We start from the raw sequence: 56370 nt of genomic DNA on the forward strand, positions 1-56370 counted from the left end.
CAACGGACTCCACCCACGGGATGGGCAGCGCCATCAGCGACTGGGAGGCGGCGGCGAAGTCGTCCTTCGTCGGGTTCTCCAGGTCGGGCCTGAACAGCCGGTAGATCGCGTCGTTCTGGATCATGTCCGTGTCCACCTGCGTCGGATGGACGCTGTTGACGCGGATCTTGTGACGGCCCAGCTCCAGGGTCAGGGTCCGCATCAGGCCGACGACGCCGTGCTTCGCGGAGACGTAGTGCGCCGTGTTCTCGTACCCGCGCAGCCCCGCCTCCGAGCTGGTGAGGATGATCGAGCCGCCCTCGCCGTGCGCCTTGAGGTGCGGCAGCGCGGCGGTCACGGTCTTCCACACGCCGCTCAGGTTGACGTCGATCATCGTGGACCAGGCGTCCTCCGACAGCTCGTCCGCCGTCAACGGGTCGGTGGAGATGCCCGCGTTGGCGACGACGATGTCGAGCCGCCCGAGCTGGGCCACGCCGTCGGCGACGACTTCGCGCAGCCTGGCGAGGTCGCGGACGTCGGCCTTCGCGGCGACGATCCGGCGGTCCAGCGCCTCGACCTCGCGGACGGTCTCGGCCAGGTCCTCGGCCGTGGCGCCCGGGTACGACGTCCCCGGCACCGTCTCGCAGATGTCCACGGCGATGATGTCGGCGCCCTCCTGGGCCAGCCGTATCGCGTGGCTACGGCCGTGGCCACGGGCCGCACCCGTGACGAAAGCCACCTTTCCTTCTACACGCCCCATTGCATGTACCTTTCATGAAATTTCGCCGGTGCCGAGGCAGCGGGTGCCCCGGCCGGGACACCGGCCGGGGTCCTGCCTGTCTCAGTCCGGCCGGTAACCGGCGAGCGGGCTCTCCGCGCACGCGCTGACCGGCGGCCGGTCGGCCTCCCGGCGGCGCGTGAGGGTCACCGGCACGGGACCGGTCCGCCGCCCGGCGGCCGGTGCGGTGCGGTGCGAGTGGTCCTGCGAGGGCTTCGGCAGCGCGGACCCGTCGCCGTCACGGGCGGCGAGCAGCTGCTCGCCGTACCCCTGCACGCACTCGGGGTCGGGGCCGTCGAGCGGCAGCCCGGTGAAGAACTTGGCCGCCATGCACCCGCCCTTGCAGGTGTCGAAGAACTGGCACGATGTGCAGGCGCCGCCCGACTGCGGCTCGCGCAGCCGCCGGAACAGCTCGGAGCCGCCCCAGACCCCGGCGAAGCCGCCGGGCTGCCTGATGTTCCCTGCCAGGAACTCGTCGTGGATCGCGAACGGGCAGGCGTACACGTCGCCGACCGGGTCGATCAGGCACACGACACGGCCCGCGCCGCACAGGTTGAGCCCCGGCAGCGCCTCGCCGTAGGCGGACAGGTGGAAGAACGAGTCGCCCGTCAGCACGCTGTCGCCGTGCGCCAGCAGCCAGTCGTACAGCTCACGCTGCTGCGCGGCGGTCGGGTGCAGTTCGTCCCAGACGTCGGCGCCGCGCCCCGAGGGCCGCAGGCGGGTCAGGCGCAGCTGCGCGCCGTAGCGGTCGGCGATCTCCTTGAACGCGTCCATCTGCGGGATGTTGTGCCGGGTGCAGACGACGGAGAGCTTGAAGTTCTTCATGCCCGCGTCGCGCAGGTTGGCCATCGCGCGGATCGCGGTGTCGTAGGAACCGGCGCCGCGTACGTGGTCGTTGACGTCGGCCGTCGCGCCGTCCAGCGAGATCTGCACGTCGAGGTAGTCGTTCCCGGCGAGGCGCGTGGCGACCTCGGGGGTGATGCGGACCCCGTTGGTGGAGAACTTGACGCCGACGTGGTGGGCGGTGGCGTAGTCCACCAGCTCCCAGAAGTCGGGCCTGACGGTGGGCTCGCCACCGCCGATGTTCACGTAGAAGACCTGCATGCGCTCCAGCTCGTCGATGACGGCCTTGGCCTCGTCGGTCGTCAGCTCGCGGGGGTCGCGGCGGCCCGAGCTGGAGAGGCAGTGGGTGCAGGAGAGATTGCAGGCGTAGGTGAGTTCCCAGGTCAGGCAGATGGGCGCGTCGAGTCCGTACTCGAACAGGTCCACCAGGCGTGCGGGGCCCGGGGTGGGGGTGACGGTGGCGGGCACCGTGGTCATACGGACGTCCTTTCCACAACCATCGACGACGCGGCGAGCGTCGCGAGGGCGCGGCCGTACCGGGGTGCCTCGGCCTCCGGGATCCCGGCGGCCGAGCAGGCGGCGCGTACGGTGGGCGCGTCCGCCAGGCCCTGGACCACCGCCAGGAGGCGGCGGTCCTTGAGGAACGAGAGCTTGCGCGTGCCGAAGTGGTAGAGCAGCGCGCCGAAGGGTTCGGGCCGCACCGAGACCTGCGGGTGCAGGTCCCAGGCGCGGTCGATGTCCATGTCGCTCACGCGGCGCTCAGTAGACGCCGCACATGCCGTCGATCGAGACCTCTTCGACAAGGTCGTCGGCCTCGATCAGCGTGTCCTCGGTGGTCAGGGGGGCGGCGGCCTCGTCGATGGTCGCGACGGCGCCGGACTGCTCGGACGGGAGGTCGTTCATACCATGCTCCTTAAGAGGCGTGAGGACGCCTGCCGCACGGTCCGCGGCCGGCGTCCGGCCTGATAATCGCAACAGTAATGGCACCCGGTGTCAAATGGAAGAAGGAAGCTCCCGTGACCTCATCGGCCGACGTCCCGCAGCCCGCCCCCCGCGCCGGGAGGCAGCCCGCGACGTCGGTGACCGAGATCGGCCATGTCGCCCTCCAGCTCTTCGTCCAGGGCGGCTTCGCCGAGACGACCGTGGACGACATAGCCACCGCCTGCGGCATAGGACGGCGCACGTTCTTCCGGTACTTCAAGTCCAAGAACGACGTGCCGTGGGGCGACTTCGACGCCCTCGTGGAGCGGATGCGCGCCCACCTGGCCGGGATGCCCCCGGACGTCCCGCTGCTCGACGCGCTGCGCGCCGCCGTCGTCCGGTTCAACGAGTTCCCGCCCGAGGAGGTCGAGTACCACCGCCGCCGCATGGCGCTGCTGCTCAGCGTCCCCAGCCTCGTCGCCCACTCCACGCTGCGCTACGCGGCGTGGCGGCAGGTCATCGCCGAGTACGCGGCCCGGCGCCTCGGCGAGCCGGAGGACGCCCTGCGGCCCCAGGTGATCGCCTGGACCTTCCTCGCCGCGTCGCTGTCCGCCTACGAGGAGTGGCTGCGCCACGAGGACACCCAGCTGCCCGAGCTGTTCGTCGCGGCCTTCGCCGTGCTGGACGAGACCTTCCGCGACGGCGGCGCCAGGTGAGCCCCCCGGACGGCCGCATCCCCGACGTGCTCGTCGTCGGCGCGGGCGGGGCCGGGGCGCCGCTGGCCGCGCGGCTGAGCGAGGACGCCGACCGGCGCGTCGTCCTGCTGGAGGCCGGGCCCGCGCCCCGGCACGCCGCCGACTTCGCCCCGGAACTGCTCGACGCCCGCCTCGTCCCCGGCGCACGCCCCGGCCACCCCGGCAGCCTCCCGTACCCGGCGCACCTGACACCCGAGCGGCCGTACACCGTCGTCCGGGGGCGCTTCCTCGGCGGCTCGACCACCGTCAACGGCGGGTACTTCGTCCGCCCCAGGCGCGCCGACCTCGACCGCTGGGCGGCGGCGGGCGGACCCGCCTGGAGCTGGGAGAACGTCCTGCCCCTGCTGCGCCGCCTGGAGACCGACCTCGACTTCGGCGCCACTCCCGTGCACGGCGGCGCCGGGCCCGTCCGCGTGCGCCGCCCCCGGCTCGACCACCCGGCGGCCGAGGCGTTCCGCGCGGCGGCGGCCGAGCTGGGCCACCCCGACGAGCCCGACAAGAACGACCAGGGCCCGCCCGGCTTCGGGCCCGTGCCCTCCAACGCCGTGGACGGCGTGCGCGTCAACACCGCGCTCGCCTACCTGCTCGACGCGGGCTCCCGGCCGAACCTCACGGTCCTCGGCGGCGCCACCGTGCTGCGCGTCCTCATCGGGAACGGCCGCGCCACCGGCGTCGAGATCGCGCGCGGCGGCACGCGGGAGATCCTGCGCGCGGGCGAAGTCGTCCTGTGCGCAGGGGCGTTCGGCACGCCGCACCTGCTCCAGCTCTCCGGCGTCGGCCCGCGCGCCGACCTGGAGCGGCACGGCGTCCCCGTCGCCCTGGACGCCCCCGGCGTCGGCGCCCGCTTCAGCGACCACCCGCAGATCGTCGTCGAGTGGACGCCGTCCCGCGCGCTGCCGCCGCCGCGCGACAACTGGCTCGCCGGGGCCCTGAACCTCACCTCGGGCGACGGCGCGCACACCGGCGACATCGAGATCCTCCAGTCCCTCGTGCCCATGGCGGGGCTGGTCGCCGGGGTGCACGACCTGCCGGGCGCGCCGCTGCCGTTCCTGGTCTCCGTGCAGACGCCCGTCGCCCGCGGCTCGCTGCGCCTGGCCTCGGCCGACCCGACCGTGACGCCCCGCATCGACTACGGCTACCTCACCACGGCGGACGACCGGCGGCGCATGCGCGAGGCGACGCGGGCGGCGGCCGACCTGATCGGGACCCGCGCGTTCCGTCACCTCACCGCGGGGCCGCCCGCACACGGCCCGGACACACTGCGCGGCGCGCTCGGCGACGACCGCGCGCTCGACGCGTGGGTGCGCGCCCGCCTCGGCACGTCGGTCCACGCCTGCGGCGGCACGCCCATGGGCCCGGCGGACGACCCAGGGGCCGTCACCGACGGGTACGGGCGCGTGCACGGCGTGCGGGGGCTGCGCGTCGCCGACACGTCGATCCTGCCGACCGCGCCGCTGCGCGGACCCGCCGCGTCCGCCGTGCTCGTCGGCGAGCTGGTCGCGGACGCGATGCGGCGGGGCCCGGACGCGTGATCCCGCACGCCCTGCGCGGGCGTGCGGGACCTGTGGGGGAGTGCGGGGCGGCTCAGAAGTACTGCGAGCCACCGTCGATGCTGATGTGCTCCGAGGTGATGAAGGCGGACTCGTCCGAGGCGAGGAACGCGACGGTGGCCGCGATCTCCTCGGGCTCGGCCGCCCACTGCGGCAGGAACGGCGTGCCCATCTGGTTCAGCGGCGGGTTCGTCCGGCCCGCCGCCTCCAGCTCCGACTGCATGGAGCCCGAGCCCATCGGGGTGTTGACCGCGCCCGGGTGGATGCTGTTGACGCGGATCTTGTACTTGCCCAGCTCGGCGGCGAACGCCCTGGTCATGCCGGTGACGGCGTGCTTGCTGGCCGTGTAGTGGACCATGAACGGCTGGACCTTCTTGCCCGCGTAGCTGCTGGTCAGGATGATCGAGCCGCCCCCGCCGTCCACCAGGTGCTGCACCCCCGCCATGACGGTGTTCCACACGCCGACGACGTTGATGTCCATCGTGTCCTGGAAGACCTCGGGCGTCGTCTGGTCCCAGGTGGCGGGGACGCAGATGCCCGCGTTCCCGACGATCACGTCGAGCCGTCCCAGCTCGGCCACCGCGCCGTCCACGACGGAGCGCAGCGACGCGAGATCCCGTACGTCGCAGCGCTCGGCGACGATGCGGCGGTCCTGCGCCTCGACCAGCCGGACCGTCTCCTCCAGGTCGGCGGGGGTGGGCGAGTCGTACGGCACGTGCGGCAGCGGCCCGGCGATGTCGATCGCCACGATGTCCGCGCCCTCGCTCGCCAGCCGCACGGCGTGCGCCCGGCCCTGCCCGCGCGCGGCTCCCGTGATGAAGGCGACCTTGCCGGTCAGTCTCCCAGCCATGGTGGTTCCTCTTTCCTGCGTGCTGTGGTTCCTCCGTGCTGTCGCGGGACCCGCGCGGCGCGGGTCCGCGGCATCGGCGGGGCGGCTCCCCACCGGAAACAGGCGCAGCCTACGCGCACCTTCGAACACAGGAGTCACACAGTTCCCACCAATCCCGGACGCGACCCGGACGGCCGTCACGCGGGTGGGGCGCGGGCGGGCGCCCCGGCGGCGGGGGAAAGGGAACGGTTGTGTGAATGCGCGAAGAGGGGGACGCGGGGGCCGGGCCGCGTTCCTCAGCCCCGGGTGGCGCGAGGCCGTGAACCGCCCGCCGTGCCGGGCCGAGTCGGCGTCGTATTGCCGCATCCGCCCTGTTCCCCCGGCGAGTTGAGGCGGGGCGACGGCCTGCCCTCCGTCCACGCGCGGCACGGCCGCTCCGCCGCGTCGCCCGGGGCGGGGGCCGGTCCTGCCGCCGCGCCGATTCGCGTACGCGTACCGGCGAACCGGCTGACGTCCGCCGCCCGTCGGCCGAACTGCGCCGAGAGGCCGTCCCGTTCACGTATGACGGCCCACAAAGCCGCCTCGCCGCACGGTGTTTCCGCCTCGCGGAGCCCGGCGGGCGAGGTGCGCCAACCCCACGTCAGCCCCGGTGGAAAACGGGCGAACAGAGCTACGATACGGACGATCCCCCGGCGGGCCTGGGCCCGTGCACCGACGCCCTCCACGAGAGCGGACCGTACCCATGGCGACACCAGCTGACCGTGTCGGCGCCGACACGACGCAGGACCGGCCGCTGCGTGCCGACGCGCGCCGCAACCGCGCCCACATCCTCGATGTCGCCCGTGACGCCTTCGCCGGTGAGGGGCTGTCCGTCCCCGTCCAGGAGATCGCACGCCGCGCCGGGGTCGGCACCGGTACCGTCAGCCGTCATTTCCCCACCAAGGAAGCCCTGTTCGTCGCCGTCCTCAGCGACCGGTTCACGCGCCACGTCCAGCGCGCCCACGCCCTCGCGGACACCGCGGAGCCCGGCGAGGCGTTCCTGTCGTACTTCGCCTTCCTCGTCCAGGAGGCGGCCCTCGACCGCGGGCTCGCCGACGCGATGCGGGGCGCGGGCTTCGACTTCGCGTCCATCACCGCGGACCCGGCGCGCGACGTGCCCGGGGCCCTGCGTGAACTCCTGCTGCGCGCACAGAAGTCGGGCGGCGTCCGCGCCGACATCGACATGGCCGACGTCAGCGCGATGCTCATCGGCTGCCTCTCCCGCGCGGCCGACGACGCGGGACGCCGCCGCGTGGTCGAGGTCGTGCTCGCGGGCCTGCGCGCCGCGGGCTGAGCGGCGGGACGCCGGTCCCGGCCTTACGCAATCGGTACGTAATTTCCTTGCGTCGTTTGCGGGTTGACGCGCCCGCCCTGTCAAGACCGTATGTAAGCGCCAGTTCACGCGGCCGGGCGCGCTTGCGTCCCCCCGGCGACACCGGGGCCCTCCCCGTCGCCCACCCGGTTTCTCCCCTGCGCGAACGGTGGACAGGCCCCCAGTTGGCTGCAACTCTCTGACGGAAATCCGCAAAATCATGTACATGACCGCGCACAAAGCAGAACCACGGGGACCACCTGTCACCAGGGCCGCGACCCCCCGCGCAGCCGCGCAGGGGCCGGAGATTGGGGATCAATGAGAGGCCAACGTTCCAGAGCGCGCGCGCTGACCGCCGCTCTGGTCGCGATGTTCATGGTGCTGACCGGCATGTCGGTCGGAGCCGCGACCGCCGCGGCCGACAACGTGGGGGCGGGCAAGACCGCCACCGCAAGCAGCTCCAACAACCCGTACAACGCCCCCAACATCACCGACGGCAACCAGGCCACCTACTGGGAGAGCGCCGGAGCCGCCTACCCGCAGTGGGCCCAGGTCGATCTCGGCGCGACCACCCGCGTCAAGGAGGTCACGCTCAAGCTCCCCACCACCTGGGAACGCCGCACGCAGACCCTCTCGGTCCTCGGCAGCCTCACCGGCTCCGGCTACACCACCCTGGCCGCCTCCGCCACCCATGTCTTCGACCCGGCCAGCCGCAACACGGTGACGATCCCCCTGCACGACGTGCAGGCGCGCTACGTCCGCGTGGAGATCACGAACAACACCGGCTGGGGCGCCGCGCAGCTCTCCGAGCTTGAGGTCCACAACTCGGAGGAGTCGGGCGAGAACCTGGCGACCGCCGCCACCTTCGCCGCCAGCAGCAGCTCCCAGAACAACGCCCCTGGCAGCGCCAAGGACGGCGACCGCAACACCTTCTGGCAGAGCGCCGGCGGCTTCCCCCAGTGGCTGCGCGCCGACCTCGGCTCCTCGCGCGCCGTCAACCGCGTCGTCCTGCGCGTGCCCTCCTCCTGGAGCGCCCGCACGCAGACCCTGAAGCTCCAGGCCAGCGACAACGGCACGACCTTCACCGACCTGACGGCAGAGCAAGTGCTCCGCTTCGACAACGCGAGCGGCGGCAACTCCGTCACCCTCGCGTTCGACAGCACGACCACCCGCTACGTCCGCGTCCTCGTCTCCGCCAACAGCGGCTTCAACGGCGCGCAGATCGGCGAACTGGAGATCTACGGCACGCAGTCCGGCGACACCCAGGCCCCGACGGCGCCGGGCAACCTCGCCCTGACCGAGCCCTCGCCAGGACAGATCCGCCTCACCTGGTCCGCGTCCACCGACAACACCGGCGTCGCGGGCTACGACATCTACGTCAACAACACGCTGCGCTCCCGCGTCGCCGGGAACGTCACCTCCTTCACCGACACGCAGCCGACCGGCACGACGCTGACGTACCACGTCCGCGCCCGTGACGCCGTCGGCAACCAGTCGCCGAACAGCGCCTCCGTCACCCGCCGCGCGGGCGGCTCGGGCGACGCGCGCGAGCTGGCCCAGGGCAAGCCGATCACGGCCTCGTCCTTCGTCCACACCTTCATCGCCACCAACGCCAACGACGGCAACACCGCCACCTACTGGGAGGGCGGCTCCGGCGCCTACCCGGGTCTCCTGACCGTCGCGCTCGGCCCGGCGGCCGACCTGACCTCCGTCACGGTCCGCCTCAACCCCGGCAACGAGTGGGGCCCGCGCACCCAGCGCTTCGCCGTCCTCGGCCGCGCCACCGCCACCGGCGCCTTCACGACGCTCGCCGCGGCGGCCGACTACCAGTTCTCCCCGGCCACCGGCAACTCCGTCACCATCCCGGTGAGCGGACGCGCCACGGACGTGCGCCTGTCCTTCACCTCCAACACCGGCGCCCCCGCCGGTCAGGTCGCCGAGCTGCTCGTCCACGGCGAGCCCGCCCCGGCGCCCGACCTCGACGTCTCGGCCATCACCTCCGACCCGGCGGCTCCCCTGGAGTCCGACGACATCGAGCTGACCGCGACCGTCCGCAACACCGGCCCCCTCGCCTCCCCGGCCACCGAGGTCTCCTTCCTCGTGGACGAGGACGGCGTCGCCACCGCCACCGTGCCCGCCATCGCGGCAGGTGCCACGGCCAACGTCAGCGCCAGCATCGGCGAACTCACCGAGGGCGAGCACACGGTGGCCGCCGAGGTGGACCCGGACAACGAGGTCGCCGAGCAGAACGAGGCCAACAACACCTTCGAGCGTCCCGCGCCGCTCGTCGTCGAGCCGGTGCCCAGCTCCGACCTCGTCGTCACGGCCCTGTCCTCCGACCCCTCGACGCCCAGCGCCGGGGACCAGGTCACCTTCAGCGCCCGCCTGGAGAACCGCGGCACCCTCGCCTCGGCCGGTGGCGCCCACCCCATCACCCTGACGCTGGTCAACTCGGACGGCGCCACCGTCCGCACCCAGACCGGCACCTTCACCGGCGCCATCGCCCCCGGCGCCACCTCCGGCGTCGTCAGCCTCGGCAACTGGACCGCCACGGACGGCAGCTTCACGCTGTCGGCCGCCGTCGCCGCCGACGCCAACGAGATCCCGGTCAAGCGCCAGAACAACACGACCAGCCGCGCCATCGCGGTCGGCCGCGGCGCCCACATGCCGTACACCACCTACGAGGCGGAGGACGCCAGGACCGGCGGCGGCGCGACCGTCATCGGCCCGAACCGTGACGTCGGCCACCTCGCGGGCGAGGCGTCGGGCCGTCGCGCCGTCACCCTCGACGCGAACGGCGAGTACGTCGAGTTCACCACCCGCGGCGCCACCAACACCCTGGTGACCCGCTTCTCCATCCCCGACGCCGCGGGCGGCGGCGGCATCAACAGCACGCTCAACGTCTACGTGAACGGCCAGTTCAGCGAGACGCTCTCCCTCACCTCGCGCTACGCCTGGCTGTACGGCAACGAGGCGAGCCCCGGCAACTCCCCGTCGGCGGGCGGGCCGCGTCACATCTATGACGAGGCCAACCTGATGTTCGACCAGACCATCCCGGCGGGCAGCACCATCCGTCTCCAGAAGGACGCGGCCAACTCCTCGCAGTACACGATCGACTTCATCGACACGGAGCAGGTCTCCGTGCTCCCCAACCCCGACCCGGCGCGCTTCGTCACCCCGGCCGGCTTCGGCCACCAGGACGTGCAGAACGCCCTGGACCGGGTCCGCATGGACACCACCGGCACCCTGACCGGCGTCTACCTGCCGCCGGGCGACTACCAGACCTCCAGCAAGTTCCAGGTCTACGGCAAGCCGGTCGAGGTCGTCGGCGCGGGCGTCTGGTACACCCGCTTCCACGCGCCCTCCACGCAGTCCAACACCGACATCGGCTTCCGGGCCGAGGCACAGGCGGCGGGTTCGCGCTTCGCGCACTTCGCCTACTTCGGCAACTACGACTCGCGCATCGACGGCCCCGGCAAGGTGTTCGACTTCTCGAACGTCGCGGACATCGAGATCACGGACATCTGGAACGAGCACATGGTCTGCCTCTACTGGGGCGCCAACACGGACCGCATCACCATCAGCGACTCCCGCATCCGCAACATGTTCGCCGACGGCGTCAACATGACCAACGGCAGCACGCACAACACCGTCGCCAACAACGAGGCACGCGCCACGGGTGACGACAGCTTCGCGCTCTTCTCGGCGATCGACGCGGGCGGCGCCGACGAGCACAGCAACGTCTACGAGAACCTGACGTCGCTGCTGACCTGGCGCGCGGCCGGTGTCGCCGTCTACGGCGGCTACGACAACGTGTTCCGCAACATCCGCATCGCCGACACCCTGGTCTACTCGGGCATCACCATCAGCTCGCTGGACTTCGGCTACCCGATGAACGGCTTCGGCACCATCCCGACCCGCTTCGAGAACATCACCATCGAACGGTCGGGCGGCCACTTCTGGGGCGACCAGGTCTTCCCCGGCATCTGGGTCTTCTCGGCGTCCAAGGTCTTCCAGGGCATCAGGGTCAACGACGTGGACATCATCGACCCCACGTACGTCGGCATCATGTTCCAGACCAACTACGTCGGTGGCCAGGCGCAGTTCCCGGTGGCGGACACGATCTTCACGGACGTCTCCATCTCCGGCGCACGGCGCAGCGGTGACCGCTACGACCACAAGTCGGGCATCGCGGTGTGGGCCAACGAGAGCGCCGAGCCCGGCCAGGGCCCGGCGGTCGGCCAGGCCACGTTCAACAACCTGACGCTCACCAACAACGCGGAGAACTTCCGCAACAACACGACCACCTTCCGGTTCATCGTCAACGACTAGCGCCACCGCACCACCGTTCCACCGCACCACCGCTCCACCCAGGCGGGGCCGCCCCAGCGGGCGGCCCCGCCCCACGCCGTACCGTCGTCCCGGCGTCGTCGCGACGCCGCCCGCCGGACGCCGGGCCGCCGACCGCAGCCGATGGAATGGGACGATGGGGAACACCTCCGCGCGACACCGGCCACCGTTCGGGATGCCCGAGGGCATCGTCCTGCTCAGGACACCGGGCGGATGGCGGCACAGCATCCTCACCACCGAGGGCGGCATGGCCTCCGGCCGCCTCGACCGCGCACTCGCCGACACGGAGCCCGACGCCGCCAGGGACGCCGCGACCACCCTCGTCGTCGAACTCGCCAGGGACTTCCACGGCACCGACGTCGAGGTCCGCTGGGACCCGCCGGGCACGGCCGACGTGTGGACCGGCAGCGTCCATCCGCTTCCCCGGCACCTCTGACAGACGGCGCGCCCGTAATCGCGTTGCGCCCGCCCACGGCGCGGGTCATCATCCCCGGATGCCCGCCACAGCTCCCGAGGACGGCCGCGCCGGAATCGACGCCGCCCTCGTACGCCGCCTGATCGCCGCCCAGTTCCCGCAGTGGGCCGACCTGCCCGTCACACCGGTCGCGGTGGACGGCTGGGACAACCGCACCTACCGCCTCGGCGAGCGGATGACCGTACGCCTCCCCACCGCGCCCGGCTACGTCGCCGCCGTCGCCAAGGAGAACCACTGGCTGCCGCGCCTCGCCCCGGCCCTGCCGCTGCCCGTCCCGCCGGTCCTCGGCCGGGGGCGTCCCGGCGAGGGGTACCGGTACGACTGGTCGGTCCGCGGCTGGCTCGACGGCGACGTCGCCCGGCGCGAACGCATCGCGAACCTCGCGGAGTTCGCCCGTGACGTCGCCGGATTCCTCACCGCGCTCCAGCGGGCCGACCCCACGGACGGCCCCGCCCCGGGCCCGCACTGCTTCCACCGGGGTGGCCCCGTCGCGTACTACGACGACGGGACGCGCCGCGCCCTGACCGCCCTCGACGGCGTCATCGACACCGGCCGGGCCCGCGCCGTGTGGGAGGCGGCGCTCGCGTCCGCGTGGACGGGGACGCCGGTCTGGTTCCACGGCGACATCGCGGTCAACAACCTGCTGGTCCGCGACGGCCGCCTCGCCGCCGTCATCGACTTCGGCACCTCGGGCGTCGGCGACCCGGCCTGCGACCTCGTCCTCGCCTGGACCCTCTTCGAGGGCCCGTCCCGCGCCGCGTTCCGCACGGCCGTCGCCCAGGACGCGGGCACGTGGGCGCGGGCGCGGGGCTGGGCGCTGTGGAAGGCCCTGATCACCCTCGCCGCCGACCCGACCGACACCGAACAGGCCCGCGTCATCACCGACATCCTCGCCGACGCCACCACCGACAACTGACCGACATCAGGCAAGTCGTGAGAGACCGTCGTCATTTCAGGTGACGGCATGACGTGATGACGTCGTCATTCGTCCGGTTCTGCGTACAAGCCCTCTCGCCGGACGATATGTTCACCTCGTTCGTGGGGAGGGAGGCCCGTGGAACCGGACACGGATATGACGGACGCGCTGGCGGAGAAGATCCTCAGTGGCACGGTGGGCGGAGCGCTCAACACGCCTTTCGTATGGAAGCGGAAGAACGAGCCGCGGAAGAACGCCCCGACACACATGGAGGCCGTGGCGCCGATCCGGACGGATCTGTCCTGCCGCCTGGACCTGCGGATGCGAATCGGCCTGGACCACATATGGGAGTACTCCGTGATGCTCCTGAGCCCTCAGCACCGTGTCTGTCTGCGCAGGCTGGACATTCGAGGGACGCACGCCCCCCGCCATTCCGCCGAGCAGTTCATTTACCGCACCCACAAGCACAAGTGGAGTGAGGCTCTGGGGGACAAAGAGGTGTATGCCCCGGATGACATCCGGCACGACCCCAACCCTGTGACGAACGCCACTCCAGAGGGTATGGACGAAGAGTACGATCGGGTGGTTCGCGATTTCGTTGCCGAGTGCCGTATGACCGTGGGGGGAGGATACGTATGGGTACCGCCGCAGCTTCCGGCGAGGCAGGAGGCATTCGACGGGATGGAGGACTACCCGTGACCGTTCCTGACTTTGTCGATCGTCGGCTCGCCGACGTGCTCACATGCTGGCACATGGCGCCGGGCGGGCGTCCGGGGTCGGTGGCGCTCACCGGTCGGCAGTTCTTCGCCGACGGCGACGGCGTCACCGTGCTGATCCGTGTGTCCGGTGACGAGGCATTGGCGAGCGACGGCGGGGAGACGGCGGTCCGTCTCGCGGACGCCGGGATCGACGTATACGGGGGCACCCGCGCCGCAGGTGCGTGGGAAAGCATCCTCAAGGCGTTCGACCTGCGGGAGCTCGACGGCCGGATCGTCGGCCGACGGCCGCTCGCGCAGGCCGATGCCTTGGCTGCCGACATCGCGAGCGCCATGCTCACCGCCGACGGTCTCCGCTGGATGGCGAGTTCGCCTCGGGACAGTCAACTCATCAGGCAGCTTTACGACTTCCTCGACCACGCGCGTCTGGCTTATACGCGACGGCCGAAGGTCACTTTGCCTCGCGGTTCCGTCGTGCGTCCGACCGCGCGGGTGGACACCCCCGACAGGTCGGTCCTGGTGCAGGTGGCGGGGGCGACGGAACAGAGCATCGAGCACGCTCTGTCCGTGGTCCAGCGTGTCCATCGGGCGCGTTACGCATTCAATCAGCGGCTTGTCCTGCTGAAAGGTGGCCCCGAGGATTGGACGGCGGATCACCTCGATCTCCTCGCCGAACATTCACCCGTTGCCTTTTCCCGCCGTATGGAGCAGGTGGACGGATTTCTGAAACGGGACGAGGCGCTTCCCCCTCCGCTGTCCTGACGCGGGGGCGCGGCGCCTCGGCCACGCGGTCAGGCCAGGTGGTCGGCGACGGCGGTGAGCCATGCCTCGGGCTGGTCGATGTGGGCCATGTGGCCCGCCTCCTCGATCACGACGCCACGGGCCGACGGGATCAGCCGCAGCGTCTCCTCGACCAGCGACGCCGGGAACACCATGTCCTGCCGCCCGTGCAGCAGGAGCAGCGGGACGCCGAGGGCGGCGAGGCGCGCGGCGGCGTCCTCGACCCGGGGTGCGGGGAGCGTACCGGCGCGCCAGGGCCGCAGCCACTCGGCGGAGAAGCGCACGTCGTCCAGCGTCCGCAGGTAGCGCGGCAGCGCGTCCGCACGCCAGACGTTCGCCCGCGCTCCGGCGACGGCCGCGGCGCGGGTGAGTTCCGGCCCCGAGCGGGACGGATCGGCCCAGACGGCGGCCTCCGCCGCGCGCCGTTCCGCGCGCTCCGCCCAGCCGTCGAACGCGTCGGCGGGCACGGGCAGGACGCTGCTCGACGCGACGACCAGCCGCCGTACGCGGTCCGGCGCCGCCAGGGCCAGGCGCTGGGCGAGCAGGCCGCCGTAGGAGAAGCCGAGGACATCGACCCGCTCGGTGCCGAGCGTGTCGAGCAGGGCGACGAGGTCGGCCGTCGCGGCGGCGGGGGAGTGGTCCGCGTCCGGCAGGCCCTGGGTGGAGCGCCCGCAGCCGCGCAGGTCGGGCAGCACGAGGCGGTGACGGCCCGCGAGCCGGGCCAGCGGCTCGCGCAGGTACGTGTGGTCCCAGTCGGGGCCGCCGTGGATCACGAGCAGGGTGCGTTCCGGCGGCCCCGGGCTCGTGGCGACGAACAGGTCCACGGGAGGCGTGGCGGACACGGGGACAAGGCTCTCGGCGAACACCGCCCCAGTGTTCCACCCACCCGACCCACCGCCGGGGTGGTGCGCGGAAGGGTGAGATCGCGTGGAACCGGCCCTGTGCGCGGGCCGCGCCCACCAGGATGGGGCGGTGACCGACGCCCCTGACCTCTGGCACCACTACGGCCGCACCCGTGCCGAACGGGACCGTGCCGTCCCCGGGCGGTTCTTCTGGGAGTGGAACCAGGACGACGGCCCAGGGCCCGAAGTCCTGGGCGATCTGACCGGGCGGGTCGTGGGCGACCTCGGCTCAGGAGCCGCCCGGCACGCCGCGCACCTCGCCGTCCACCACCGGCCCGCCGAGGTCGTCGCCATCGACGCCTCACCCGCGCAACACGCCATGGCCCAGGGGCTGTTCCGGCACCTGGCGCCGCGCCTGCGCCTCGTGCGGTCCGACGTCGTGGATCACCTGCGGGCGGCGAGGGGCGCGTACGACGTGCTGTACAGCGTGTTCGGCGCGGTCGATTTCACCGACCCGCGAGAGCTGTTGCCCTCGGCGGCCGTCGCGCTGCGGCCCGGCGGACGGCTGGTGTTCTCCTCGCTCGCGAACTACCTGGGCGGCGCGGCGGCCCAACCCGACGTCGTGGCGGCCGACATCCCGGCGCGGACACCGGACGGCGACGCAACCACCATGCAGCGTTGGGTACTTCAGGAACACGTCTGGACGAAGGCCCTGGACACGGCCGGGTTCACGGACATCTCCGTCACCCTGCTGCCCCTCACGGGCGGGAGCGGGTCCTCCCCGAGGACGCTGCTCGTCGCGGCCCGGAGGCGGCACGAGTCCTGATCGGCGGCTCGGGCCCGTGGGCTAGTCCCGTGCCGGGTTGCTGGCGAGCTTGCGCCGTTCCCAGCGGTTGGGGTGGCGGATGACCACCCCGGCCGCGCCGCCCGTCCCGGAGAGCCGGATGAGCGGGGTGCCCGGGAGCCGGTCGGGGGTGGTCTTGTCCTTCAGGCCGCCGAAGCCGGGATCCATGCCGCTGGTGTCGGCCGCCCAGCCGTCGGGGATGACGATCGTGACACCGGACGCCTCCCCGTACGCCTCCACCGCGACCTCGGTGAGGCGGCACTCGGCCCGGCTGAAGTCCACCGTCACGCCACCCATGCCGCCGTGTGCGATCACCCGCCCGGGGACGTCCCAGCGCCCGGGGCCCCGGGACGCGCCGTGCCAGCCGCCCTTGAGCACCAGCGGCGGCTGGCTGGTCGGCGCGTGCGGCTTCGGCAAGTCGGCTGTCAGGACGGCCAGTTCGTCCAGGGTCTTGGACTTCAGCGCCTGCTCAAGGCGCGCGTCCAACTCGTCGAGATCGATCCGCCCCTCGGCCGCCGCGTCACGCAACTGCTCGACCACCGCGTCCCTGTCGTCGTGCGAGGCGCGGAGCGCCGGGGCGGACTCGGGGCGCGGAGCGGGCTCCGGAAGCTCGGCGGTCATGGCCCCAAGGATAAGCAGCCGACAGATCGAACGAACCGGCCCCGCACGCCTCGAACGCCCCCGGGGCTTGCCTACCGCTGGCTCTCGACCCCGGCCATCAGTCCATCCAATGCGTGGCGGGTTCCGTCGTCGGGCGGTCGTTCCCGTTCGGCGAACCGCCGGTCGATCTCGTCCTCCACGACGTTGTAGTCGTTCATGGACACCACCGCGCCGATGGCCTCTCCACCTCGTGTGATCACGGTGGCCCCGCCCCGCGCTGAGCGATCCAGAACGCGCGTGAGTACTTCCGGAAGGTCGGCCTCATCAACACGATCGGGCAGGTCGTTTTCCTCCATGGCGGTCACGGTAGCGCGGTGTGCCGATGGCGCGAGGCGCGATCATGCCCTACGCGCACTGTGACGGCGTGTTACGAACCCACCTTGGGGTGATGAGGACCTCGCCGTGCAGCTCGTGGACGCGCTGACCCCGGCCCTGTTGCGAACCCACTTTGGGGTGATGAGGACACGCCGGGCATCGCTCGACCCGCCCGCCGTGCCGCGGTTGCGAACCCACTTTGGGGTGATGAGGACCGGGCGGCATCGGTGCGGTTGATCTGCTGATGCCGTTGCGAACCCACTTTGGGGTGATGAGGACCATCTGGGTCAGGTACCGGATGACCGCGCGGCAGTCCCGTTGCGAACCCACCTTGGGGTGATGAGGACGCGGCAGCCTCGGTGGTACTGCGGCCAGGGGCCGTTCGGGTTGCGAACCCACCTTGGGGTGATGAGGACCAGCTCTTGTGCTCGACCACCCTCAGCCCGGCGGGTTGCGAACCCACCTTGGGGTGATGAGGACCTGTGGGCCGTTCTCCGCGCAGACCTCAACCTCCCCCGTTGCGAACCCACCTTGGGGTGATGAGGACCTGCTGTTGAGATCACGGGACACGTTGATCGTGCTCACGTTGCGAACCCACCTTGGGGTGATGAGGACCAGCACCGTGGAGCTGTCCAGCGTCTCGCTGGCGTTGCGAACCCACCTTGGGGTGATGAGGACCCGAGGGTAAAGCCGCTGGTCAGCGGGGGGCCCGGGGGTCGTGTGTGAGTCGAAAGTGCAGCAATCCGTCGGTAGTGCACCTGTGCAGGTCAGAGGCTCGCTCCTTGGGTGCGGCCGTCGTAAGTCCCGGGCCTGCGCAACGTATCGCACCGGTGCATCGCGGCGCCGACGGTCGAGGAAGCTTGTTCGTTCCTGTGGAGTCGCGCGGCGCCGCGATCATGCGTCGCGTGGGCCAGATCCTTCCGCCGACTGGCGTCCGCCTTGGGCGTCGTTGTCGCGCATGACGTCCATCATTGTCGCGGCGAGCAGGTCGAGTACCTTGTCGTCCTCGGGGGAGCGGATGTCGTCCGGTTGGTGTTCGGTGAGTCCGATTCCCGCGATCTTGAACCGCGTGCCGAGTGCGCGCACGGCGTCGGTGAGTTCGCGTGGGGACAGGCCGTCCGGCTCAGGCACGCCGACCGCGCTGAAGGTCGCCGGGTCGAGCACGTCGAGGTCGATATGTACATACACCGCCTCGGCCCCCGTCGCGGTGACGGCTGCCAACAGAGCGGCGGGCGTGGACATCTCGGCGACGCTCACGTGACGGATGGCGCGGTCGGCGACGAACCGCGCCTCGGGCGGGTCGAGTGCCCGCACCCCGGCCAGGACCACCTGGCCGCTGCTCAGGGGCTCGGTGGGGGAGAGGGCGGCCGGTCCGTCCCCGAGCAGCGTCCGCAACACCATGCCGTGGAACGCGCCGGACGCCGAGGAGGCGGGTGTGTTGAGGTCGCCATGGGCGTCGAACCAGACCACCGTCAGTCCGTCTCCGTGCTGGCGGCGGGCCCGTTCGATCGGTGCCAGTTCGACGCCGCAGTCGCCGCCCACGGTCATGGTGCCCACGGCGTCCGCGCCGTCCCAAGCCGACCGGATCGCAGCCAGGTTGGCGGTGAGGACGGCCAGGTCACGGACGCCCTCCACCAGCACTCCGTCACCCGGCCCCGTCATGACCTGGGCGAACAAGGAGCTGGGAAGCGGCAGTCGTTGCGCGACCAGCCCCGCGCCCGTGACGAGTCGTCGCGCGTGTGCCGAGGACGACCCGTGCCATTGCGGAGCCTCCAGCAGGGCCCAGTTGTGTATGAAATTGCGGTCAAGCGTATGGCTATGCATGAGGTGAGTGTACGTGGATCAGAGCCAAGCCGCTCAGGTCAGGCGGGACTTCAGGGAGCTGCGCCGGGCGCGTTCGGTGCGGAAATAGGCGTTGGCGGCGGGCAGGAACATCAGCGTCACGGCCGTGAGCACGGCGGCCACGTGCAGCGTGCGGCTGGCGCCGAACAGCAGGTCCATCGCGTCGGCGTCGGCGATGTCTCCGAGTGACGACTCGCCCGTGGCGAGGTCCCGAAGCGGCTCGGCCACGATCGAGGCCAGGCCGAACACCCCAAGGCCGATCGTGAGGGCGACGCGGGCCCAGCCGCGTCCACGGCGCATGCGGATCGCCACCAGCAGCGCCCCGGTGAACACGCCGAGCCGCACCACCAGGCCCACAGCGATCTCCCCGCCCGAGCCCGAGCCGTCGGCGATCATCCGGCTGACGGCCAACACCGTCTCGAACGCACCGGCCGCCACGGCCGCCACCCAGAACGCGAACGCGCGCCGCACAGGCGGCGGGGACGGCGCGGCCGATCGTTCCGAACCCTCGGTCTCGGCGTCACGGGTGGGCGGAAGGCTTGGCGGCACACTGTCCGTACGCGGCACTGCGGGCTCCGTTCGGTGATCACCGGCCGCTGCGGGCGGCCGTCGGTGCCCCTCATCCTCAGCAGCCCCGCGACGGAGAACACGCCGCCTGGCCCCCCGGCACGGGTGGTGCTGCATCACCCGGTCCGAGGGGGCCTGACCCCACTTCCGCGTGCCGTCAGCCCTTCACGCAGACGACCTGGCGCAGGTGCGCGACGACCTCGACCAGGTCCCGCTGGCGGTCGATGACCTGCTCGATCGACTTGTACGCCGCCGGGATCTCGTCGATGACACCGGCGTCCTTCCGGCACTCCACGCCCTGCGTCTGCTCGGCGAGGTCCTCGGTGGTGAAGCGCTTCTTGGCCGCCGTCCTGCTCATCCGCCGTCCCGCGCCGTGCGAGGCCGACTGGAAGGACGCCGTGCTCCCGAGGCCCTTGACGATGTACGAGCCGGTGCCCATGGAGCCGGGGATGATCCCGTAGTCGCCGGACCCGGCGCGGATCGCGCCCTTCCGCGTGACCAGCAAGTCCATCTCGTCGTAGCGCTCCTCCGAGACGTAGTTGTGGTGGCAAGAGATGACGTCCCCGAACCGGGGCCGCGCGTTCGCGAACTCGGCCCGGACCACGCCCTGGAGCAGCGCCATCATGACGGCCCGGTTGTTCCTCGCGTACTCCTGGGCCCAGAACAGGTCGTTGCGGTAGGCGTCCATCTCCGGGGTGCCGGTGACGAAGACGGCGAGGTCGCGGTCGATCAGGTCCTGGTTGTGCGGGAGCTTGCGCGCCACCCCGATGTGGAAGTCGGCGAGTTCCTTGCCGATGTTCCGCGAACCGGAGTGCAGCATCAGCCAGACGGCGCCCTCGCCGTCGGTGCAGACCTCGATGAAGTGGTTGCCCGAGCCGAGCGACCCCATCTGCCGCCCCGCGCGCTCACGCCGGAAGGAGACCGCGTCGGCCACCCCGTCGAACCGCGCCCAGAAGTCGTCCCACCCGGACGTCGGGAAGCCGTGCAGCCGCGCGGGGTTGACCGGGTCGTCGTGCATCCCCCAGCCGACCGGGATCGTCTCCTCGATGCGCGACCGCAGCCGGGAGAGGTCGTCCGGCAGGTCCTCCTCGGTGAGGGACGTGCGCACCGCCGACATCCCGCAGCCGATGTCCACGCCCACGGCCGCCGGGCAGACCGCCCCCTCCATCGCGATGACGGAGCCGACCGTGGCGCCCTTCCCGTAGTGCACGTCAGGCATGACGGCCAGCCCGCGGACCCACGGCAGCGTGGTCACGTTGTGGAGCTGCCGCATCGCGGAATCCTCGACCTCGGACGGGTCGGCCCACATCCGGATCGGGACCCGGGCACCAGGCAGCTCGGTGTACGTCATGGAACTCTCCCCCTCGGTGACGTTCGGTGACTTATTGTGCCGTCCGGGCCTGGTGGTAGGACAACCTGTTTTTCATTCGCCCAGGTGGCGCAGCGCCTGCATGGCCTCCCGCTCGATCCGTGACAACTCGGTGAGGAGCGTGGCGGCTTGAGCGAGGCAGCGTGCGTCGCCCGACTCACCGGCCCTCGTGATCAGCGCGGCGACCTCCGTCCACGCGGTCGCGGCCTCCGCGTACAGCGCGTGGCCGGTGCGGAGGTGGGCGCTGTCGATCAGTTCGGCGCACTCGGCGAGGAAGTCGCGGTAGAGGTTGCGGAACAGGGCGCCGCCGGTCCCGGCGCTCTCCATCAGCCGGGCGGCTTGCGGCAGGTCCCGCTGTGGGTCGTCCGTCCGCCGTAGCCAACTGCCCACCAGCTTCCCGGCTTTCGCGATCCCCCGGTGACCGAGGTTGGCGATCGGCGGGTCGAGGAAGGCGGCGGCGCAGGCCGTGACGGCGGGAACGATCAACTCCGGGAGGAGGGCGGGAAGCTCGTGCGGCGCGACGAGGGTGAACGAACGGTGCCTGGCGGTCATCGGGCCGCGCGCCGCCCTGGCCTCGGCCAGGCTGCTCAGGCTGGTACGCACGGCGCCGCCCTGCTGGTCGGTGTCCACGAGGTACGCGTCGCGGTCGTCGTAGCCGTACATCGCGACGACATGGCCGCCGAAGTGCACCTTCGAGCTGAAGTACTCCAGGTAATAGCAGTCGAGTTGGAGCCCGACCGGTCGGCCGCCGTCGAGGGGCGCGGTCACGTCGTCCCACGCCTTGCGGGCGGAGGCGGTCTCCCGGACGACGAGTTCCAGCCCGAGCGCCGCGGCCAGGTTCCTGGTCAGCGCGAACGGCTTCACCCGGCCGCCGAGGAAGGGGAAGCCCATGTTCCTGGCGTCCCAGTAGACGAAGGACAGGCCGGAGCCGAGGCCGAAGAGCAGGGGCTCGGACAGGTCGATGCCCTCGTGCCGCAGCAGGACGCCGAGCGTCGTCGTCTCGCAGTGCCGCATCCCGCGCGGGTCGATGTCCGGCACGGTCGTCATGCCGCGAACTCCTCGACGGGGACGACCAGTCGGGTCACCAGCTCGTGGGGCGACGCCTCCGGCGGCCCGACGACGTACGCCTCGCGCACCGGCGCCAGCGGACGCAGCCCGCGCTCGTGGACGGCGGCGAACAACGCGTGGTAGGCGAGGGGCAGGTGGGCGTACGGGCCGACGTGCACGGTCTCGACCACGGGGCCACCGGGCAGCGTCGCCAACTCCAGCCCTGGCGCGTCCACTTCCTGCGGGACCTGGGCCGCCAGCGCGATCGTGGTCCGCTCCTCCAGATCCAGGGGATACAGGCCGCGCAAGGGCGGCTGCCAGGCGATTCCCGCCGCGCCGAGTGCGGGCAGCAGTCGTCCGACGCACTCCGCGACGTGCGCACCGATGTCGGCGGGCGCGCAGACCGCCCGGACCACCGCCACGCGCCGTTCCGGCTCGCTGCCCCGCGTCACTTCGTAGCCGGGCAGGCCGCCCTCCGCCAGCCGATCCAGCATCGCCAGCCGCGCCTGGTCCCTGCTGATCCGCTCGGCCAGTTGGTCACGCTCGGCACGCAGGATCTCCGCCCGGGGTTCCGGCTCGGCGGCCAGGGCCTGGGCGATCACGGCCAAGGGGAGATCCATCTCGCGGAGGAGGGCGATGGTCAGGGCGTCACGGGCCTGCGCGGGGGAGTAGTAGCGATAGCCGGAACCGACGTCCACGTGCACGGGCGCCAGGAGCCCCGTCTCGTCGTAGTGCCGCAACTGCTTGACGCTGAGGCGGCAGAGGCGCGCGAAGCGGCCGATGGTGAGGAGTTGGTCTCGCACGCCCTCATGGTGGACTCTCCCCTCGGGGGAGAGTCCACCACCACGCACCCCTTCGGCGAGCTCGCCGACCAGCTCGGGATTGCGATCCCACCTTGGGGTGATGAGGACCAGGGCCCGGGACCGGTACGCGGAAATCGGAGGAGTGTTGCGAACCCACCTTGGGGTGATGAGGACGCCGGTGAGGAGGCGGAGATCTGGGGGCGCGAAGTTGCGAACCCACCTTGGGGTGATGAGGACGGCCATCCAGACGATCACCGACGCCGCGCTGAAGTTGCGAACCCACCTTGGGGTGATGAGGACCCGTATTGTACGAAATGAAAGTTCCGGGCCGAGATATGGGTTGCGAACCCACCTTGGGGTGATGAGGACCCGAGGGTAAAGCCGCTGGTCAGCGGGGGTCTCGGGGGCCGTGTGTGAGCCGAAAGTGCAGCGATCCGCCGGTAGTGCATCTGTGCTGGTCAGAGGCTTGCTCCTGGTGTGGCCTCGTCTCGTTGAGTGCTGCTGGCAACGTATCGGTCCCGGAGGGGCGGTGATGCCGGTGTTGGGAAATCTGCGCTCATGCGACAACGCCCGATCCGAGGGGAGCGCATCCGCACACGCTCACCGCAGCGCGTTGAACGCGTAGAGGGCGCCGAGCGCCGTGGCCAAGGTGCCGAGCAGCAGCCGGAGGAACGTCTCGGGCATCCGTGGTTGGAGGCGCGCGCCGACGTAGCCGCCGACCAGGCCGCCCAGCCCGCACGCCAGCCCGAGGAACCAGTCGGGCGCGATGTTGCCGCTGTGGGTCAGCGACAGGAGGGCGTAGGTGCCAGCCCCGACCAGCGACGTGGCGAAGGTGGAGGCGAGCGCGGCGGGGGCCACCTGGGCGACCGGGAGGCCGAGTCCGACGAGCACCGGCCCCAGGATCGAACCGCCACCGATGCCGTAGATCCCGCCGACGACCCCCACCACCAACGCCAGCCCGGTCACCGTCCGGGGCGTGGGCTCCCGGCGCCGGATCTTCGGCGGGGCCGGGCGGAGCGTCCGGACGACGAGCCACGCCCCGAGCGGCAGCATGAACGCGGCCACGAGCAGCCGGAAGACGTCCGGCCCCGGGAGGACGAAGACGCGGACGACCGCCCCGACCACCACCCCCGGCAGCGTCCCCAGCACGAGTCGGCGTACGAGCGGTCCTCGCAGGGCGCCGCTACGTCGGTGGCGCAGGAGGGCGCCGGGCCCCGCGACGACGTTGTAGAGCAGGTTCGTCGGTGTGACGGCCGGGTTCGGCACCGCGAAGACGCTGAGCTGGACCGGGAGCAGGAACACCGCCCCGGACACGCCAACCGGCGCCGTCACCACGGCGATCAGCGTCCCGGTGAGGAAGCCCGCCGCGCCAAGTCCCCACTCCACCCGGTTCCCCCCTCGCTCCCCGGAAGCGTAGACGCGCGTACGCACTCGCCGGTGCGGGGCGTTGGCGCACGTCAGGCCAGGAGAACGCCGCCGCATCGCCCTGCTTCGGACCATGCGGCTCCCGGGGCCGAACACCAGACGTACGCCTGCCCGTTGCCGACTCCCAGGAGGCGAACGTCAGTCGCGGGTGGCGCCCTCCGGCCACACCACGGTGACGGGGACGCCATTCCCCTCCGCGTGCACGACGACATCGGCCGTGCCGCCGAAGCCACGCGCCGGAAGGCCGTCCCAGACGGCGAGGAGCTGATCGACCAGCCCCACGAGGATCACGCTTCCCGCCATGTGGGCCTCCGCGTTCGAGTCGGCCAAGCCGGTGCGGTGCACGTCGGCGGCCCGGCTCAACAGGTCGTCGTAGACGGGGCGATGCCAGTCGGGGAGATCGGTGCGGTAGTTCTCCGACGGGACGACGACCTCGATCCGCCCGCCGAGTTCGAGCACGATCTCGGCGAACCACGCGTCCGGCCCGTCGGCGAGGCAGGACACCCCCACGAGGTCCCCCGCGTGGTCGGCGAGCCTGGACGACAGCATGTCCCGCACCCACTGTTCGATCTCCGCCGACAGCCCGCGATGGCCGGTGATCCCGATATGCATCCGGCCCTCACACGGAGATCTCGTCCGGTCGATGGCCGAAGTTTCCCACGACCAGGGGCGCCGGGGACGTGAGCGGACTACGTTGGGACGGTGATCGCATGCGTGGCGGTGGACGTCGTCACGACGTACAACCGCCGGTGAGCAACCGGACGAGCCGTTCCGTGTCCCGGAGATCGGGGAGCGTGTACCGGGCTCCCGCGGCGGCGAGCGCGTTCTCCCCGGTGCGGCCGGTCGCCACGGCGAGGGCCCGGACGCCGTGCGCCGCGGCGCCCTCCATATCCGCCGGAGTGTCCCCGATGAGGGTGACGTCCTCGGTGTGGACGACGGCACGGGCGCGGGTGAGGGCGGTGCGGACGAGTTCCGGACGCGTCTCCGCCTCGTCCCCGTAGGCCCCGATGTCCCAGACGATCGGCTCGTCCAGCGCGAAGGCGCTCAACTTCACCCGCGCCGAGCCGCGTACGTTGCCGGTGACCACCGTCTGCCGGACACCGCGCGCGTCCAGTGCGGCGAGGGCTTCGCGCGCGCCGGGCAGGGCTCGGCCACGGGCCTGGATCTCCGCCACGGCGTCTTCGTGCGCCCTTCCGAGCGCGGCGGTGAACCGCGCGGTTTCCTCCGGGCCGGCCTGTATTCCGTGCAGTGCTGCGGTCTCGCGGAAGATCACCAGATCGGTCATTCCGTCAACCGCGGCCTGCCGCTCCATACGGACGCCGGTGACCTCGGCGAATGCCCGCCCGAACAGCTCCGTGCCGATCCCGCGCATTTCCACGAGCGTGTGGTCGATGTCCCACAGCAACAACACGGAGCCTCCTGAGTAGCTCTAAGCTGACCGTACGCGACGGATCGCCAGGAGGCATCCTGTGGATCGACTCCCTCATCTGGGCCAGCGAATCCGGCGCGCGCGAACGCGAACTCACCGAAATCAGGCGGCCATCGCTGGTCTTTGCGGCATCCAGACCGACTACCTGTCCCAGATTGAGCGCGGATTGCGCACACCTTCTCTGGAGCTTCTGATCGCACTTGCACGCGAGTTGGGTGTGCCGACCTCACAGCTTCTCGGCGAAGCGGAGGCGCCGCGTCGGCCGTTCGCTCCGTGCATCGCCTCGGATGTCGTGGCCGCCCTGCTCGAAGGCGGCAGTGGGGGGACCAGTGCCGACCCACGTGAACTTCGTGTCCGTGTGGATCGTGCGTGGGATCTATGGCAGACGGCATCCGACCGATATACACAGCTCGGCCTTGTTCTTCCACAACTCGTCCGTGACGTCGAGGCCACTCTTCGCGCCTTGCACGCCCCAGGAGACGTCGGTCTCCGCCGCTGCGTGCTACGCGGCGCGGCCGACATCTACAACCTGCTCCGTTCCTACTGCCGTCGCGCCGGGCGCAGCGATCTCTCGCTGATGGTCGGCGACCGCGCGTTGCGCGCTGCGGAGGAAGCGGAAGACCCCGGAAGGATTGCAGCCGCCCACTGGAATCTCAGCCACGTCCTTCTTGGTTCAGGGCAGTCGGACAGCGCCGAGCATGTAGCCCGACAAGGCATTGCGCGGCTAGGGCTCTGTGAGCGAAGCCGCGCGGAGACTGCCCTCGTCGGCGCTCTTGAGCTGGTCGTCGCTGTCAGCTTCAGCCGCCGTCGCCGATGGTGGGACGCCCGCGCAGCCCTGGACACCGCCGAGGGGCATGCCACACAGGCAGGGGAGGGCAATACGCACCGAACGGTCTTTGGACCGACGAACGTGGCATTGCATCGGCTCTCCGTCGAGATGGAGGCCGGTGAAACGGCGATCGCGTTGCAAGTTGCCGACTCACTGGACCTGACGCATCTCCCCTCGATAGAGCGGCGGCTCACCTTCGCTGTTGACGTCGCCCGTTGCTACCACCGTCGCCGGGAAGACGTGGCCACCTTGGTCACGCTGATCGAGCTGCAACGAGATGCGCCGGAGGACTTGGCTCGTATGCCGGAGATCCGGGAGATGGCGGAGCGGGTCGCCGAGCGGGTGACCGGTCCGTACAAGCGACAGGCGCGCGGACTCGTGGACCGTCTCTCCCCCCGCTGACCCGAGCACACAGCTCGGGTGCGAGCCCCGAGCCATCAGCTCGGGTCGTGTCCCCTTCCAGCACCTACCGTCACGACACCCGACACATGGAGGTGCTGTGACTCGCACACGGTGGCAACTTGCGGAAGCTATTCGGCTACCTCGCTGCGTTGCCCTGATGGCGCTTCGGCAGGTGAATGAACCCGGCGGCGTGATCGTGGACCCCGCGACCCGAGAAGTGGACATCCTCGTTCCTCCGGGGACGGCCATGGCAATGCCCGTTCCGCTGCCCTCCGCGCACCACACGCTGCCACCGGGGCGGTACTGGTTGATCCCGCAGCGCCGAAGGCTCACCTGCCCGGTCGAACTCCACCAAGCTTTGATGCCGAGGGAGGGACGATGAAGGCTCGTACTCGACTCTCCTATCCGCACTGGCTGCCGCCCGATGGCCAGGTACGTATCCGGCCGCTCGGGGAGGGGTTCGACGCGGTGCGTGTCCCCTCGTTCCAGGGGCTGTACGCCGTGAACCGGTTGCGGTTGACGGGGCTTTCCGGGCCGGTGATCGAGGACCCGGCGCACGGAGTTCTGTATTGGCTGGTGCCGCCGGGGGCGGCGAATGACCGTGGCTGGCCTGTGGGCGTGGTGCCGTTGGGGCGGGGGTATTCGCTCGCCGTCCCGGGGGCCGATCGCGTGGGTGGGCCGTGGGTCGGGGACGGTGAGGTGCGGTGGCTGGTGGTTCGGCCGTCCGGGCACTGTCTGACCGATCCCGAGGTCCTGTACGGGGCTTTGGCGCGGGTGTTCGGGAGGCGTTGTGCCTGAGCTTGAGGGGCCCCGGTTCCTGACCCCGGCGCCGGTGCGGGAGGAGAACCCGCACATCACCGTCATCACCGGGCTGGAAGGGCCACTGCTCCGGCAGCCCCCGCCCGCCCCGGCCGAGCCGGAACCGGACGGCGGTGAGGAGCCGTGAGCCTCGTCCCACGTTGCATGTACTGCGACGCGACGGAAGGTGGGCTGGTCGCCGTCGCGCTCGTCGCCTCCGGCTCCGGTCCCGGCTGGACGTATCACGCGTGCCGTACCTGCCGGATCGGTGAGCGGCTGGTGCCCCTGGCCTGTCACCCGTCCGACTCCTGGGGTGGGGTGCACCAGTGGCCCGAGGCCGTGCCCCGCGACCTGGTCGCCCGCATCGCCGATCTCGACAGCACCCGCGAACTACGCCCGATCACAGACCGGTTGTTCCCGGCCGCCGTGATCACGCGAGGACGCTTCACGCCGGAACACCGGCGCGAGCTGGCGCAGTCCGTGGTGTCGGCGGCGCTCACCGATCTGTGGACCGCCGCAGGGTCCACGCCGGGGACGACGCCGTGACGCCGTTCGCCTCACGGCTGTTCCCCGGCGGCGGGGGAGCGGACGATATCGGCGCCGCACGGGAGTGGGTCCGCACTGAGCTGGACGCGTGGCGCCGGTCGGCGGCCGTGCCGGTCGTGGACGCGCTGATCACTGCCGTACGCGGTCGCCGCCCGTGGTGGCTCTCTCTCCGCGCCCACCCTGAGGCCGTCGTCGCCCAGGTCCTGCGCGCGAAGGCCGCGCGTACTCCCCGGCTGCCCGCCCCGCTCCCCGGTGCCGAACAACTCCTGTGGACCTACGGCATCACCCCCACCCCCGACGGCCTCTGCATATGGACCGACATCAGCCTTCCCGCGAACCGGCCCGCGCAGGTCCCCCCGGGCCGCGATCCCGGCGGGCCGGGGGGCGGATGACCACGGCGATCGGGCGCGGGCGTCCGTGTCAGTGGCCGGTGGCAGGATCGTCGGCATGCACTTCGTTCGTACCACTCCGCCCCGGCCGATCGACGTCACGGCGGCCTTCCCCGAGCTGGCGCCGCTCGCGCGGACGGCGATCCGGCTGCATCCCCGGCCCGGGTCGCCCTCGGTGTCCGACAGTTCGGTCGGCGGGCCGTTGCTGTGGCCCGCCGCGGAACCGTGGCCGCACTGCGACGCCACGCACGAGGGCACGGGCTGGTCCGAGTCACCGGCGATGATACGACTGGTGCGGCGCAGGCTGGCCCGGCTGCACCGTGACCCCGACGGCCCCGCGTACACGCCGGAGGAGGAGGCGATCAAGGAGCGGATCGACGCGGGCCCTCCGCAGCCGGTCGAGAGCCCGGTCCCCCTGCTGCCCGTGGCCCAGCTCTACCTGCGCGACATACCCCTGTTGCGTCCGCCGGGCCAGGCCGATCTGCTCCAGGTGCTGTGGTGTCCTCACGACCATGACGACTTCCCCAAGCCCGCGACCGCGCTGTTCTGGAGGTCGGCCGCCGAGGTCGGCGGCATCCTCGCCGCGCCGCCCGAGCCGAAGGGGGCGGACTACGACGGCTACGTGCCGGATCCCTGTCTGCTCGCGCCTGAAGAGGTCACCGAGTATCCCAACTACCTCGATCTGAGCCAGGAGTTGCGGGAGCTGCTGGAGGACCCGAGCCGATGGCAGGCGCTCGGCGCCGACCTGGGGAGCCTGTACGCGGGGTACGAGGACCGCGAGGAGTACGAGGAGCACCCCGAAGCGTTCTACAACGCCGCGCTGGGTGACAGTCCCGGATGGAAGGTCGGGGGCTGGCCCCCGTGGGGCCGCACCGACCCCTACCCCCGTCACTGCGCGGTCTGCGAGGCCAGGATGGTCCCGCTGCTGACCATCGCCTCGTTCGAATGGAGCGGCAGCAGCCACGGGTGGGCCCCGCTTGAGGAGCAGGCCGCGGCCACCGCGCGGAGCCACGTCGCCGGGCAGAGCCCCGCCCAGCCGACCCATGTCGAGGTCGGCAGCGCCGACAACATGCAGATCTATGTCTGCCCCGCGTCCCCGGAGCATCCGCACACCGACCTGATCCAGTGAGCCGCCGCGCCGTACGCCGCCCGGCGCCGCCGCCGGGCCGCGACCGGAGTGCGGGCACGGCGGGCGCCGTGGTGCGGGGTGCGGGCGCCGGTCGGGTGGGGCCGCGATGAGATGACCACAGGGCGCGGAATCCGGCCAGCGCGGTGGTGCCAGATCGCACTGCGAGGCGGTAACCACCAGGGAAACAAGGCGAGTTGGCCGGTCGGCCCGGGTGGTCCCGAGCGGCTTGTCCGTGCGGTTCTCCTCGCGGAGTTCAGGGGTAGCGTCCTTGGTGCCATTCGCTGGAACACTGTGAGGGACCATCATGAATCCGCTCCTGTCCGCCCTCTCCCCCGCCGAATGCACGGCCGTCTGATGGACGACGCCCAGAGCATCGGCCAGCGCATGCGGGACGCGCGGCTCCGGCTGGGACTGACACAGGCCGACGTCGCCTCGGCGCTCGGCTACACCCAGGGCTGGGTCTCCAAGGCCGAGAAGGGTCATATCGAGCTGGACCGCACGAGCGTGATCAACGCGGTCGCCAGCGTGCTGCACGTCCACCCCAACGAGCTGATCGAACGCCCCTACCGCACCACGGCGTCCGCCAACCAGTGGCGCGTCTCGGCGGCGTCGATCATAAGAGAACTGCGCCGCTACGACCTCGCCCCCGTCTTCGACGGCAGGCCGCGCCCCGCGCAGGCGCTGTGGGCGGAGACCCGCCGTCTCCACGGCCTGCGCGACGACGCGAAGAACACGTCGATCCTCGCCGTCCTCCCCGACCTGCTGCGCGAGGCACGCGCGCTGGTCGAGGTGTCACGAGGGCGGCAGCGCGAGGAGGCGTTCGGCGTCTACGCGGTGGCCTGCAAGTTCGGCCACACCGCCGCGCACGCCCTCGGCCATCCCGAACTGGTCGCCATGACCTGCGAACGCGCCGCCTGGGCGGCCGACCGCTCGGGCGACGAGCTGATGCCCGCCGTCGCCGACTGGATGCGCGTGTGGGACATGTGGGCCACCGCCGACTGGGACGACGCGATAGCCCTGTCCGACAAGGCCCTGCACAAGGTCGAGGGCCTGTACGGGCGCGGCGACCCGGCGGCCGTCCGCGTGTGGGGCTCGCTGCAACTGCGCGCCGCCGTCTCCGCCGCACGCGCCTCCCGCGCGGGTGAGGCGCGGCACCGCATCGCGCAGGCCCACGAGGCGGCGGGACGCGTCGGCGCGCGGCTCGCGTTCGACCGGCACAGCCTGACGTTCAGCCGGGGCAACGTGTCGATCCACGCGGTGAACGTGGAGCTGGAGATGAGCCAGCAGTCCGAAGCCCTGCGCCTGCACGGCGAGATGGCGCCGGGCGCGCTCGACACGCTGCCGCGGTCCCGCCGGGGCCACTACCGGCTCGACCTGGCCCGCGCGTATCTGTGGTCGGGCGAACGGGAGCGGGCGCTGCGCGAGTTGGAGATCGCCGAGGCGACGGCGCCGCAGCTGATCCGCAACCACCCGATCGCGCGCGCCACGCTGCGGCGCATCAGGAGCGCGGGACGCGCGGGCGTCTCGGAACGTCTCCGGCGGATGTCGTCAAGGTTCCACCTGGACGACTGACCTGCGGATATTCCCGCCGTTCATATTGGGCCGTACACGACTCCTTACCGTCTGTGGTCAGTTGACTACCGATCATGGCGGGGGTGCCAGGTGCGTTCCCAAGTTTCTCTTCCCGACTGGCTGCCGTACGACGGCCGTGTGCGGGCACGGCCGCTCGGCGAGTGGTTCGACGCGGTGCGGGTGCCGGAGTTCCAGGGGCTGTACGCGTTCGCGCGGCTCCAGGCCGCGGGCCGCGGCGGTCCCGTGGTCGAGGACCGCGTGCGGCATCTCCTCTACTGGCTCGTCCCGCCGGGCACGGCCGGGTGCCGCGACTGGCCGCGCGGCGTGCGGGCGTTGGGGCGCGGCCACATCCTCGCCGTCCCGCCCGCCGACCGCGTCGGCGAGCCGTGGGCGGGGGAGGGCGAGGCGCAGTGGGTGATGTACCGGCCGTCCGGGCGCTGCCTGACGGACCCGGACGTGCTGCACGCCGCGCTGACCCGCGTGTTCGGGGCGGTGGGGACGTGTGGCTGACCGGTACCGCCCGCTGGTCCTGACGCCCGCGCCGGTGCGGGACCCCGACCCGGAGATCACGGTGATAACGGGACGCGGACTGCCGCCCGTGGTGGAGCGCATACGGTGCTGCTACTGCGAGCGGTCCACCCCGCTGCGGAGCATGCACGACTGCGAGCGGCGCCCCCGCCGCCGGGGAAGGGGCAGGGAGTGAGCCGGTGAACTGGCACCCGTCAGGACCCCCTGGTATACCGAGAAGGCGCACGCGGCGCTTCAGGTGCGAGTTCTACGCGGATGGATCGGCGTTTGGTATGCCAAATGCTAGGGTCGGCTCGTTCCGGCACACCGTCCGCAGGAGGCACCGCATGCGCCGCACCCGCTGGCGTGCCGCCCACGTCCTCGCCCACCGGCGCGGCGGCCACGCCCTGCTGCGCGACGGCGAGGTGGTGTGGGAGGGCGACACGCTCGTGTACGTCGGCCCGCGCGGCGGCGGCCCGGCGCGCGTGGACGAGGACCTGGACCTCGGCGAGTCCCTGCTGATGCCGGGGCTCATCGACCTGGACGCCCTCACCGACATCGACCACCTCGTCCTGGACTCCTGGGCGCCCGCCGACCGCGCCCCGGGACTCCAGTGGTCCGCCGACCACTTCGCGCACGGCCGCCGCGACGTGTTCACGCCGGACGAACGGGCCACCGTCCGCGAGTACGCCCTCGCCCAGCTCGCCCTGCACGGCGTCACCACCTACATGCCGATCGCCTCCGAGGTCCACAGCGCCTGGGCCGAGCCGTACGACGAACTGGTCCGCATGGCCGAGACGTCCCGGCGCATCGGCCTGCGCGCCTACCTCGGCCCCGCCTACCGCTCCGGCGTCAACGTGACGACGCCGGACGGCGGCCGGGACGTCGCGTTCGACGAGGAGCGGGGCCGCGCCGGGCTGCGCGACGCCGTCCGCTTCCTCGACCACGCCGCGGCCCTGCGCGACCCGCTGGTCACCGGCGTCCTGCTGCCCTGCCGCATCGAGACGCTGACCGAGGAGATCCTGCGCGGGACCGCCGAGGCCGCCGCCCGCCGCGACGTCCTCGTGCGGCTGCACTGCCTCCAGGGCACGACGGAGCGCGACCTCGTCGCCCGCCTGCACGGCACGACGCCCCTCGGCCTCCTCGCCCGCACCGGCCTCCTCGGCGACCGCCTCCTCATCCCGCACGGCCTCGTCATCGACCGGCACCCGTCGGTCCACGGCGAGGACCGTGGCGACCTGGCCGCGCTCGCCGAGGCGGGCGTCAGCGTCATCCACTGCCCGCAGACGTCCCTGCGCTACGGCCAGGTCCTCCACTCCTTCGCCGCCTACCGCGCGGCGGGCGTCACCCTGGCGCTCGGCACCGACTCGTTCCCGCCCGACCTGATCCGGGGCATGGACACCGGCGTCCACCTCGCCAAGCTCGCCGAGGGCCGCGCCGACGCCGCCCCCGCCGAGCACTACGTCGAGGCCGCCACCCTCGGCGGCGCCCGCGCGCTGCGCCGCCCCGACCTGGGGCGCCTGGAGCCCGGCGCGCGGGCCGACCTCGTCGCCTTCCGGCTCGACGACATCCGCGACGGCGTCCAGGACGACCCCGTGCGCACCTTCCTGCTGAACGGCACCGCCCGCCAGGCGACGCACTCCGCCGTCGCCGGACGCCCCGTGCTGACCGACGGCGCGCTCCCCGGCACCGACCTCCCCGGCCTGCGCCGCCGCGCCCAGGCCCTGTTCGAGAAGATGCGCGCCGCCTACGGCGAACGCGACGTGCTGCGCCGCGACGCCGCCGAGCTGTTCCCGCCGACGTTCCCGCCGTTCGAGGAGACGCCATGACGGACGCCCCGGCGGACGGCGCCCCGGAGGCCGGCACCTCGCAGGCGGGCCCCTCCCACGCCTCCCACGCGGAACGCACCCTCCGCGCCGCCATCCTCTCCGGCACCTACCCGCCCGGCGCGCGCCTGCGCGAACGCGACCTCTCCCAGACCCTGGGCTTCTCCCGCATCCCGGTCCGCGAGGCCCTGACCCGGCTGGCCGGCGAGGGACTTGTCGAGATGTCGCCACGGCGCGGCGCCTCGGTGCGTGACCTGTCGCTGCGTGACGTCGCCGAGCTGTTCGACCTGCGGCTCAGCGTGGAGGTCTTCGCCGCCCGCCGCGCCGCCGAGGCGTGCGCGCGCGGCGCGGACGCCGAGCGGCTGCGCGCCCTCATGGAGGCGGCCGAGGACGCCACCCGGCGCGGCGACCCCGGGGAGATCCCGGCCGCCAACACCGCGCTGCACGCCGAGATCGTCGCGACCACGGGCAACCGCCTGCTCTACGACGCCCTCGCCCCGTCGCTCGGCCTGATGCAGTGGGTGTTCACGCTCACCGGCAGCCGCGACCCGCGCGTCCAGTGCGACGAGCACCGTCACATCTGCGCCGCGATCCACGCGGGCAAGGCCGATCTCGCGGGCGCGCTGGCGTACGCCCACATCGAGCGGGGCCGCGAACCGTCCCTCGCCAGCCTGCGCGGAGTCCTCCCGCCCGGCTGACCGCCCTCCCGTCCCTAGGAGAAACACCCCATGCTCATCACGAACGTCCGCCCCTGGGGCGGCGAGGCCCGCGACGTCGAGATCGCGGAAGGACGCATCACCGCGCTCCACCCGCACGACCCGGCCCGCCCGGTCACCGGCGACACCGAGACGGTCGCGGGCCGGGGCCGGATCGCGCTGCCGTCGTTCTCCGACGTGCACTGCCACCTCGACTCGACCCGCATCGGCCTGCCCTTCCGCCCCCACACCGGCGCGCCAGGCGTCTGGGGCATGACGATGAACGACCGCGCGCACTGGCGCGAGGACGCGTGGAGCGTCGCCGAACGCGCCACGCACACCCTCGGCGCCATGATCGCGCGCGGCACCACCCGCGTCCGCAGCTACGCGCAGATCGACGCGGACTGCGGCCTGGAGCGCTTCGAGGGCGTCCTCGCCGCGAAGGAGGCGCACGCCGGGCGCTGCGAGGTCGAGATCATGGCCTTCCCGCAGGCCGGTCTGCTGCGCGAGAAGGGCGTGCCCGAGCTGATCGACCAGGCCCTCGCGTCGGGCGCGGCGGTCGTCGGCGGCATCGACCCGTGCACGCTCGACCGCGACCCGGTGCGCCACCTCGACATCGTCTTCGGCCTGGCCGAGAAGCACGGGGCGCCGGTGGACATCCACCTGCACGAGCCCGCCCACCTCGGCGTCTTCAGCGTGGACCTGATCCTGGAGCGGGTGCGCGCGCTCGGCATGGCCGGGCAGGTGACGCTCTCCCACGCGTACGACCTCGGCGGCGTGGACGAGGCGACGACGCGGCGGCTGATCGAGGAGTTCGCCGAGCTGGACATCGCCATGGCGACGATCGCGCCCGCGCAGACCCGCGCGCTGCCGCTGGCCGACCTGACGGCCGCCGGAGTGCGCGTCGGGCTCGGCGAGGACGGGCAGCGCGACTTCTGGTCCCCGTACGGCAACGGCGACATGCTCGACCGCACGTGGCAGCTGGCGTTCACCAACCGCTACCGCGCGGACGAGCTGATCGAGCACGCGGCGGCCGTCGCCACCCGGGGCGGCGCGTCGATCCTGCACGCGGACCTGCCGCGCCTGGCGTCCGTCGCCGACCGGCCTGGCATGGCCGTCGGCGACGAGGCGGACCTGCTGCTGGTGGACGGCGAGACGGTGACGTCGGCCGTCATGGACCGGGGCACGGACCGCACCGTCCTGCGCCGGGGGCGGGTCGTCGCCGACGGCCTGGAACTGCTCGGCTGACCGCCGCGCCCCCGCCGCGCCGCGTCAGTCGGCCTGCGGCTGCGGGGTCCAGCAGCGGGTGGCGACGCCGATGGCGTTCCACGTATTGATGGCGATGATCAGCGAGAGCAGCGCCGCCGTCTCCTCCTCGGAGAAGTGCGCGAGGGCGCCGGTGACGACGGACGGCGGGACGTGCGTCTCGCTCAGCCGCGTGACGGCCTCGGTGAGGGCGAGCGCGGCGCGCTCCCGCGCCGTGAAGAACGGCGAGTCCTCCCAGATCGCGACGGCGTGGACGCGCTGGCTCGTCGCCCCCGCCGTACGGGCGGCCCGCGTGTGGACGTCCACGCAGTAGGCGCAGCCGTTCAGCTGCGAGGCGCGCAGCCGCACGAACTCGCGCAGCTGCGCGTCGATGCCGGTGCGGTCCAGCTCGGCGGTGGCGGCGTCGTCCAGCGCGCCGACCGCGCGGGAGAAGACGGGGGCGAGGGCGTCGAAGTCGAGGCGCCGGGGGATCGGGACGTAGGCGCCGGCCTGGGGCGGGGTCTGGGTCTGTGCTGTGCTCATGGCCACGACGCTACGGCGCGATCGGCCCGGGTCTACAGTGCAATGTCATGGGAGAAACATGGGCCGATCGCAGCCTGGACCTCCATCTGGAGCTGTCGCCGACCCGCCCCGCGCGGGCGCTGGAGCACGCGCTGCGCGCCGCCATGGCGGACGGCCGCCTCGCCCCTGGCATGCGGCTGCCCGCGTCCCGCACCCTCGCCGCCGACCTCGGCATCGCGCGTAACACCGTCGCCGACGTCTACGCCCAGCTCGTCGCGGAGGGCTGGCTCGACTCCCGTGTGGGCGCCGGGACATGGGTCGGCGAGCGTGCCGGACGCCCTCGCCCCGCCGCACGGCGGCCCGCGCCCGACGCGCCGCCGCTCGACCTGCGCTGCGGCATCCCCGACGTCAGCGGCTTCCCGCGCCGCGCCTGGGCGGCGGCGGCCCGTACCGCCGTCACGCGGGCGCCCGACGCCGACCTCGGCTACCCGCCGGTGCAGGGCGCGGCCGTCCTGCGGCGCGTGCTGGCCGACTACCTCGCCAGGACGCGCGGGGTCCACGGCGACCAGGACCACGTCCTCGTCACGCGGGGTTTCGGCGACCTGCTCGCCCACGTCTGCCGCACCCTGCGCGCCCGGGGCGTGCGCCGGATCGCGGTGGAGAGCCACGGGCACGAGCGCCACCGGGTGATCATCGCCGCCGCCGGGCTGACTGCCGTGCCGCTGCCGGTGGACGAGGGCGGCGCCGACGTCTCCGCCCTCGCCGCGACGGACGCGGGCGCCGTCCTGCTGACCGCCGCCCACCAGTTCCCCACCGGCGTGCCGCTCGACGCGGCGCGCCGGGTCGAGGTCGTCCGCTGGGCCGAGCGGACCGGCGGACTGGTCGTCGAGGACGACTACGACGGCGAGTTCCGCTACGACCGGCGCGCCATCGGCGCGCTCCAGGCGCTCGCCCCCGGGCACGTCCTCTACGCGGGCACGGCCAGCAAGGCGCTCGCCCCGGCCGTCGGCCTGGCCTGGGCGATGGTGCCCGACGCGTTCCTGCCCGACCTCCTCGACCGCACGGCGGCCGTCGGCGGCGGCGCGGACGCGCTGCACCAGCTCACGCTTGCCGTCTTCATGGAGGAGCACCACTACGACCGCAACGTCCGCCGCCTGCGCGCCCGTTACCGCGCACGCCGCGAACAGCTCGACGCCGCCGTCGCGTCGGCCCTGCCGCGCTGCCGCGTGACGGGGCTCGCGGCCGGGCTGCACTGCCTCGTCGAGCTGCCCGAGGGCGCGTCCGAGCGGCGCGTCGAGGCGGCGGCGCGCGAACGCGGCCTGCTCCTCGAAGGGTTGACGACGTTCGCCGCCGCCTCCTCGCCCCCGGGGCAGCGCCGCCCTGCCATGGCGATCGGCTACGGCGCGCCGCGCCCGCACACGTACGGGACGGCGCTCGCCGTGGCCGTGGAGGCGATCGCGGCCGGGACCGGCGGCTGACGCGCCGCGCCGTCGTCTACGCTGCGCATGCCGCGCGGCGCGGCGGGAACGGCCGACGAACAGGGGGAGTCCCCGTGCTGCTGCCCACCGGGCCCGTGCTCGGCGCCGTGATGGCGGCGCTGCTGCTCGTCGCGGCGGCGGTGGCCGCGTTCGCCCACCTCGTGCGGGACGACGGCCGCACGTACGCCCGGCAGATCGTCACGGCCGGGCTGCGGGCGCTCGTCCAGCTCGCCGCCGTCTCCCTCGTCATCGGCTGGGTCATCGGGCAGGCACCGGCGCAGTTCGCCTTCGTGGCGCTGATGTTCGGCGTCGCCACGGTCACCGCGGGGCGGCGGATCACGACCGGCCGCTCCTGGCCGTGGGCCGCGGGGCCGATCCTGGCCGGGGTGGCGCCCGTCCTGCTGACGCTGATGCTGGCCGGGCTCGTCCCGCCCGCCGCCGTGACGCTCGTCCCGGTCGCGGGCATCCTCATCGGCGGCGCGCTCACCGCGACCACCCTGGCCGGGCGCCGCGCGCTGGAGGAACTGACCACGCGGCACGGGGAGGTCGAGGCGGCGATGGCCCTCGGGCTGCTCGACCGCGAGGCGCGCCTGGAGATCGCCCGCCCGGCCGCGTCGGGCGCGCTGCTCCCCGGCCTCGACCAGACGCGGACGGTCGGCCTCGTGACGCTGCCTGGCGCGTTCGTCGGGATGCTGCTCGGCGGCGCGTCACCGGCGGAGGCGGGGGCGGTGCAGCTGTTCGTGCTGATCGCGCTGATGGCGGTGCAGGGGATGGCGGTGGCGACGGTGCTGGAACTGATAGCGCGCGGCCGTCTCAGGCGCTGAGGGGGGCGCCGTCGTCAGTGCAGATGCTTCAATCGCCCGAGTCAGCGGAGGAGTTCACATGCCCACGGTGATCCACCTGACCCGCCAGGAGGCGGAACAGCAGCGCCGAGAGCTGCTGGACCGGGCCGGACTGACCTACGAGGAGTTGCGTGACCAAGTAGCTGTCTATGCGGTCACGATGGACCAGCTGATGGTGTGGCACACCATCGAGGGTCTGGACTACCTGCTGTCGGACGAGTGAGCTTCCGGCGCAGCAGTTCGCCGACCGGCTGACAGACCTGACGCGGGACGTCCTCGGTGAGGACGTCCCGCGCTTTCACGCGGTGGATGGCGCGCCCGGCAGGAAGGTCCGCTCACAGCCGATGGCCGAGGACCGCGTGGTCCATCCGATTCCGGTGCGGATCGGCGACGGGATCAGGGGCGGGCTCGTCGTGCTGTTCGGCCGTTGCTGGAACGGGGCGAGCGCCTTCCTCGCGGCGGGGGAAGTCCCTGGTGCACCGGCGCGACCCCACGAGCGTCAAGCTATTTCATCCGTAGGGCCGTTCGCCTGGCGTACCGCCGCTTCGCGTGACAGGAAGGCGAGTTGGGCGCGCTTGTGGGGCAGGTCGATCAGCGGGCCGAGTTCGAGCCCCGTGCGCAGCGCCCGTTCGATGGCCTTGTCGTTGCGCAGGTCGGGCTCCGCGACGATGCGGTGCACCGCGGGGTCCGCGAGGACGAAGGCCAGGAGCGTCGGCATCAGCGTGCTGGTGAAGCCGCGCCGCAGCGGGCCGGGCGGCGGCGCGATCAGCAGGTGCACGCCGATGTCGCCCGGGCGCACGTCGTAGTACGTGCCGACCTCGTCGGCGGCCGGGTCGTACGTCTGGAACAGCGCCACCGGCGTGCCGTCCCGGCGCACCACGTACGCGTGGTGCGTGTCGAGCGAGTCGAGGAACTCGTATATCTCCAGGACCTCTTCGCGGCCCAGGTCGGTCATCCCCCAGAAGCGGGCGCGTTCCTGCGTGACCCAGGAGTGGAGCAGCGGGAGGTCGGCGGCCGGGTCCACCGGCGTCAGGGACAGTGTGCCGAAGCCCGCGACGGTCCGCGTGAAGACGGCGGCGCGCCCGCCGTCCCCGGCCGTGTCGGCGGGCGGCAACTCCTCGTGCGCCAGGGCCGCCCAGTCGGTGACGACGCGGGCGAGCCGCCCCTCGCGCCACAGCGGCGTCTGGTCGTGGTGGTGGGGATGGTCGGCCCGGCCGTGGGCGCCGAACGGGACGATCCAGCGGCTCTCCTCGCGGTTCCCCAGGTCCCACACGTACCTCGCGACGGGCCCGCGCGCGCTCAGGTCCGTGACGCCGGGGACGCTCGCGGTGGCGAGGACGCAGTCGTGGTCGCCCGCCAGCGGCCCCGCGTCGGGCCCTTCCGCGCCGGGCAACGCGCGCCAGGCGGCCAGGCGGTGCCGTGCGCCCCAGGTCGTCCCCCCGGCCCCGGCGGCGGCCACCTCCTCGACCGCCGCACGTATCAGCCCGCCGGGGTCGAGCCCCGGGACGGCGCCGGGCGTGAGGAGGTTCGGCAGGGCGAACGCGACGCGCGGCCCGAGGGCGAGCCAGGGCCACAGCGCCTCGGGGTAGGCGGCGCTCGGCCGCCCGTCCGTCCCGTCCCCGCCGGTGAGTCCTTCGCCCGCCATGCCGCGCAGCGCCGCGAACTCGGGTCTTCGGACGAGGAGTCGGGCGCACGCCGCGCGGACGGCGGCGTACGCGGCGGCGTCCGTGGAGTCGGCGTCCATGCGGCCGTCCCAGGCGAGCAGGCGTTTCCGCAGGAGCGACGCGTCCGCCGACAGGCCGTCGAGCGCGGCCAGCGGGCCGAGGAGCGTGCCGGTCTCACCGGCCAGCGTGTCGGCGTGCACGGCCTCCATCGCCTCGGCCGTCCAGCCGGTCGCGCCGTTCAGCAGCGTGCCGATGCGGCGGTGCTGGTGGCCGGGCATGAACTCGACGCCGAGCGGCGCGGCGAGCCCGGCCTCGTTCGCCATGACGGCGAGGCCGGTCACCTCGGCGCGCGGCAGGGGCTCGTAGGCGTCAGGCTCCCAGGCGTGCGCGGCCTCCCAGGCGGGGACGGGGCGCAGCCGGTTCGCCGGGTGCCGCACGGGGACGCGTCCGGCGACGCGGTGCAGCGTCCCGCCCTCGGTGTCGGCGGCCAGCAGGACGTTGACCGGCTCGACCCACGCGTCGCAGGCGCGGTCCACGTCGGCGACGGTCCTGGCGCGCAGCAGGCGCGGGAGCGCGGCGAAGCCCATGTCCCGTGCCACGCGCGGGACATGGCGCAGGCTGATCGCCTCCCGGTCGTCGGGGCCGCCGACGAGGACGGGCCCCCGCGCGGTCTCCATCACCTCGACGGTGACCGGCTCGCCGCCCGCGACCGTGACGGTCTCGGTGCCGTGCTCCGCCGGGCGCCAGCCGTCCGGGCCCAGGGCCTCCACGCCGCCCTCGGCGGTGCGGCGCAGGCGTTCGCGGTAGAGGTCCTGGTAGTCGGCCATGGCGTGGGTGATGCCCCAGGCGACGGTGCCGGTGTGGCCGAAGTGCGGGATGCCGGGGACGCCCGGCACGGCGAGGCCGACGACGTCGAACTCGGGGCAGGCCAGGCGTATCTGCTGGTAGCCGCCGGGGTCCTCGACGTAGCGGTGCGGGTCCCCGGCCAGCAGGGGCGCGCCGGATGCGGTGCGTTCGCCGGTCAGCAGCCAGCCGTTGCTGCCCGCCGTGCCGATGCCGCCGACGGTGAACAGGCCGGACGCGCCGGGGCCGAGGCGGTGTTCGGTCTCGGCGCGCCACAGTTTGGCGGGCATGCCGGTGAACAGGAGGTGGGTGGAGAGCCAGATGCCGAGCGGGACCCAGGGCTGCCAGTGTCCTGGCGCGCTGTCGGTGGCGGCGAACTCGGGTGCCTCGCGGGCGGCTTGGGGGAGGGCCGCGTTGACGCCCGCCGTGTAGGCGGCGAGCCAGTCGCGGGTGGCGTCGTCCAGGGCGAGCCAGCACAGGCGGGCGGTGTGGGCGAGCCGGGCGCGGCGGGCGAGGACGTCCCAGGCGAGGGAGTCGGCGCCGAGGACGGCGGCGGAGGTGCCGCGCAGGCGGCGGTGCTCGACCTCGATCTGCCAGGCGCGGTCGCGGGCGGCGTTCAGGCCCTGCGCGTAGGCGAGTTCGCGGGCGTCACCGGCACGCAGGTGCGGGATGCCCCAGCTGTCGCGGTGGAGGTGGATGGTCAACGGAACCCCAGGGCTCGTGGTGGTGGGCCGCCGTAAACTTAGGCTAGGCTTGCCTAACTTAAGCGTGGGGTGTCGTGCCGCGCAAACGTCGTGGAGAGGACAGCTCATGGCACACGGCTGGGAAGGCGCCGTGCTCAAGCTCATGCGCGGCAAGGACTACGCGTTCACCGTGACCGGCGCCGAGCAGGTCACCGACCGGTACCGCAGGGTGCACCTGACGGACGGTGGGCTGCTGCGCGCCGTCCCGCCGCACCCGACGATGTGGGTGCGCCTGTGGTTCGCGCGCGACGGCAAGCCGCACCAGCGCGCGTACACGCTGGTGGACCCCGACCCGGCGACCGGCACGTTCTCGCTGGAGTTCGCGCTGCACGACGGCGTCGCGAGCGACTGGGCGCGCACGGCCGTCCCCGGCGACACCATCGAGGCCACCGTCCAGGGCACCGGCTTCCACCACCCCGAGCCCGCCCCGGAACGGCTCCTGGTCGTCGGCGACCCGGCCTCGCTCCCCGGCGTCAACTCGCTCCTCGACGCCTTCCCCGACACGCCCGCCACCATCTGGTTCGAGACGCCGCACGTCACCGACCGCGTGCTGCCCCTGCGGCTCGACGCCGACCGGCACGACCTGCGCCTCGTCGAACGGATCGACAACGGCGGGCACCTCCTCAAGCAGGTGCGGGCCGAACTGCCCGCCGTGCTCGGCGATCCCGAGAAGGCGTACGCCTGGGCCGCCACCGACGCGGCGACGACCCGGGCGCTCGCGACGTACCTGCGCAGGGAGGCCGGGCTGCCCAGGCGGCGGGTCCACGCGCTCGGCTACTGGCGCGCCGACGCCTGAACCGGCGGCCCGCCATCCGGGACGGGCGGGCGCGCCGTGATGGGATCTACCGTCATGCGACCCACGCCCACCGCCCCGCCCACCCCCGGTGACCTGCCCGAACGGATGGAACGGAACCTCGCCGAGCACGCCTGCCACCTCCACCGCCACGTGGCGGGCGCGTCCGCCACCTCCACCGGCGACCTGCTCGTCGCCGACAGCGGCCTCGCCGACGACACGTTCAACATCGTGGCCGGTGCCCGCCTCACCCCGGCCACCGCCGACTCCCGCATCGCCGCGACCTCCCGGGCGCTGCGCGCGACGGGCCGCCCCTTCGTCTGGTGGGTCGGCCCCGCCTCGACGCCCCCCGACCTGCGCGCGCGCCTGACGGCCGCGGGGGCGCCGCCGTCCGAGCGGGAGACGGCGATGTGGGCGCCGCTCGACGCCCTCCCGCCCCTCGCGGCGCCCGGCGGCCTCGACATCAGGCCCGTCACCACGCCGGAACAGTTCGCCGACCACGCCGCCGTGCTGGCCGCCAACTGGACGCCGCCCGCCGAGACCGTCACCCGCTTCCTCGCCGCAGCCGCGCCGTACGCGCTGCGCCCCGACTGCCCGGCCCGCTACCTCGTCGGCCACGTGGCGGGCCGCGCCGTCTGCACGGCCGAGGTCTTCCTCCACGCGGGCGTCGCCGGGATCTACAACATCGCGACGCTCGCCACCGCGCGCCGCCGCGGCTTCGGCGGCGCGATGACTCTCGCCGCACTCCACACGGCCCGCGCCGCGGGCCACCGCACGGCCGTCCTCCAGGCATCGGCGGACGGCGAACCCGTCTACCACCGCCTCGGCTTCCACCCCATCGGCCACTTCACCGAACACCTGCTCGACGCCTGACCGCCTCCCCGAGGAAACGATGCTGCCGCGCCGGGCGCGCGGGACACTGGTCAGGAGGCCGGGCGCGCGGGATGCCGCCCGTCCGAAGGTCCGAGACACCGCACCCCCCTCCCGAGGTCGCCATGCTGCTGCGGTTCCGCGTCACGAACCACAGGTCCCTCCGGGACACGGCCGAACTCGTGCTCACCACCTCGCGGTTCCGAGGGGCGCACCCCGCCGACGGCGCATGGAGCCGGGTGAGCAACCGCGTCGCCGGGATCTTCGGCGCCAACGCGTCCGGGAAGACGGCCCTGCTGCATGCGATGGAGTTCGCCGTCACGGCCGTCAGGGACTCCGCCCGGTGGACCGGCCGCGACGGGTTCCCCAGCGCGCCCTTCCTGCTCGACGCCACGTCGCGTGACGAGACGTCCGCCTACGAGTTCGACCTCACGGTCGCGGGGACACGGCACGTGTACGGGTTCGAGAGCGGCGCGGCCGGAGTCGCCGCGGAGTGGCTGCACGCGTTCCCGCGCGGGCGGCGCCAGGTCCTCTTCGAGCGCACAGGCCCGGACGCCGCGGACGTCACGTTCGGCCGGAGCACGGAGGCCGAGGACGTCCCGCCTTTCGGCCGGGCGGGCGGACGCGGCCTCGTCCTCTCGGCGCCCGGAGTGGCGCACCACCCCCGGCTGCGGGGAGTCCACCGGTTCCTCACCCGCCGCCTCACCTTCCTGCCCACCCCCGTCGCCGACGCCCGGCGGCGCGTCGCGGCGCTGGAGAAGTGGTGCGAGGACGCGCGGACCCTCCGGCAGGCCGAGAGCCTGCTGCGTTTCGCCGACCTGGGGATCAGCCGTCTCCCGCACGCCCGTTCAGCGACCGGCCCGCCCCTGAACCTGGCCGACGCGAGCAGCGGGACGCTCACATGGCTGTCCCTGGCGCTCCCGGCCCTGCGCGCGATCGAGCACGGCGGCGTGCTGCTCGTGGACGGGCTCGGCTCCGGCCTCCATCCGACGCTCACCTCGGCGCTGATCGGCTTCTTCACCTGCCCCGTGACCAACACGAGCGGCGCCCAGCTGCTCTTCACCTCGCACGACGTCTCCCTGCTGGGGCACCCGCCGGGTGGTGGCCTCGGCGTCGAGGGGACGTGGTTCACGGAGAAGTCGCCCGACGGCGCCACCGAGCTGTACCCGCTCTCCGACTTCCCCGCCGGGGACGGCCACGACCTGCGCACGCGCTACCTGGGCGGACGGTACGGAGCGGTCCCCGTGCTCGCCCGGCACGAACTGCCCCCGACGCACAACCACCTGCCGTGAAGCGCGCGCGTGGGGTGGGGCGGGGGGCCGGCCAGGGACCTCGCTCCACCCCACGCGCCGCCGCGCGACCGGGCCGTCCGGGGGTGACGGGCCCGGCCGCGGCTCATGGCGCCGGGATCACCCGGCGCTGCCCGCCTTGACGGCGGACTCCTGCGGCGGCACCGACGCGGCCACCGGCCCCGCCCCGGCCTCCGCCTCCACGGCGGGCGCGCCGTGCCCGTCGTCGGCGAGCGTCGCCTCGTCGAACGGCAGGTCGCCGCGCAGCACGTCACGCAGGCGGTCGTGGTCCACCTCCCGCGTCCACGTGCCGATGACGACGGTCGCGACCGCGTTGCCCGCGAAGTTGGTCAGCGCGCGCGCCTCGCTCATGAAGCGGTCGATGCCGATGATCAGGCCCACGCCGTCCAGCAGTTCGGGACGGTGCGACTGGAGCCCGCCCGCCAGGGTGGCGAGCCCGGCACCGGTCACCCCGGCCGCGCCCTTCGACGCGATGATCATGAAGGCCAGCAGCGAGATCTGCTCGCCGAGCGCCAGCGGCTCGCCCATCGCCTCGGCGATGAACAGCGACGCCATGGTCAGGTAGATCGCCGTGCCGTCGAGGTTGAACGAGTAGCCGGTCGGCACGGTGATGCCCACGACGGGACGGCTGACGCCCGCGTGCTCCATCTTCGCGATCAGGCGCGGCAGCGCGGACTCCGACGAGGACGTGGACAGGATCAGCAGGAACTCACGGCCCAGGTAGCGCAGCAGCGAGAAGATGTTGACGCCCGCCACCACGCGCAGCAGCAGGCCCAGGATCAGCACGACGAAGATCAGGCAGGTCACGTAGAAGCCGAACATGATGACCGCCAGCGAGCGCAGCGCGTCCGTGCCCGTCTCGCCGACCACCGCCGCGATCGCGCCGAACGCGCCCACGGGCGCCAGCCACATGATCATCGACAGCACCCGGAACACCAGCCGCTGGATGTGCTGCACGCCGCGCAGCACCGGCTCGCCCGCCGGGCCCATGGCCTGGAGCGCGAACCCGGCCAGCAGCGCGACCAGCAGCGTCTGGAGCACCTCGCCGCCGGTGAACGCGGACACCATCGTCGTCGGGATGATGCCCAGCAGGAAGTCCGTGGTCGATTCGCTCGCGCCCTCGGCCTGCGCCGCGCCCGCCTCGGCCGTGGCCTCGGTGATGTGCAGCCCGGAGCCCGGCTCCAGGATGTTGCCGACGACCAGGCCGATGGCCAGGGCGAACGTGGACATCACCAGGAAGTAGCCGAGCGCCAGGCCGCCGACCGCCCCGACCTTCGCCGCCTTCCGGACCGAACCGATCCCGAGCACGATCGTGCAGAAGATGACAGGCGAGATCATCATCTTGATCAGATTGACGAAGCCGGTGCCCAGCGGCTTCAGCTCCACACCGGCGTCAGGCGCCGCGAGGCCGACCGCGATGCCCGCGGCGACCGCCGCGATGACCGCGAGATACAGGTAGTGGGAACGGTCGCGCCGTCTCGGTGCGTTCTTCTCAGTGGTCACGGCAGTCACGGCGCGTGCCTCCTCGTCGTTGTGGAGTGAGCTTCCGCGACTATCCACCCGCCTGTGACCCCGGTCACCCTTACGTTCATTTCGGTCACGGTCCAGGACGCGACACGCCGTGCACACTGGGGCCATGCGACTGCCCCGCGCACCGCGCCCCCGCAGCCTGGCCGGCCAGCTCTTCGCCATGCAGGTGCTGCTCGTCGCCGTCGTGGTCGCGGGCTGCGCGCTCTTCGCCTACGTCACGGACCGCTCGCAGGCCGAGGAGGCCGCCCGCGACAAGGTGACGGCGGCGGCCCGCGCCGTCGCCGACTCGCCGTCCGTGACGGCCGCCCTGCACGACCCCGACCCGTCCGCCCTGCTCCAGCCGTACGCCGAGGACGTGCGCCGCCACGCGGACGTCACCTTCGTCACGATCATGGACCCGGACGGCGTCCGCCTCACCCACCCCGACCCGGAGCGGATCGGCGAGACGTTCCTCGGCCACACCGCCCCCGCGCTGGCCGGGCGGACGTTCACCGAGACGTACACCGGCACCCTCGGCCCCTCCGTGCGCGTCGTCACCCCCGTGCGCGACGCGGGCAGCGGCGAGATCACCGCGCTGGTCAGCGCGGGCCTGACGGTGGACGCCATCGGCGAACGCCTCGCCGGGCAGGTCGCCGCACTGGCCGCCGTCGCCGCCGCCGCGCTGCTGCTCGGCGGCCTGGGCACGTACGCCATCAACGCCCGCCTGCGCCGCCACACGCACGGCATGAACGCCGCCGAGCTGAGCCGCCTGCACGAGTACCACCACGCGACGCTGCACGCCGTCCGCGAGGGGCTGCTGCTGATCGACGGCGCGGGGCGCGTCGCGCTCGTCAACGACGCGGGCCGCCGGCTCCTCGGCCTCACCGACGACGACCCCACCGGGCGGCCCGTCACCGGCCTCGGCCTGCCCGCCGCGCTCACCGCGACGCTCCTCGCCGACGGGCCGCGCGTGGACGAGGTGCACCTCACCGACGAGCGCGTCCTCGTCGTCAGCACCTCGCCCGTCGCGGGCGGCGAACGGCACGGCACCGTCGTCACCCTGCGCGACCACACCGAGCTGCGGTCGCTGGCGGGCGAGCTGGACTCGGCGCGCGGCTTCGCCGAGGCGCTGCGCTCCCAGGCCCACGAGACGGCGAACCGGCTGCACGCCGTCGTCTCCCTCATCGAACTCGGCCGCACGGAGGAGGCCGTCGAGTTCGCCACGGCCGAGCTGGAGCTGGCCCAGGCGCTGACCGACCGCGTGGTCGGCGCGGTCGGCGAGCCGGTGCTGGCCGCGCTGCTGCTCGGCAAGGCCGCCGAGGCGGCCGAGCGCGGCGTCGAACTCGTCCTCACCGACGACAGCCGGATGGACGACGGGCTCCTCCCCGACCGCCTCCCGCCCCGCGACCTGGTCACCATCCTCGGCAACCTCATCGACAACGCCCTGGACGCCGCCGCCTCCGCGCCGGGCCCCGCGCGCGTCACCGTCACGGCGCTGGCGGCGGACGGCGAACTGCTCCTCGGCGTCGGCGACACGAGCCCCGGCCTCGCCCCAGGCGCCGTCGAGTCGGCGTTCCGGCGCGGCTGGTCCACGAAGGGCGCCGGGCGCGGCCTCGGTCTCGCGCTGGTCGGGCAGGCCGTCCGCCGCCACGGCGGCACCGTCGTCACCGCCCCGGGCGACGGCCTCACCGGCGGCGCCCGCTTCACGGTCAGGCTGCCGCTGCGGGCGGAGGTGCCCGCGTGAGCGGTGCGCAGGAGGAGATCGGCGTCCTCGTCGTGGAGGACGACCCGCTGGCCGCCGAGGCGCACGGCCGGTACGTCGAGCGCGTGCCGGGCTTCGCCGTGCGCGGCATCGCGCACAGCGCCGCGGAGGCCAGGCGCCTCCTCGCCTCGACGCCCGTCGATCTGCTGCTCCTCGACCTCTACCTGCCGGACGGGCACGGCCTCGCCCTGCTGCGCGCGCTGCGGGCGGCGGGGTGCGGGGCGGACGTCATCGCGGTCACGTCGGCCCGCGACCTGGCCGTGGTGCGGGAAGGGGTGTCCCTCGGGGTGGTGCAGCACGTGCTGAAGCCCTTCGCCTTCGCCACGCTGCGCGACCGCCTGGTGCGGTACGCCGCGTTCCGCACGGTGGCGGGGGAGGCCGGGGGGCAGGACGAGGTGGACCGCGCGCTGGCGGCACTGCGCGCGCCGGGGCCCGCCGCGCTCCCCAAGGGGATGAGCGGCCCGACGCTGGCGGCCGTCACGCGGGTGCTGCGCGCGGCCGGTGCTCCCGGGCTGACCGCCGCGGAGGCGGGCATGGAGGTGGGCATCTCGCGCATCACGGCCCGCCGCTACCTCGAACACCTGGTGGACACGGGCCGGGCCGAGCGCAGCCCCCGCTACGGGAGCGTGGGCCGCCCCGAGCACGGCTACCACTGGCTCCCCGAGCGCGCGCGAGGCGGCTGAACGGGACGTTTCCCACCCCGCTGTCAGTGTCCTCTGGCAGGGTGAGGCGCATGGATACTGCGCAGGTCGTGCACGAGTTCTGGGACCGCATGGGCGCCCGCGACTGGGACGGGCTCCGCGCCCTGCTGGCCGACGACGTGGTCGTGGACTGGCCGGCGAGCGGCGAGCGGTTCGTCGGCCCTGACAACGTCATCGGGGTCAACGAGGCGTACCCCCTGGGGTGGTCGATCACGGTGCTGTCCGTGGTCGCCGACGGCGGGTCCGTGGTCTCCGAGGTGGAGGTGCCGCACGAGGACCTGGGTGTCTTCCGCGTCGCGTCGTTCTGGACGGTGCGGGACGGCCGCATCGTCAACGGCCGGGAGTACTGGACGGGCCTCGGCACCGACCCGGCGCCCGCCTGGCGCGCCAGGTTCGCCCGCCGGATATGACCTCACCGCCCCGTGGCGTCGGTCACATCCGGCTCGTCGCCGGGTACTCCGCGGGGTGCGAAGCGGGTGGCCGGGGCCGGGTGGCGCCGCAGATCTGTAGTGGCGGGAGTAGACATGCTGGTGTGGGGGAGTTAGCGTCCCTCCCGTTGTGACAAAGGCAGGAAGGGTGCGCGGGTGACGAACCGCCGCCCCCACGCGGTGGGGCGCGAAGGTTCCCCGCCGCGTCCCTCCGAGAGGTACCCGTGACCGCAGACCACCCGTCCACCCCGTCGAGCAGGCTCGACGACGACGATTACCCCGCCTACACCATGGGCCGTGCGGCCGACATGCTCGGCACGACGCCCGCGTTCCTGAGGGCCATCGGCGAGGCCCGGCTGATCGTCCCGCTCCGTTCCCCCGGCGGTCACCGCCGCTACTCCCGCTACCAGCTGCGGCTCGCGGCGCGGGCCCGCGAACTGGTGGACCAGGGAACGCCCGTCGAGGCCGCCTGCCGCATCATCATCCTGGAGGACCAGCTCGAAGAGGCCAGACGCATCAACGAGCAGCTGCGCCGACGGGACCCCGCACGGCGGTCCCCCGGGGGTGCCTGACGCGCGGGCCGACAGCTCGTCGCGTGGTGGACATCCATCGGCCGCGGACGGATAACTTGCGCGGCCGTTGCAGAAATACGGTGCGCCGCGCGCGCCCCGGAGGCGGATCAGCGCAGCGCTCGCCGCCCTCCGGCGTGCCGTGCTACGGTGGAAAACAGTTGCAGTTGTGGTTCCCAGAAGATTTCAGCGGAGAAATACCGCGAGCAAGCTTCTTAATTTCCCGGATTTTCCGGAGAGGGAAATCATCGCAGCGACTCCGGGTCCGCACGGTGCGGTTCCCGGGCACTGCCCCGAGGGAGATTATTTCTATGGCATCTGGCACCGTGAAGTGGTTCAACGCGGAAAAGGGCTTCGGCTTCATCGAGCAGGACGGTGGCGGCGCTGACGTGTTCGCCCACTACTCGAACATCGCCACCTCCGGCTTCCGCGAGCTGCTGGAGGGCCAGAAGGTGAACTTCGACGTCACCCAGGGCCAGAAGGGCCCGCAGGCGGAGAACATCACGCCTGCCTGACCCCGACGCCTGTCGTACGGCTGGGGCCCGCACCCACGGGTGCGGGCCCCAGCCTGTTCGGCTGCCCGCGCAGAACGCCGCCCGTTCCTGGCCTCGCTCCGGTGTTCTCCCCGGACGTGACGCGCTCGCCGCCGCGCCCCGGATCAATTCAGTTCTCCGGCCCGTTCTTGCGGATCATCACGCGGCGCAATGCCGCTTGAGACGAATTCCTCGATACGTGCCGCATCGAGGAAGGTTCTGCATGAACCGTACCGCTCGCACGAATGACAGTTCGCACCGTTCCGCCGCGGGTTCAGGCCGCGGCCGTCCGCAGGGCTCGGGACGCGGGGGCGCCCCCCGCTCCGGCCGTTCGGGCGGCGGCCGGGACCACCGTCCCGCCGCGCTCCACGGCGAGTTCGCCATGCCGGTCACGAAGACCCCGCCGCTCCCGGCCGCCGAGACCTTCGCCGACCTCGGCCTGCCCGCGCCGCTGCTCGCGGCGCTCGTGGCGGAGGGCGTGACCGTACCGTTCCCCATCCAAGGCGTCACCCTGCCGAACTCGCTCGCGGGCCGCGACGTGCTCGGCCGGGGCCGCACCGGCTCCGGCAAGACACTCGCCTTCGGCCTCGCCCTCCTCGCCCGCACCGCCGGGCAGCACGCCGAGCCGCGGCAGCCGGTGGCGCTCGTCCTCGTGCCCACCCGTGAGCTCGCCCAGCAGGTCACCGCCGCGCTCACCCCCTACGCCCGCGCCCTGCGGCTGCGGATCACCACCGTCGTGGGCGGCGTGCCGATCGGCGGCCAGGCACGGGCGCTGCGCACCGGGGCCGAGGTCGTCGTCGCCACGCCGGGACGCCTGCGCGACCTCGTCGAGCGCGGCGACTGCGCCCTCCACCAGGTCGCCATCACGGTCCTGGACGAGGCCGACCAGATGGCGGACATGGGCTTCCTGCCCCAGGTGACCCACCTGCTCGACCAGGTGCGGCCCGAGGGCCAGCGGATGCTGTTCTCCGCGACCCTCGACCGGAACGTGGACCGCCTGGTCCGCCGCTACCTGAACGACCCCGTGGTCCACTCCATCCACCCCTCCGCGGGCGCGGTGACGACGATGGAGCACCACCTGCTGCATGTGCGCGGCACCGACAAGCAGGCCACGGTCACCGAGATCGCCGCCCGCGACGGGCGCGTGCTCCTCTTCGTGGACACCAAGCGCGCGGCGGACCGGCTGGCCAAGAACCTGCTGGCCGTCGGCGTCCGCGCGTCGGCCCTGCACGGCGGCAAGACGCAGTCGCGGCGTACCCGCATCCTGGAGCAGTTCAAGACGGGCCACATCACCGTCCTGGTGGCGACCAACGTCGCCGCGCGCGGCATCCACATCGACAACCTCGACCTCGTCGTCAACGTCGATCCGCCGGGCGACCACAAGGACTACCTGCACCGCGGCGGCCGTACGGCGCGCGCCGGGGAGTCCGGCACCGTCGTCACCCTCGTCCTGCCCGAGCAGCGGCGCGAGATGGACCGGCTGGCCGCCGCCGCGGGGATCACGGCGCGCTCCACCGAGGTGCGCCCCGGCTCCGAGTCGCTGCGGCGCATCACCGGCGCCAAGGCGCCGTCCGGTGTCCCCGTCACGCTCACCGACCCGGTCGCCGAGCGCCCCGCGCGCACCGGCGCCGCCCCGGCCGGACGCCGCGCCAGGCCGCGCAGTGCCGGACGCCGCCGCGCCCCCCGTCAGACCGCGCAGTGACGTCGGGAGGGGGCTGCCCGACCCGTTAGCGGGCCGGGCAGCCCCCTCCCACGGGGCGTGGGGACTACGGGCGCGTGCCCGCCTCGTCCACGACCGCGCGCTCCAGGACGGCCGAGGCGTGGAGGGCCTCACCCTCGGCCACCGAGCCGTCCTCGAAGTCGAGGTCCGTCAGGGCGACGCTGCGCTCCCCGAGCAGTTCGAACGACTCCTCGTCGAAGATCAGCTCCTCGCTGCGGTCGGGGTTGTAGGAACTGACCCGCGACACGGCGATCCCCTGGCGGCCCGCGAGGTCCTGCGCGTCGGGCACGACGGTCACCCCAGGGATGAGCGCCGCCGCGCCGTAGAGAGCGGCGGCGACGTCCGGCGGGACCAGGGACTCCAGCAGCAGGTCGGCGACGAGGACGTAGGCGTCCTGGTGCGTGTCACGCTCCTCGTCCATGTGCTCCTGCTGCCCGTAGAGCCACTCCAGCATCGCCTCGGCGTCGGTCGGCAGCGTCTGGAGGCGGCGGTAGGTCAAGTCGCTCTCGTCGAGCGGCACGTCCTCCTCCCCCTCCCGTCGCAGCAGCCCCACCCGGTTGCCGTCCACCGCCTTCCAGACCTCCCGGTCCCGCGTCAGCTCGCCCAACTGCTGGGTCAGGCTGCTGACGTAGACGTACTGGTCGTCGCGGATCTCCACGGGGGCCTCGGCCGCGGCGACGAGGGCCGCCTGGTCCAGCAGTTGGACCGCGGACACCACGGAGGACGCACCCCCGGGGGCTGCCTCCGTCCGGACACCTCGCTCCGGGGCGTCCGTCCCGCCGACGGCGCCGCCCGAGAACAGGGCGAAGGCCAGTGCGCCCGCCAAGGCCGGTACGCCGACGGCGGGCAGCAGCCACTTCCTCCTGCCGGACGCGGCGCCGCCGGGCTCGGGGTGCTGGCGGATCTCGTGCATCAGGTGCTCCTTGAGCTGTCGCTGACGGCCCGGCGGGAGATCCCGTTCGGGGAGCGACGGGGTGTCGTTCACAAGAGGTCCTTCCGTCCGAGTCGGGCCGCGGACGAGCGGCCGACTCCTACCTGTCCCGGGGGCGCGGAGGGTTCCCGCCGTCGTGCCACGGCGTCCCCTGCCCCCTCCTTCTTCCTGGCCTCGACGGCGGCGGCGAGCTTCCGCCGCGCCCGCGACAGCCGGGACCGTACGGTGCCCACGGGGACGCCGAGCGCCTCGGCGGCGGTCGCGTAGTCGCAGCCGGACCACACGCACAGCGCCAGCACCTCCCGTTCCGGGCGGCGCAGCGTGTCCAGGGCGAGGCGCACGTGCGCGATCAGCTCGGCGTCGTCGATGCGTTCGGCGACCTCGTCGGCGAAGTCGCCGACGACCGCGGGAGGGGGCAGCCGGGACAGCGCGGCGGCGTGCCGGCGGGCCGCGCGCCGGGTGTTGCGGACGGTGTTGGTCGCGATCCCGAGGAGCCAGGGCCGCAACGAGCCGCCTTCCGGGTCAAGACGCTCCCGCAGACGCCAGGCTTCGAGGAACGTCAGGGAGACCGCGTCCTCGGCGACGGTCCAGTCTCCGGTCAGCCGGTAGGCGTGGTTGTACACCGAACGCGCGTAGGCGTCGAACAACTCCGCGAAGGCGTCCTTGTCCCCGTCGCGTATCCGGGGGCGCACATCTGTCGTCACGACCGTTGTCCTGTCCGGCCGCCGGGCGGGGTTCCCGCCGTGACGTCGGCGACCCGCCCGGCGCCGCCGGTTCGCGGTGGACGGCGTGGGGCCGCTAGACCGCGTCCCTCGACGTCAGCCGCTGGACGTCCGCGGTCAGCCTGCCGCGCACATGGGCGACGAAGCCCAGCATGTCGGCGCAGTACACGGTCGGGTTGAGGAAGCCCTCGCCCTCCCGGTAGCGGTGCGTGTAGTAGCCGCCGCCGCACACGTCGCGTTCCGGGCAGGCCCGGCACGCGTCGGACAGCCCGGCCACGCCCAACTGGCGTGCGGCGACGGACGGATGGCGCAGCGCGGCGTCGAACGGCGCGCCGAACACCGTCAGGCCGGTCTCGGTGGCGCCGTCGTACGTGGACTTGAGCGTGTCCACCTGTTCGAGGGAGCCGTCCGTCTCGACCACGACGACGCCCGCGGGGGCGATGCCGATCTGCTCCGAGGTCGTGCCGCCCCCCATCAGCAGGCTCAGGGCGTCCCCGAACAGGCGCACCCACGTCTGCTGCACGGGCGCGCCGTACCACGCGTCGAAGGCCGCGATCAGCCAGTCGGCGTACGGGGTGTGGCCGGGGTCGCCCGTCCAACCGGGCGGCGGCGTCGTCCAGTTGCCGTGGGGGAGGAGGAAGTCGAGCCCTGGCGGCTCGTGTTCGAGCAGCGCGTGGAAGGTCTCCACGGGGTCGTTCTCGATATCGACCGTGCACAGCAGCCCCTGGTAGAGGTGCCGGTAGGCGGGGGAGCGGAGCAGGCCGATGCCGCGGGCGACGGACTCGTGGCTGCCCTTGCCGTTGGCGAAGCGCCGGTGCCGGTCGTTCGCCGCGGCGTCCCCGTCGATGCTGACGCCGACCTTGACGCCGTGCGCGCCGAGGACGTCGAGCATCGGCTCGTCCAGCAGGACGCCGTTGGTCTGGACGACGAAGTCCACCTCCGTCGTGCCGGGCAGCTCGCGCCGCACGGCGTCGGTGACCCGGGCCACGACCCGGGCTCCCGCGAGCAGGGGCTCACCGCCGTGGAGGACGACGGTGACCCGGGGCAGGCCGTGCGTACGGGCGTGCTCGGCGATGCGGACGGCGACCTGGTCGATGACGCGGTCGCTCATGATCTTCGGCGCGTCGCGCCAGGACTGGTCGGCCATCTCGTACAGGTAGCAGTAGTCGCAGGCCAGGTTGCACCGGCTGTGCAGCTTCACCACGAAACAGCCGAAGGGAGTGGGCCGCCACCCGGCGGCCTCCAGCTCGTTGACGCGGAGGACACCGTCGGGCCACTCCAGTCGCCGCATCAACTGTGCGGGGTCAATGGTCACTTCACGCTCCCGGAGTCGGAACAACGGCGTACGCCACCCCGGACGGCGGAGTACCGCCGCCCGGGGTGGGGTGTCGTTGACGGGGACGGGGCCCGTCGGTGGAGCCTTAGGCGGAGGGCGCGGCGCTGTTGAAGTTGCCTGCCGGTGCGGCGCTGTTGAAGTTGCCTGCCGGCGCGGCGCTGTTGAAGTTCCCCGCCGGTGCCGCGCTGTTGAAGTTGCCCGTCGGGCCGGTCACGCCTGCCTCCCCGAGGCTCAACCGCTTGGCCAGGGCGCGTGCGAGGGGGGAGTCGCCGAGCTGCGCGACGTCCGCCTGTGACACGCCCGCGAGGTCGATCCGCTGGGTGCTGGTCCCCGCGGGCGCCTCGCCGGCCTGCGCCGCACCCGCGCCGCCCATCGCGACCGCCGCCGCCGCGACGACCGCCGCCACGGTCGCGCCGGTTCTCCCGGAGGACTTGTTGGTGTTCTCTGCCATGCTTTCCCTCTTCTCTGAGCATCGACTCAGTGAGCGCGAGCAATGCTTGCCGGGGGATATGATTGATCAACTATGCGAACACCTGCTGGAAATTGCAGGTGACAGGGCGAACATACGCACTGGGGAATCCCAGGCATAGACCGTTGCCCTGGCGAATTCCTGCAATCTGCAACGCGGTTGACCCGAGCGCGCCGCAGTCCCTGGCGTCTGCTTGCCTGCTTCTGCGGGGGACGAGGCCGCCGCCGGGCTGCCCCCCGCCCGGCTGGATGCCTGGTCGCGGGCCGCGACACGAGAGCCGGAACCACGCGCCGAGAGGAGGGGCCTGCGCTCACGAGGCCGCAATCAACCAGCTCGACCGGGGTCGTTGCGGTGCACGATCATGTGTTCGTGTCCGTGAGAGAGACCCTTGCCCGGGTCGATGCAGACCTGGCCGCCGGCCGGGTCCCCGTCGCGCGCCAGCGCTTGCGCGGTCTCGTCTCGTCCTTCCCGTACGACCTGACGCTCCGGCGGCGTCTGGCCGAGGTGTACCGGCTCTACGGCGATGCCGCCGAGGCCGGACGCTGGATGTACCTCGAAGAGGACCGCGACGCCGACGAGACCGCCGCCTTCGAGGCCCGGTACAGGTCTCCCGGGTGGCGGATGAAGGCTCTCGCCTGGCGCGGCCCCGAGGCGATGGCTGCCACGTCCTTCGCGGAGCGGCAGCTGGTCGCGGTGCGGACGGCCTGCGCCGCACACCTGGGTCACCCCGTTGACTGGGACGAGCCCACCTCCTACCTGGAGGAGGAGTGCGAGGAGCAGCCGTCAGAACCATGGACGGTCGGTGGTGTGCTCGCGGGTGTCGGCTGCCTGGTGGGGGTCCTCGCGTTCGTCGCGATCTGGGTGAACGGAGTCGTCGCCCTCTTCGACTGACCCACAGGACGTCAGGGGGCAGCTCGATGGGACGTGGACAGCCCCGTCCGCCGGTTCGAGCCGGGGGTGAGGAACATCCATGTCGGATCGTGCGCCGAACCTCCGTCGGCCCTGTGGGCGGCTGACGGCGCCTCGGTGGTCCGGCGCGTCCGGCGTAGAGCCCGGGAGGACGTTCTTTCCGAACGCGAGTTCAAGACGCTGACCGAGAACGCGTCCACGACCTGGCTGTCGCCGAGTGGGCGGGTCACGGTGTGCCGGTTCTGTTGACGATCTCGGCACGCTGCGTCGTCGGTCGGCCGGACGACCACCTGAAACGGGCCCACGGCAGCCATGAGCTACCCGTCGTCACGGTGGAGCAATGGTGCGGAGAACGGGCTCCGGGGCTGTTTCACGCGAACGGGAGCGCGGAG

General features: G+C 72.8%; 57 protein-coding genes and 2 CRISPR repeat arrays (1 of these 59 only partly in view). Of the genes, 34 read left to right on the top strand and 23 right to left on the bottom strand.

What is annotated here, in order from left to right; all coding sequences use genetic code 11:
- The 4 genes from IF27_RS19390 to mftA all read right to left on the bottom strand — a co-directional run.
- Positions 1-739, bottom strand: partial view of a mycofactocin-coupled SDR family oxidoreductase gene (locus tag IF27_RS19390; protein ID WP_052850938.1) — the 5' portion only. The gene continues 95 nt to the left of window position 1, outside the view; the window shows 739 of its 834 coding nt (coding positions 1-739); the start codon lies at positions 737-739; its stop codon lies beyond the left edge, outside the window.
- An 81-nt stretch (positions 740-820) separates the two neighbouring features.
- Positions 821-2077: a mycofactocin radical SAM maturase gene (mftC, locus tag IF27_RS19395; RefSeq protein WP_052850939.1), complete on the bottom strand. Its 1257-nt coding sequence runs from the start codon at positions 2075-2077 to the stop codon at positions 821-823.
- Entirely contained in the window at positions 2074-2343 is a 270-nt protein-coding gene (mftB, locus tag IF27_RS19400; protein WP_052851098.1) for a mycofactocin biosynthesis chaperone MftB, read from the bottom strand. The genes mftC and mftB overlap by 4 nt, the downstream gene beginning before the upstream one ends.
- A gap of 16 nt (positions 2344-2359) precedes the next feature.
- A complete protein-coding gene (mftA, locus tag IF27_RS30405; protein ID WP_110946050.1) occupies positions 2360-2503 on the bottom strand; it encodes a mycofactocin precursor MftA in 144 nt (47 codons plus the stop codon).
- Positions 2504-2616: 113 nt separating this feature from the next.
- Between mftA and mftR the strand changes: the two genes are divergently transcribed.
- Positions 2617-3237, top strand: a complete 621-nt coding sequence (mftR, locus tag IF27_RS31605; RefSeq protein ID WP_052850940.1) for a mycofactocin system transcriptional regulator — start codon at positions 2617-2619, stop codon at positions 3235-3237.
- On the top strand, positions 3234-4808 hold the full coding sequence (mftG, locus tag IF27_RS19410) for a mycofactocin dehydrogenase MftG (RefSeq protein ID WP_052850941.1): 1575 nt from the start codon (positions 3234-3236) through the stop codon (positions 4806-4808). Before mftR ends, mftG begins: the two co-directional genes overlap by 4 nt.
- Positions 4809-4860: 52 nt before the next feature.
- On the opposite strand, the gene IF27_RS19415 is transcribed toward mftG, so the two are convergent.
- Positions 4861-5676 (bottom strand): mycofactocin-coupled SDR family oxidoreductase, encoded by an 816-nt coding sequence (locus IF27_RS19415; protein ID WP_052850942.1) that lies wholly within the window; start codon positions 5674-5676, stop codon positions 4861-4863.
- Positions 5677-6397: 721 nt separating this feature from the next.
- On the opposite strand from IF27_RS19415, the gene IF27_RS19420 reads away from it, so the two are divergent.
- The 6 genes from IF27_RS19420 (at position 6398) to IF27_RS19445 (ending at position 14225) form a co-directional block, all read left to right on the top strand.
- Positions 6398-6988: a TetR/AcrR family transcriptional regulator gene (locus tag IF27_RS19420; protein ID WP_052850943.1), complete on the top strand. Its 591-nt coding sequence runs from the start codon at positions 6398-6400 to the stop codon at positions 6986-6988.
- Positions 6989-7324: 336 nt separating this feature from the next.
- Positions 7325-11338 (top strand): discoidin domain-containing protein, encoded by a 4014-nt coding sequence (locus IF27_RS19425; RefSeq protein WP_052850944.1) that lies wholly within the window; start codon positions 7325-7327, stop codon positions 11336-11338.
- Between the two features lie 154 nt (positions 11339-11492).
- Entirely contained in the window at positions 11493-11792 is a 300-nt protein-coding gene (locus IF27_RS19430; RefSeq protein ID WP_190233029.1) for a hypothetical protein, read from the top strand.
- A 58-nt stretch (positions 11793-11850) separates the two neighbouring features.
- Positions 11851-12747, top strand: a complete 897-nt coding sequence (locus IF27_RS19435; protein WP_052850946.1) for an aminoglycoside phosphotransferase family protein — start codon at positions 11851-11853, stop codon at positions 12745-12747.
- 138 nt (positions 12748-12885) lie between these two features.
- Complete coding sequence (locus IF27_RS19440; protein ID WP_052850947.1) at positions 12886-13446, top strand: hypothetical protein; 561 nt, start codon at positions 12886-12888, stop codon at positions 13444-13446.
- Positions 13443-14225 (top strand): hypothetical protein, encoded by a 783-nt coding sequence (locus IF27_RS19445; RefSeq protein WP_052850948.1) that lies wholly within the window; start codon positions 13443-13445, stop codon positions 14223-14225. Before IF27_RS19440 ends, IF27_RS19445 begins: the two co-directional genes overlap by 4 nt.
- Positions 14226-14254: 29 nt before the next feature.
- Here the strand turns inward: IF27_RS19445 and IF27_RS19450 are convergent, their stop codons facing one another.
- Entirely contained in the window at positions 14255-15085 is an 831-nt protein-coding gene (locus IF27_RS19450) for an alpha/beta fold hydrolase (RefSeq protein ID WP_223291114.1), read from the bottom strand.
- Between the two features lie 130 nt (positions 15086-15215).
- Between IF27_RS19450 and IF27_RS19455 the strand changes: the two genes are divergently transcribed.
- Positions 15216-15911, top strand: coding sequence for a class I SAM-dependent methyltransferase (locus tag IF27_RS19455; RefSeq protein ID WP_052850950.1), 696 nt, complete (start codon positions 15216-15218; stop codon positions 15909-15911).
- Positions 15912-15932: 21 nt separating this feature from the next.
- Here IF27_RS19455 and IF27_RS19460 read toward each other — a convergent pair whose 3' ends face one another.
- From IF27_RS19460 to IF27_RS19505, 10 genes are all read right to left on the bottom strand, one after another.
- Positions 15933-16550 (bottom strand): DUF1707 SHOCT-like domain-containing protein, encoded by a 618-nt coding sequence (locus IF27_RS19460; protein WP_052850951.1) that lies wholly within the window; start codon positions 16548-16550, stop codon positions 15933-15935.
- 71 nt (positions 16551-16621) lie between these two features.
- The gene (locus IF27_RS19465) at positions 16622-16885 is read right to left on the bottom strand and encodes a prevent-host-death protein (protein WP_190233030.1); all 264 of its coding nucleotides are present in this window, start codon (positions 16883-16885) and stop codon (positions 16622-16624) included.
- Between the two features lie 69 nt (positions 16886-16954).
- Positions 16955-17583: a CRISPR direct-repeat array (repeat unit 32 nt; unit sequence CGTTGCGAACCCACCTTGGGGTGATGAGGACC).
- Between the two features lie 215 nt (positions 17584-17798).
- The gene (locus tag IF27_RS19470; RefSeq protein WP_110946071.1) at positions 17799-18566 is read right to left on the bottom strand and encodes an arginase family protein; all 768 of its coding nucleotides are present in this window, start codon (positions 18564-18566) and stop codon (positions 17799-17801) included.
- A 195-nt stretch (positions 18567-18761) separates the two neighbouring features.
- Complete coding sequence (locus tag IF27_RS19475) at positions 18762-19217, bottom strand: hypothetical protein (RefSeq protein WP_052850953.1); 456 nt, start codon at positions 19215-19217, stop codon at positions 18762-18764.
- Between the two features lie 253 nt (positions 19218-19470).
- Positions 19471-20664 (bottom strand): RtcB family protein, encoded by a 1194-nt coding sequence (locus IF27_RS19480; RefSeq protein WP_052850954.1) that lies wholly within the window; start codon positions 20662-20664, stop codon positions 19471-19473.
- Between the two features lie 72 nt (positions 20665-20736).
- Complete coding sequence (locus IF27_RS19485; RefSeq protein WP_052850955.1) at positions 20737-21729, bottom strand: BtrH N-terminal domain-containing protein; 993 nt, start codon at positions 21727-21729, stop codon at positions 20737-20739.
- On the bottom strand, positions 21726-22532 hold the full coding sequence (locus IF27_RS19490; RefSeq protein WP_052850956.1) for a MerR family transcriptional regulator: 807 nt from the start codon (positions 22530-22532) through the stop codon (positions 21726-21728). Before IF27_RS19490 ends, IF27_RS19485 begins: the two co-directional genes overlap by 4 nt.
- Positions 22533-22610: 78 nt before the next feature.
- A CRISPR array of direct repeats spans positions 22611-22902; the repeat unit is 31 nt; unit sequence GTTGCGAACCCACCTTGGGGTGATGAGGACG.
- Positions 22903-23132: 230 nt separating this feature from the next.
- Entirely contained in the window at positions 23133-23918 is a 786-nt protein-coding gene (locus tag IF27_RS19495) for a sulfite exporter TauE/SafE family protein (protein WP_052850957.1), read from the bottom strand.
- A gap of 177 nt (positions 23919-24095) precedes the next feature.
- A complete protein-coding gene (locus IF27_RS19500; protein ID WP_190233031.1) occupies positions 24096-24569 on the bottom strand; it encodes a hypothetical protein in 474 nt (157 codons plus the stop codon).
- 118 nt (positions 24570-24687) lie between these two features.
- Positions 24688-25368, bottom strand: a complete 681-nt coding sequence (locus tag IF27_RS19505; RefSeq protein ID WP_052850958.1) for an HAD family hydrolase — start codon at positions 25366-25368, stop codon at positions 24688-24690.
- Between the two features lie 58 nt (positions 25369-25426).
- Between IF27_RS19505 and IF27_RS19510 the strand changes: the two genes are divergently transcribed.
- The 12 genes from IF27_RS19510 (at position 25427) to IF27_RS19555 (ending at position 35327) form a co-directional block, all read left to right on the top strand.
- On the top strand, positions 25427-26617 hold the full coding sequence (locus tag IF27_RS19510) for a helix-turn-helix domain-containing protein (RefSeq protein ID WP_110946053.1): 1191 nt from the start codon (positions 25427-25429) through the stop codon (positions 26615-26617).
- Between the two features lie 378 nt (positions 26618-26995).
- Positions 26996-27415: a hypothetical protein gene (locus IF27_RS19515; protein WP_052850959.1), complete on the top strand. Its 420-nt coding sequence runs from the start codon at positions 26996-26998 to the stop codon at positions 27413-27415.
- Complete coding sequence (locus IF27_RS31180) at positions 27408-27563, top strand: hypothetical protein (RefSeq protein ID WP_190233032.1); 156 nt, start codon at positions 27408-27410, stop codon at positions 27561-27563. The genes IF27_RS19515 and IF27_RS31180 overlap by 8 nt, the downstream gene beginning before the upstream one ends.
- Entirely contained in the window at positions 27560-27961 is a 402-nt protein-coding gene (locus IF27_RS19520) for a hypothetical protein (protein WP_190233033.1), read from the top strand. Before IF27_RS31180 ends, IF27_RS19520 begins: the two co-directional genes overlap by 4 nt.
- Positions 27958-28353, top strand: coding sequence for a hypothetical protein (locus IF27_RS19525; RefSeq protein ID WP_190233034.1), 396 nt, complete (start codon positions 27958-27960; stop codon positions 28351-28353). The genes IF27_RS19520 and IF27_RS19525 overlap by 4 nt, the downstream gene beginning before the upstream one ends.
- A 55-nt stretch (positions 28354-28408) precedes the next feature.
- The gene (locus IF27_RS19530) at positions 28409-29479 is read left to right on the top strand and encodes a hypothetical protein (RefSeq protein WP_052850962.1); all 1071 of its coding nucleotides are present in this window, start codon (positions 28409-28411) and stop codon (positions 29477-29479) included.
- 351 nt (positions 29480-29830) lie between these two features.
- Positions 29831-31051: a helix-turn-helix domain-containing protein gene (locus IF27_RS19535; RefSeq protein WP_052851101.1), complete on the top strand. Its 1221-nt coding sequence runs from the start codon at positions 29831-29833 to the stop codon at positions 31049-31051.
- Positions 31052-31141: 90 nt separating this feature from the next.
- Entirely contained in the window at positions 31142-31561 is a 420-nt protein-coding gene (locus IF27_RS19540; protein ID WP_190233036.1) for a hypothetical protein, read from the top strand.
- A complete protein-coding gene (locus IF27_RS31185; protein ID WP_190233037.1) occupies positions 31554-31754 on the top strand; it encodes a hypothetical protein in 201 nt (66 codons plus the stop codon). Before IF27_RS19540 ends, IF27_RS31185 begins: the two co-directional genes overlap by 8 nt.
- A 151-nt stretch (positions 31755-31905) precedes the next feature.
- Positions 31906-33387: a chlorohydrolase family protein gene (locus tag IF27_RS19545; protein WP_052850964.1), complete on the top strand. Its 1482-nt coding sequence runs from the start codon at positions 31906-31908 to the stop codon at positions 33385-33387.
- Complete coding sequence (locus IF27_RS19550; RefSeq protein ID WP_052850965.1) at positions 33384-34082, top strand: GntR family transcriptional regulator; 699 nt, start codon at positions 33384-33386, stop codon at positions 34080-34082. Before IF27_RS19545 ends, IF27_RS19550 begins: the two co-directional genes overlap by 4 nt.
- Positions 34083-34112: 30 nt before the next feature.
- Positions 34113-35327 carry an amidohydrolase family protein gene (locus IF27_RS19555; protein ID WP_052850966.1) on the top strand — a complete coding sequence of 405 codons (1215 nt, stop codon included), beginning with the start codon at positions 34113-34115 and terminating at the stop codon, positions 35325-35327.
- Between the two features lie 24 nt (positions 35328-35351).
- On the opposite strand, the gene IF27_RS19560 is transcribed toward IF27_RS19555, so the two are convergent.
- Entirely contained in the window at positions 35352-35867 is a 516-nt protein-coding gene (locus IF27_RS19560) for a carboxymuconolactone decarboxylase family protein (RefSeq protein ID WP_052850967.1), read from the bottom strand.
- 47 nt (positions 35868-35914) lie between these two features.
- On the opposite strand from IF27_RS19560, the gene pdxR reads away from it, so the two are divergent.
- The 3 genes from pdxR (at position 35915) to IF27_RS19575 (ending at position 38389) form a co-directional block, all read left to right on the top strand.
- Positions 35915-37324 (top strand): MocR-like pyridoxine biosynthesis transcription factor PdxR, encoded by a 1410-nt coding sequence (gene pdxR, locus IF27_RS19565; protein ID WP_052850968.1) that lies wholly within the window; start codon positions 35915-35917, stop codon positions 37322-37324.
- Between the two features lie 74 nt (positions 37325-37398).
- On the top strand, positions 37399-38148 hold the full coding sequence (locus tag IF27_RS19570; RefSeq protein ID WP_052850969.1) for an ABC transporter permease: 750 nt from the start codon (positions 37399-37401) through the stop codon (positions 38146-38148).
- 58 nt (positions 38149-38206) lie between these two features.
- Positions 38207-38389, top strand: coding sequence for a hypothetical protein (locus tag IF27_RS19575; protein WP_052850970.1), 183 nt, complete (start codon positions 38207-38209; stop codon positions 38387-38389).
- Positions 38390-38665: 276 nt separating this feature from the next.
- Here IF27_RS19575 and IF27_RS19580 read toward each other — a convergent pair whose 3' ends face one another.
- The gene (locus IF27_RS19580) at positions 38666-41377 is read right to left on the bottom strand and encodes a GNAT family N-acetyltransferase (RefSeq protein ID WP_052850971.1); all 2712 of its coding nucleotides are present in this window, start codon (positions 41375-41377) and stop codon (positions 38666-38668) included.
- Between the two features lie 106 nt (positions 41378-41483).
- Between IF27_RS19580 and IF27_RS19585 the strand changes: the two genes are divergently transcribed.
- The 3 genes from IF27_RS19585 (at position 41484) to IF27_RS19595 (ending at position 44371) form a co-directional block, all read left to right on the top strand.
- On the top strand, positions 41484-42212 hold the full coding sequence (locus tag IF27_RS19585) for a siderophore-interacting protein (RefSeq protein WP_052850972.1): 729 nt from the start codon (positions 41484-41486) through the stop codon (positions 42210-42212).
- 105 nt (positions 42213-42317) lie between these two features.
- Positions 42318-43082, top strand: coding sequence for a GNAT family N-acetyltransferase (locus IF27_RS19590; protein WP_052851102.1), 765 nt, complete (start codon positions 42318-42320; stop codon positions 43080-43082).
- Between the two features lie 122 nt (positions 43083-43204).
- Positions 43205-44371 carry an AAA family ATPase gene (locus IF27_RS19595; protein ID WP_052850973.1) on the top strand — a complete coding sequence of 389 codons (1167 nt, stop codon included), beginning with the start codon at positions 43205-43207 and terminating at the stop codon, positions 44369-44371.
- Between the two features lie 117 nt (positions 44372-44488).
- Here IF27_RS19595 and IF27_RS19600 read toward each other — a convergent pair whose 3' ends face one another.
- On the bottom strand, positions 44489-45892 hold the full coding sequence (locus tag IF27_RS19600; protein ID WP_052850974.1) for a cation:dicarboxylate symporter family transporter: 1404 nt from the start codon (positions 45890-45892) through the stop codon (positions 44489-44491).
- Between the two features lie 133 nt (positions 45893-46025).
- On the opposite strand from IF27_RS19600, the gene IF27_RS19605 reads away from it, so the two are divergent.
- From IF27_RS19605 to IF27_RS19630, 6 genes are all read left to right on the top strand, one after another.
- Positions 46026-47642, top strand: a complete 1617-nt coding sequence (locus tag IF27_RS19605) for a sensor histidine kinase (protein ID WP_052850975.1) — start codon at positions 46026-46028, stop codon at positions 47640-47642.
- Positions 47639-48343, top strand: a complete 705-nt coding sequence (locus IF27_RS19610; RefSeq protein WP_052850976.1) for a response regulator — start codon at positions 47639-47641, stop codon at positions 48341-48343. The genes IF27_RS19605 and IF27_RS19610 overlap by 4 nt, the downstream gene beginning before the upstream one ends.
- Positions 48344-48393: 50 nt before the next feature.
- Complete coding sequence (locus tag IF27_RS19615; RefSeq protein ID WP_052850977.1) at positions 48394-48771, top strand: nuclear transport factor 2 family protein; 378 nt, start codon at positions 48394-48396, stop codon at positions 48769-48771.
- A 242-nt stretch (positions 48772-49013) separates the two neighbouring features.
- Entirely contained in the window at positions 49014-49361 is a 348-nt protein-coding gene (locus tag IF27_RS19620; RefSeq protein ID WP_052850978.1) for a MerR family transcriptional regulator, read from the top strand.
- A gap of 308 nt (positions 49362-49669) precedes the next feature.
- On the top strand, positions 49670-49873 hold the full coding sequence (locus tag IF27_RS19625; RefSeq protein WP_052850979.1) for a cold-shock protein: 204 nt from the start codon (positions 49670-49672) through the stop codon (positions 49871-49873).
- A gap of 241 nt (positions 49874-50114) precedes the next feature.
- Positions 50115-51593, top strand: a complete 1479-nt coding sequence (locus tag IF27_RS19630) for a DEAD/DEAH box helicase (protein WP_052850980.1) — start codon at positions 50115-50117, stop codon at positions 51591-51593.
- A gap of 64 nt (positions 51594-51657) precedes the next feature.
- On the opposite strand, the gene IF27_RS19635 is transcribed toward IF27_RS19630, so the two are convergent.
- The 4 genes from IF27_RS19635 to IF27_RS31190 all read right to left on the bottom strand — a co-directional run bounded on the left by IF27_RS19635 (position 51658) and on the right by IF27_RS31190 (position 55051).
- A complete protein-coding gene (locus IF27_RS19635) occupies positions 51658-52596 on the bottom strand; it encodes a CU044_5270 family protein (protein ID WP_052850981.1) in 939 nt (312 codons plus the stop codon).
- Positions 52593-53246 carry an RNA polymerase sigma factor gene (locus IF27_RS19640; protein ID WP_052850982.1) on the bottom strand — a complete coding sequence of 218 codons (654 nt, stop codon included), beginning with the start codon at positions 53244-53246 and terminating at the stop codon, positions 52593-52595. Before IF27_RS19640 ends, IF27_RS19635 begins: the two co-directional genes overlap by 4 nt.
- Positions 53247-53340: 94 nt before the next feature.
- Positions 53341-54579 (bottom strand): FxsB family cyclophane-forming radical SAM/SPASM peptide maturase, encoded by a 1239-nt coding sequence (locus IF27_RS19645; protein ID WP_223291115.1) that lies wholly within the window; start codon positions 54577-54579, stop codon positions 53341-53343.
- 106 nt (positions 54580-54685) lie between these two features.
- Positions 54686-55051 (bottom strand): hypothetical protein, encoded by a 366-nt coding sequence (locus IF27_RS31190; RefSeq protein ID WP_052850984.1) that lies wholly within the window; start codon positions 55049-55051, stop codon positions 54686-54688.
- A gap of 387 nt (positions 55052-55438) precedes the next feature.
- Between IF27_RS31190 and IF27_RS19655 the strand changes: the two genes are divergently transcribed.
- Positions 55439-55960 carry a DUF6584 family protein gene (locus IF27_RS19655; protein WP_052851103.1) on the top strand — a complete coding sequence of 174 codons (522 nt, stop codon included), beginning with the start codon at positions 55439-55441 and terminating at the stop codon, positions 55958-55960.
- Positions 55961-56370 lie beyond the last annotated feature (410 nt).

It is taken from the genome of Streptomyces avicenniae (assembly GCF_000719135.1).
Taxonomy (GTDB): domain Bacteria; phylum Actinomycetota; class Actinomycetes; order Streptomycetales; family Streptomycetaceae; genus Streptomyces; species Streptomyces avicenniae.

Bases quoted from the DNA above. Each gene is read 5' to 3' on its own strand.
- mftC (WP_052850939.1), bottom strand. From the start codon at position 2,077: ATGACCACGGTGCCCGCCACCGTCACCCCCACCCCGGGCCCCGCACGC.
- mftB (WP_052851098.1), bottom strand. From the start codon at position 2,343: ATGGACATCGACCGCGCCTGGGACCTGCACCCGCAGGTCTCGGTGCGG.
- mftA (WP_110946050.1), bottom strand. From the start codon at position 2,503: ATGAACGACCTCCCGTCCGAGCAGTCCGGCGCCGTCGCGACCATCGAC.
- IF27_RS19415 (WP_052850942.1), bottom strand. From the start codon at position 5,676: ATGGCTGGGAGACTGACCGGCAAGGTCGCCTTCATCACGGGAGCCGCG.
- IF27_RS19420 (WP_052850943.1), top strand. From the start codon at position 6,398: ATGGCGACACCAGCTGACCGTGTCGGCGCCGACACGACGCAGGACCGG.
- IF27_RS19425 (WP_052850944.1), top strand. From the start codon at position 7,325: ATGAGAGGCCAACGTTCCAGAGCGCGCGCGCTGACCGCCGCTCTGGTC.
- IF27_RS19430 (WP_190233029.1), top strand. From the start codon at position 11,493: ATGGGGAACACCTCCGCGCGACACCGGCCACCGTTCGGGATGCCCGAG.
- IF27_RS19435 (WP_052850946.1), top strand. From the start codon at position 11,851: ATGCCCGCCACAGCTCCCGAGGACGGCCGCGCCGGAATCGACGCCGCC.
- IF27_RS19460 (WP_052850951.1), bottom strand. From the start codon at position 16,550: ATGACCGCCGAGCTTCCGGAGCCCGCTCCGCGCCCCGAGTCCGCCCCG.
- IF27_RS19465 (WP_190233030.1), bottom strand. From the start codon at position 16,885: ATGGAGGAAAACGACCTGCCCGATCGTGTTGATGAGGCCGACCTTCCG.
- IF27_RS19470 (WP_110946071.1), bottom strand. From the start codon at position 18,566: ATGACGGGGCCGGGTGACGGAGTGCTGGTGGAGGGCGTCCGTGACCTG.
- IF27_RS19480 (WP_052850954.1), bottom strand. From the start codon at position 20,664: ATGACGTACACCGAGCTGCCTGGTGCCCGGGTCCCGATCCGGATGTGG.
- IF27_RS19485 (WP_052850955.1), bottom strand. From the start codon at position 21,729: ATGACGACCGTGCCGGACATCGACCCGCGCGGGATGCGGCACTGCGAG.
- IF27_RS19500 (WP_190233031.1), bottom strand. From the start codon at position 24,569: ATGCATATCGGGATCACCGGCCATCGCGGGCTGTCGGCGGAGATCGAA.
- IF27_RS19515 (WP_052850959.1), top strand. From the start codon at position 26,996: ATGAAGGCTCGTACTCGACTCTCCTATCCGCACTGGCTGCCGCCCGAT.
- IF27_RS19530 (WP_052850962.1), top strand. From the start codon at position 28,409: ATGCACTTCGTTCGTACCACTCCGCCCCGGCCGATCGACGTCACGGCG.
- IF27_RS19545 (WP_052850964.1), top strand. From the start codon at position 31,906: ATGCGCCGCACCCGCTGGCGTGCCGCCCACGTCCTCGCCCACCGGCGC.
- IF27_RS19550 (WP_052850965.1), top strand. From the start codon at position 33,384: ATGACGGACGCCCCGGCGGACGGCGCCCCGGAGGCCGGCACCTCGCAG.
- IF27_RS19555 (WP_052850966.1), top strand. From the start codon at position 34,113: ATGCTCATCACGAACGTCCGCCCCTGGGGCGGCGAGGCCCGCGACGTC.
- IF27_RS19560 (WP_052850967.1), bottom strand. From the start codon at position 35,867: ATGAGCACAGCACAGACCCAGACCCCGCCCCAGGCCGGCGCCTACGTC.
- pdxR (WP_052850968.1), top strand. From the start codon at position 35,915: ATGGGAGAAACATGGGCCGATCGCAGCCTGGACCTCCATCTGGAGCTG.
- IF27_RS19575 (WP_052850970.1), top strand. From the start codon at position 38,207: ATGCCCACGGTGATCCACCTGACCCGCCAGGAGGCGGAACAGCAGCGC.
- IF27_RS19585 (WP_052850972.1), top strand. From the start codon at position 41,484: ATGGCACACGGCTGGGAAGGCGCCGTGCTCAAGCTCATGCGCGGCAAG.
- IF27_RS19590 (WP_052851102.1), top strand. From the start codon at position 42,318: ATGGAACGGAACCTCGCCGAGCACGCCTGCCACCTCCACCGCCACGTG.
- IF27_RS19595 (WP_052850973.1), top strand. From the start codon at position 43,205: ATGCTGCTGCGGTTCCGCGTCACGAACCACAGGTCCCTCCGGGACACG.
- IF27_RS19605 (WP_052850975.1), top strand. From the start codon at position 46,026: ATGCGACTGCCCCGCGCACCGCGCCCCCGCAGCCTGGCCGGCCAGCTC.
- IF27_RS19615 (WP_052850977.1), top strand. From the start codon at position 48,394: ATGGATACTGCGCAGGTCGTGCACGAGTTCTGGGACCGCATGGGCGCC.
- IF27_RS19625 (WP_052850979.1), top strand. From the start codon at position 49,670: ATGGCATCTGGCACCGTGAAGTGGTTCAACGCGGAAAAGGGCTTCGGC.
- IF27_RS19630 (WP_052850980.1), top strand. From the start codon at position 50,115: ATGAACCGTACCGCTCGCACGAATGACAGTTCGCACCGTTCCGCCGCG.
- IF27_RS31190 (WP_052850984.1), bottom strand. From the start codon at position 55,051: ATGGCAGAGAACACCAACAAGTCCTCCGGGAGAACCGGCGCGACCGTG.